The sequence below is a fragment of the Phycicoccus endophyticus genome (assembly GCF_011326735.1).
Classification (GTDB): domain Bacteria; phylum Actinomycetota; class Actinomycetes; order Actinomycetales; family Dermatophilaceae; genus Phycicoccus; species Phycicoccus endophyticus.
Genome location: NZ_JAANCN010000012.1, coordinates 1 through 55095, shown reverse-complemented (window position 1 = coordinate 55095; position 55095 = coordinate 1). Strand labels below are relative to the sequence as shown.

54 protein-coding genes and 1 tRNA gene (1 of these 55 only partly in view) are annotated in these 55095 nt (G+C 74.5%); 22 read left to right on the top strand and 33 right to left on the bottom strand.

What is annotated here, in order from left to right; translation table 11 throughout:
- Together G8D98_RS12695 and G8D98_RS12690 are read right to left on the bottom strand one after the other, a co-directional pair.
- Positions 1–262 carry the 5' end (the start) of an alpha/beta hydrolase family protein gene (locus G8D98_RS12695; protein ID WP_166103937.1) on the bottom strand. The gene continues 353 nt to the left of window position 1, outside the view, so the window shows 262 of its 615 coding nt (coding positions 1–262); it begins with the start codon at positions 260–262; its stop codon lies beyond the left edge, outside the window.
- Positions 259–1098 (bottom strand): SOS response-associated peptidase, encoded by an 840-nt coding sequence (locus G8D98_RS12690; protein WP_166103934.1) that lies wholly within the window; start codon positions 1096–1098, stop codon positions 259–261. The genes G8D98_RS12695 and G8D98_RS12690 overlap by 4 nt, the downstream gene beginning before the upstream one ends.
- A gap of 86 nt (positions 1099–1184) precedes the next feature.
- On the opposite strand from G8D98_RS12690, the gene G8D98_RS12685 reads away from it, so the two are divergent.
- The 3 genes from G8D98_RS12685 to rsgA are packed head-to-tail and all read left to right on the top strand — an operon-like array spanning position 1185 to position 4034.
- Positions 1185–1727 carry a DoxX family protein gene (locus G8D98_RS12685; RefSeq protein WP_166103931.1) on the top strand — a complete coding sequence of 181 codons (543 nt, stop codon included), beginning with the start codon at positions 1185–1187 and terminating at the stop codon, positions 1725–1727.
- The gene (gene aroA / locus G8D98_RS12680) at positions 1714–3006 is read left to right on the top strand and encodes a 3-phosphoshikimate 1-carboxyvinyltransferase (protein WP_166103929.1); all 1293 of its coding nucleotides are present in this window, start codon (positions 1714–1716) and stop codon (positions 3004–3006) included. The genes G8D98_RS12685 and aroA overlap by 14 nt, the downstream gene beginning before the upstream one ends.
- The gene (rsgA, locus tag G8D98_RS12675) at positions 3006–4034 is read left to right on the top strand and encodes a ribosome small subunit-dependent GTPase A (protein ID WP_166103926.1); all 1029 of its coding nucleotides are present in this window, start codon (positions 3006–3008) and stop codon (positions 4032–4034) included. Before aroA ends, rsgA begins: the two co-directional genes overlap by 1 nt.
- Before the next feature lie 19 nt (positions 4035–4053).
- Here the strand turns inward: rsgA and G8D98_RS12670 are convergent, their stop codons facing one another.
- The 5 genes from G8D98_RS12670 to G8D98_RS12650 form a co-directional block, all read right to left on the bottom strand.
- The gene (locus G8D98_RS12670; RefSeq protein ID WP_166103923.1) at positions 4054–5280 is read right to left on the bottom strand and encodes an ABC transporter ATP-binding protein; all 1227 of its coding nucleotides are present in this window, start codon (positions 5278–5280) and stop codon (positions 4054–4056) included.
- Complete coding sequence (locus G8D98_RS12665; protein WP_166103920.1) at positions 5273–6310, bottom strand: ABC transporter ATP-binding protein; 1038 nt, start codon at positions 6308–6310, stop codon at positions 5273–5275. The genes G8D98_RS12670 and G8D98_RS12665 overlap by 8 nt, the downstream gene beginning before the upstream one ends.
- A 6-nt stretch (positions 6311–6316) precedes the next feature.
- Positions 6317–7249, bottom strand: coding sequence for an ABC transporter permease (locus tag G8D98_RS12660; protein WP_166103917.1), 933 nt, complete (start codon positions 7247–7249; stop codon positions 6317–6319).
- Positions 7242–8171 (bottom strand): ABC transporter permease, encoded by a 930-nt coding sequence (locus G8D98_RS12655; protein WP_166103914.1) that lies wholly within the window; start codon positions 8169–8171, stop codon positions 7242–7244. The genes G8D98_RS12660 and G8D98_RS12655 overlap by 8 nt, the downstream gene beginning before the upstream one ends.
- A 215-nt stretch (positions 8172–8386) precedes the next feature.
- Positions 8387–10045 (bottom strand): peptide ABC transporter substrate-binding protein, encoded by a 1659-nt coding sequence (locus G8D98_RS12650; RefSeq protein ID WP_166103910.1) that lies wholly within the window; start codon positions 10043–10045, stop codon positions 8387–8389.
- A 237-nt stretch (positions 10046–10282) separates the two neighbouring features.
- Between G8D98_RS12650 and hisN the strand changes: the two genes are divergently transcribed.
- Entirely contained in the window at positions 10283–11098 is an 816-nt protein-coding gene (gene hisN, locus G8D98_RS12645) for a histidinol-phosphatase (RefSeq protein ID WP_166103907.1), read from the top strand.
- A gap of 24 nt (positions 11099–11122) precedes the next feature.
- On the opposite strand, the gene G8D98_RS12640 is transcribed toward hisN, so the two are convergent.
- The 5 genes from G8D98_RS12640 to G8D98_RS12620 all read right to left on the bottom strand — a co-directional run bounded on the left by G8D98_RS12640 (position 11123) and on the right by G8D98_RS12620 (position 18535).
- Positions 11123–12469: a M16 family metallopeptidase gene (locus G8D98_RS12640; protein ID WP_166103904.1), complete on the bottom strand. Its 1347-nt coding sequence runs from the start codon at positions 12467–12469 to the stop codon at positions 11123–11125.
- Positions 12466–13755, bottom strand: coding sequence for a M16 family metallopeptidase (locus G8D98_RS12635; protein ID WP_166103902.1), 1290 nt, complete (start codon positions 13753–13755; stop codon positions 12466–12468). Before G8D98_RS12635 ends, G8D98_RS12640 begins: the two co-directional genes overlap by 4 nt.
- Before the next feature lie 46 nt (positions 13756–13801).
- Positions 13802–15142 (bottom strand): NAD(P)/FAD-dependent oxidoreductase, encoded by a 1341-nt coding sequence (locus G8D98_RS12630; RefSeq protein WP_229661785.1) that lies wholly within the window; start codon positions 15140–15142, stop codon positions 13802–13804.
- Positions 15143–15317: 175 nt separating this feature from the next.
- A tRNA-Met gene (locus G8D98_RS12625) sits at positions 15318–15391 on the bottom strand.
- 78 nt (positions 15392–15469) lie between these two features.
- On the bottom strand, positions 15470–18535 hold the full coding sequence (locus G8D98_RS12620) for a UPF0182 family membrane protein (protein WP_166103896.1): 3066 nt from the start codon (positions 18533–18535) through the stop codon (positions 15470–15472).
- 119 nt (positions 18536–18654) lie between these two features.
- Between G8D98_RS12620 and G8D98_RS12615 the strand changes: the two genes are divergently transcribed.
- Positions 18655–19197 (top strand): PPA1309 family protein, encoded by a 543-nt coding sequence (locus G8D98_RS12615; RefSeq protein ID WP_166103893.1) that lies wholly within the window; start codon positions 18655–18657, stop codon positions 19195–19197.
- A 27-nt stretch (positions 19198–19224) separates the two neighbouring features.
- Here G8D98_RS12615 and G8D98_RS12610 read toward each other — a convergent pair whose 3' ends face one another.
- Positions 19225–20340: a YlbL family protein gene (locus G8D98_RS12610; RefSeq protein WP_229661787.1), complete on the bottom strand. Its 1116-nt coding sequence runs from the start codon at positions 20338–20340 to the stop codon at positions 19225–19227.
- Positions 20337–20771 carry a molybdenum cofactor biosynthesis protein MoaE gene (locus G8D98_RS12605; RefSeq protein WP_166103890.1) on the bottom strand — a complete coding sequence of 145 codons (435 nt, stop codon included), beginning with the start codon at positions 20769–20771 and terminating at the stop codon, positions 20337–20339. Before G8D98_RS12605 ends, G8D98_RS12610 begins: the two co-directional genes overlap by 4 nt.
- A 99-nt stretch (positions 20772–20870) precedes the next feature.
- On the opposite strand from G8D98_RS12605, the gene G8D98_RS12600 reads away from it, so the two are divergent.
- Entirely contained in the window at positions 20871–22235 is a 1365-nt protein-coding gene (locus G8D98_RS12600; RefSeq protein ID WP_229661788.1) for a zinc-dependent metalloprotease, read from the top strand.
- Positions 22232–22813, top strand: coding sequence for an NUDIX hydrolase (locus G8D98_RS12595; RefSeq protein WP_166103887.1), 582 nt, complete (start codon positions 22232–22234; stop codon positions 22811–22813). The genes G8D98_RS12600 and G8D98_RS12595 overlap by 4 nt, the downstream gene beginning before the upstream one ends.
- On the opposite strand, the gene G8D98_RS12590 is transcribed toward G8D98_RS12595, so the two are convergent.
- Complete coding sequence (locus tag G8D98_RS12590) at positions 22769–23317, bottom strand: M48 metallopeptidase family protein (protein ID WP_166103885.1); 549 nt, start codon at positions 23315–23317, stop codon at positions 22769–22771. The genes G8D98_RS12595 and G8D98_RS12590 overlap by 45 nt on opposite strands.
- 196 nt (positions 23318–23513) lie before the next feature.
- Here G8D98_RS12590 and G8D98_RS12585 point away from each other — a divergent pair, with 196 nt between their 5' ends.
- The 3 genes from G8D98_RS12585 to G8D98_RS12575 all read left to right on the top strand — a co-directional run bounded on the left by G8D98_RS12585 (position 23514) and on the right by G8D98_RS12575 (position 25700).
- Positions 23514–23675, top strand: a complete 162-nt coding sequence (locus tag G8D98_RS12585; protein WP_166103883.1) for a DUF5679 domain-containing protein — start codon at positions 23514–23516, stop codon at positions 23673–23675.
- Between the two features lie 136 nt (positions 23676–23811).
- On the top strand, positions 23812–24357 hold the full coding sequence (locus G8D98_RS12580; protein ID WP_166103880.1) for a hypothetical protein: 546 nt from the start codon (positions 23812–23814) through the stop codon (positions 24355–24357).
- A complete protein-coding gene (locus G8D98_RS12575; protein ID WP_205859779.1) occupies positions 24354–25700 on the top strand; it encodes an ABC1 kinase family protein in 1347 nt (448 codons plus the stop codon). Before G8D98_RS12580 ends, G8D98_RS12575 begins: the two co-directional genes overlap by 4 nt.
- A gap of 12 nt (positions 25701–25712) precedes the next feature.
- On the opposite strand, the gene G8D98_RS12570 is transcribed toward G8D98_RS12575, so the two are convergent.
- From G8D98_RS12570 to G8D98_RS12555, 5 genes are all read right to left on the bottom strand, one after another.
- Complete coding sequence (locus G8D98_RS12570) at positions 25713–25919, bottom strand: hypothetical protein (RefSeq protein WP_229661789.1); 207 nt, start codon at positions 25917–25919, stop codon at positions 25713–25715.
- Positions 25920–26152: 233 nt separating this feature from the next.
- Positions 26153–26284: a hypothetical protein gene (locus tag G8D98_RS15620; RefSeq protein ID WP_262500202.1), complete on the bottom strand. Its 132-nt coding sequence runs from the start codon at positions 26282–26284 to the stop codon at positions 26153–26155.
- A gap of 39 nt (positions 26285–26323) precedes the next feature.
- Positions 26324–26614 (bottom strand): WhiB family transcriptional regulator, encoded by a 291-nt coding sequence (locus G8D98_RS12565; protein WP_166104044.1) that lies wholly within the window; start codon positions 26612–26614, stop codon positions 26324–26326.
- A 221-nt stretch (positions 26615–26835) separates the two neighbouring features.
- Positions 26836–27075, bottom strand: a complete 240-nt coding sequence (locus G8D98_RS12560; protein ID WP_166103875.1) for a hypothetical protein — start codon at positions 27073–27075, stop codon at positions 26836–26838.
- Positions 27076–27233: 158 nt separating this feature from the next.
- Positions 27234–29351: an ATP-dependent DNA helicase UvrD2 gene (locus tag G8D98_RS12555; protein ID WP_166103871.1), complete on the bottom strand. Its 2118-nt coding sequence runs from the start codon at positions 29349–29351 to the stop codon at positions 27234–27236.
- 85 nt (positions 29352–29436) lie between these two features.
- Here G8D98_RS12555 and G8D98_RS12550 point away from each other — a divergent pair, with 85 nt between their 5' ends.
- The gene (locus G8D98_RS12550) at positions 29437–29697 is read left to right on the top strand and encodes a glutaredoxin domain-containing protein (protein ID WP_166103869.1); all 261 of its coding nucleotides are present in this window, start codon (positions 29437–29439) and stop codon (positions 29695–29697) included.
- 7 nt (positions 29698–29704) lie between these two features.
- Here G8D98_RS12550 and nudC read toward each other — a convergent pair whose 3' ends face one another.
- Positions 29705–30640: an NAD(+) diphosphatase gene (gene nudC / locus G8D98_RS12545; protein ID WP_166103866.1), complete on the bottom strand. Its 936-nt coding sequence runs from the start codon at positions 30638–30640 to the stop codon at positions 29705–29707.
- 41 nt (positions 30641–30681) lie between these two features.
- Here nudC and G8D98_RS12540 point away from each other — a divergent pair, with 41 nt between their 5' ends.
- Positions 30682–31752 carry a phosphotransferase gene (locus G8D98_RS12540; protein ID WP_166103863.1) on the top strand — a complete coding sequence of 357 codons (1071 nt, stop codon included), beginning with the start codon at positions 30682–30684 and terminating at the stop codon, positions 31750–31752.
- Here G8D98_RS12540 and G8D98_RS12535 read toward each other — a convergent pair.
- Entirely contained in the window at positions 31724–34984 is a 3261-nt protein-coding gene (locus G8D98_RS12535; protein WP_166103860.1) for an ATP-dependent helicase, read from the bottom strand. The two genes, G8D98_RS12540 and G8D98_RS12535, sit on opposite strands and share 29 nt — an antisense overlap.
- The gene (locus tag G8D98_RS12530) at positions 34981–38076 is read right to left on the bottom strand and encodes an ATP-dependent helicase (RefSeq protein WP_229661790.1); all 3096 of its coding nucleotides are present in this window, start codon (positions 38074–38076) and stop codon (positions 34981–34983) included. Before G8D98_RS12530 ends, G8D98_RS12535 begins: the two co-directional genes overlap by 4 nt.
- Positions 38077–38208: 132 nt before the next feature.
- On the opposite strand from G8D98_RS12530, the gene G8D98_RS12525 reads away from it, so the two are divergent.
- Together G8D98_RS12525 and G8D98_RS12520 are read left to right on the top strand one after the other, a co-directional pair.
- Positions 38209–38568: a VOC family protein gene (locus G8D98_RS12525; RefSeq protein WP_166103857.1), complete on the top strand. Its 360-nt coding sequence runs from the start codon at positions 38209–38211 to the stop codon at positions 38566–38568.
- Between the two features lie 19 nt (positions 38569–38587).
- Positions 38588–39202, top strand: a complete 615-nt coding sequence (locus tag G8D98_RS12520) for a phosphotransferase-like protein (protein WP_166103854.1) — start codon at positions 38588–38590, stop codon at positions 39200–39202.
- Here G8D98_RS12520 and G8D98_RS12515 read toward each other — a convergent pair.
- From G8D98_RS12515 to moeB, 3 genes are all read right to left on the bottom strand, one after another.
- Positions 39141–40589, bottom strand: a complete 1449-nt coding sequence (locus G8D98_RS12515) for an HNH endonuclease signature motif containing protein (protein ID WP_166103851.1) — start codon at positions 40587–40589, stop codon at positions 39141–39143. The genes G8D98_RS12520 and G8D98_RS12515 overlap by 62 nt on opposite strands.
- Positions 40590–40702: 113 nt before the next feature.
- Positions 40703–41146, bottom strand: a complete 444-nt coding sequence (locus G8D98_RS12510; protein ID WP_166103848.1) for a DUF1810 domain-containing protein — start codon at positions 41144–41146, stop codon at positions 40703–40705.
- 12 nt (positions 41147–41158) lie between these two features.
- Positions 41159–42343: a molybdopterin-synthase adenylyltransferase MoeB gene (moeB, locus tag G8D98_RS12505; protein WP_166103845.1), complete on the bottom strand. Its 1185-nt coding sequence runs from the start codon at positions 42341–42343 to the stop codon at positions 41159–41161.
- A gap of 90 nt (positions 42344–42433) precedes the next feature.
- Here moeB and G8D98_RS12500 point away from each other — a divergent pair, with 90 nt between their 5' ends.
- The 3 genes from G8D98_RS12500 to G8D98_RS12490 all read left to right on the top strand — a co-directional run bounded on the left by G8D98_RS12500 (position 42434) and on the right by G8D98_RS12490 (position 43852).
- The gene (locus tag G8D98_RS12500) at positions 42434–43057 is read left to right on the top strand and encodes a TetR/AcrR family transcriptional regulator (protein ID WP_166103844.1); all 624 of its coding nucleotides are present in this window, start codon (positions 42434–42436) and stop codon (positions 43055–43057) included.
- A 121-nt stretch (positions 43058–43178) separates the two neighbouring features.
- Positions 43179–43406 carry a DUF3107 domain-containing protein gene (locus tag G8D98_RS12495; protein WP_166103841.1) on the top strand — a complete coding sequence of 76 codons (228 nt, stop codon included), beginning with the start codon at positions 43179–43181 and terminating at the stop codon, positions 43404–43406.
- A gap of 179 nt (positions 43407–43585) precedes the next feature.
- Positions 43586–43852, top strand: coding sequence for a GlsB/YeaQ/YmgE family stress response membrane protein (locus G8D98_RS12490; protein ID WP_166103839.1), 267 nt, complete (start codon positions 43586–43588; stop codon positions 43850–43852).
- Positions 43853–43911: 59 nt separating this feature from the next.
- Here G8D98_RS12490 and G8D98_RS12485 read toward each other — a convergent pair whose 3' ends face one another.
- Complete coding sequence (locus G8D98_RS12485; protein WP_166103837.1) at positions 43912–44580, bottom strand: ferritin-like fold-containing protein; 669 nt, start codon at positions 44578–44580, stop codon at positions 43912–43914.
- Positions 44581–44759: 179 nt separating this feature from the next.
- Between G8D98_RS12485 and G8D98_RS12480 the strand changes: the two genes are divergently transcribed.
- Positions 44760–46283 carry a DEAD/DEAH box helicase gene (locus tag G8D98_RS12480; protein ID WP_166103833.1) on the top strand — a complete coding sequence of 508 codons (1524 nt, stop codon included), beginning with the start codon at positions 44760–44762 and terminating at the stop codon, positions 46281–46283.
- A 95-nt stretch (positions 46284–46378) separates the two neighbouring features.
- Positions 46379–48043 carry an APC family permease gene (locus tag G8D98_RS12475; RefSeq protein ID WP_166103831.1) on the top strand — a complete coding sequence of 555 codons (1665 nt, stop codon included), beginning with the start codon at positions 46379–46381 and terminating at the stop codon, positions 48041–48043.
- Between the two features lie 6 nt (positions 48044–48049).
- On the opposite strand, the gene G8D98_RS12470 is transcribed toward G8D98_RS12475, so the two are convergent.
- On the bottom strand, positions 48050–48823 hold the full coding sequence (locus G8D98_RS12470; protein WP_166103828.1) for a ParA family protein: 774 nt from the start codon (positions 48821–48823) through the stop codon (positions 48050–48052).
- Between the two features lie 40 nt (positions 48824–48863).
- Positions 48864–49769, bottom strand: coding sequence for a LysR family transcriptional regulator (locus G8D98_RS12465; protein WP_166103825.1), 906 nt, complete (start codon positions 49767–49769; stop codon positions 48864–48866).
- Positions 49770–49845: 76 nt separating this feature from the next.
- Here G8D98_RS12465 and G8D98_RS12460 point away from each other — a divergent pair, with 76 nt between their 5' ends.
- Entirely contained in the window at positions 49846–50109 is a 264-nt protein-coding gene (locus G8D98_RS12460) for a hypothetical protein (RefSeq protein ID WP_166103822.1), read from the top strand.
- A 10-nt stretch (positions 50110–50119) separates the two neighbouring features.
- On the opposite strand, the gene G8D98_RS12455 is transcribed toward G8D98_RS12460, so the two are convergent.
- The gene (locus tag G8D98_RS12455) at positions 50120–50314 is read right to left on the bottom strand and encodes a hypothetical protein (protein ID WP_166103809.1); all 195 of its coding nucleotides are present in this window, start codon (positions 50312–50314) and stop codon (positions 50120–50122) included.
- Positions 50315–50423: 109 nt separating this feature from the next.
- On the opposite strand from G8D98_RS12455, the gene G8D98_RS12450 reads away from it, so the two are divergent.
- On the top strand, positions 50424–51311 hold the full coding sequence (locus tag G8D98_RS12450; protein ID WP_166103819.1) for a methylenetetrahydrofolate reductase: 888 nt from the start codon (positions 50424–50426) through the stop codon (positions 51309–51311).
- Between the two features lie 19 nt (positions 51312–51330).
- Here the strand turns inward: G8D98_RS12450 and G8D98_RS12445 are convergent, their stop codons facing one another.
- The gene (locus G8D98_RS12445) at positions 51331–51969 is read right to left on the bottom strand and encodes an FMN-dependent NADH-azoreductase (RefSeq protein WP_166103816.1); all 639 of its coding nucleotides are present in this window, start codon (positions 51967–51969) and stop codon (positions 51331–51333) included.
- 86 nt (positions 51970–52055) lie between these two features.
- Here G8D98_RS12445 and G8D98_RS12440 point away from each other — a divergent pair, with 86 nt between their 5' ends.
- Positions 52056–52583, top strand: a complete 528-nt coding sequence (locus tag G8D98_RS12440; protein WP_166103814.1) for a MarR family winged helix-turn-helix transcriptional regulator — start codon at positions 52056–52058, stop codon at positions 52581–52583.
- A 3-nt stretch (positions 52584–52586) separates the two neighbouring features.
- Here G8D98_RS12440 and G8D98_RS12435 read toward each other — a convergent pair whose 3' ends face one another.
- Positions 52587–53219, bottom strand: coding sequence for a DUF1638 domain-containing protein (locus tag G8D98_RS12435; protein WP_229661791.1), 633 nt, complete (start codon positions 53217–53219; stop codon positions 52587–52589).
- Positions 53220–53223: 4 nt separating this feature from the next.
- A partial coding sequence (locus G8D98_RS12430) for an ASKHA domain-containing protein (RefSeq protein WP_205859777.1) occupies positions 53224–55095 on the bottom strand: 1872 nt, incomplete at its 5' end.

The following is a 55095-nucleotide window of genomic DNA, read 5'->3' as shown; positions in this document are numbered from 1 at the left end:
TCCCCAGGACCGCCGTCCAGGCCCGGTCCAGGGAGGCCGGTCCGGGGCCCACCCGCTTCCCCGCGACCCGCCACGGCTGGTCGACAAGGACGACCCGCCAGCCGGCCCGGACGGCGCCGTCCCGCACCGCGGTGACGTCGGTCGTCCACCGCAGGCCGCCCGCGCCGTGCCCGAGGACGAGGGTCCCCCGGGCGGCCCCCACCGGCTCGCTCGTCGTGGCCCGGGCGTCCCCGAGGCTCGTCGGGACGAGCACCTCGCTCACCCGGCACCCCCGAGCACCTCGCCCGTCATCGGGTCGACGACCCCCTCGAGCTCCTCGACCGGCGTCGGCTCCAGCAGCTGGGGCCCGTTGGCCCGGCTGCTGCCGACGGAGCGCGAGACGGGGTGGGCGACGAAGCGGCCCGGCGGCCGGGGCGAGAGCAGGTCGGCGACCGTCTCGGCACCTGCCTCCGGGTCCAGCCAGCGCTCCCACTCCCCCGCCTCGAGGACGACCGGCTGCCGCTCGTGGATCCGGTCCAGGCCCGGCTCGGCCGCACCCGTGAGCACCGTGAAGGTCGCCAGCCACGCCATGGGGTCGCCCGGGTCCTCGACCGCCGGGTCGCGCCACAGCTCGTAGAGCCCGGCGAGGGCGACGCTCGAGCCGTCGGCCCGGCTGGTGAAGAAGGGCTGCTTGCGTGGGCGGCCGGAGGAGTCGACGGCGCTCGGCGACGCCTGCCACTCGTACCACCCCCGGGCGGGGACGAGGCAGCGCCGGGCAGCGAGCGCGCGGGCGAAGGCGGGGCGGTCGGCGACGCTCTCGACGCGCGCGTTGATCATCCGCACCCCGCCCTTAGTGTCCTTCGACCAGCTCGGGACGAGTCCCCACGTCAGCAGCCGCAGCTGTCGACGCGGGGGGGCCGTGCGGTCCTCACGAGGGGACCGGGCGAGGACCACCGGCGCCTGCTTCGTCGGCGCCATGTTGTAGTCGGGCCGCCCCGGCGGCGGGTCCTGGGGGCTCGCGAGCACGCTGCGGCCCGGTTCGGCCGTCCGGTCCTGCTCGACCTCGAACTCGAGCACGAGCTCGTCCGGGGTCGCCGTCGCCGCGTAGCGCCCACACATGTGCCTCAGGCTACGCAGCGTCCCCCCGACCAACTACCGTAGGCGGCGAGGTCCTGACCGGCAGCGACCCCGACCCGGAGGTACCGATGTCCCTCGTGCGCCGCATCGCCCGACCGCTCCTCGCGTCGATGTTCGTCGTGGGTGGCACCGACCAGCTCAAGCACCCCTCGGCCAAGGCCGAGGCCGCGGGGCCGGTCGTCGAGAAGGTCGCGCCGCTGCTGCGGCTGCCCGAGGACACCGAGCTGCTCGTGCGGGCCAACGGCCTCGTCATGGTCGGCGCGGGCACGATGCTCGCCCTCGGTCGCTTCCCCCGGGTCGCCGCCGTGGCCCTGGCCGCCACCCTCGTCCCGACCACCGTTGCCGCGCACCAGTACTGGAAGGAGGAGGACCCGGACACCCGGGCCCTCCAGCGGATCCAGCTGCTGAAGAACCTCGGGCTGCTCGGCGGTCTGCTGCTCGCGGCGGTCGACACCGAGGGCAAGCCGGGGCTGGCCTACCGCGCGCACCTGGCGAGCGAGAGCGTCCAGCGCGCCGCCCGGACCACCCGGCGCGAGGCCCGCCACATGGCCCACTCGGCGTCGACGGAGGCGAGGCTCAAGGCGGCCCAGGCCCAGCATGCCTTCTCCTGACTGGAGCGCCCCGTCCGCCGACGGCCCGGTCGACGCCCGGGTCGTCCTGCCCGGCAGCAAGTCGCTGACCAACCGCTACCTCGTCCTCGCGGCGCTCGCGGGCGACGTCTCGCGACTGCGCGCTCCGCTGCACGCCCGCGACACCCACCTGATGGTGGCCGCCCTGCGGGCCCTCGGCGTCGACGTCGAGGACGTCCCCGGCGGCGACTGGCTGGTCACCCCCGGCCCGCTGGCCGGCGCCGGCAGCGTCGACTGCGGGCTGGCCGGCAACGTCATGCGCTTCGTCCCCCCGCTCGCCGGCCTGGCCACCGGAGCCACCCGGTTCGACGGTGACGCCGGCGCCCGCCGGCGGCCGATGGGTCCGGTCCTCGGCGCCCTGCGCACCCTGGGGGTCCGCATCGAGGACGACGGGGCCGGCGCCCTGCCGTTCACCGTCCACGGCGCCGGGCACGTGCGCGGGGGTGACGTGACCATCGACGCCTCGGCCTCCTCCCAGTTCGTCTCGGGGCTGCTGCTCTCCGCGGCCCGGTTCGACGAGGGGGTCACCGTCCACCACGACGGCAAGGCGGTGCCGAGCCTGCCGCACATCGAGATGACCGTCGAGACGCTGCGCGACGCCGGCGTCGTCGTCGACGACGGGGACGTGCACACCTGGCGGGTCGAGCCGAGCGAGGTCAACGCCCTCGACGTCCAGGTCGAGCCGGACCTGTCCAACGCCGCCCAGTTCCTCGCCGCGGCGCTCGTCACCGGCGGCCGGGTCCACGTGCCCGGCTGGCCGCAGTACACGACCCAGGGCGGCGACGCCGTCCGCGAGGTCCTCGACATGATGGGCGCCGAGGTCGTCCTCGACCGATCGGGGCTGACGGTCACCGGCACCGACGACATCCTCGGCGTCGACATCGACCTGCACGACTCGAGCGAGCTCACGCCCGTCGTCGCCTCCCTCGCCGCCCTCGCCGAGGGGCCGAGCGTCATCCGCGGCGTGGCGCACATCCGCGGTCACGAGACCGACCGGCTCACCGCGCTGCGGGCCGAGCTCACGGGCCTCGGGGCCGAGGTCCACGAAACCGAGGACGGTCTGCGAGTAGTCCCGAGACCGTTGCACGGCAACCGGTTCCACACCTACGGCGACCACCGGATGGTCATGGCGGCCGCCGTCCTCGGGCTCGCGGTGCCCGGCGTCGTCGTCGAGGACGTCGGAACCGTGTCCAAGACGATGCCGGAGTTCACCGCCCTGTGGGAGCGCATGCTCGCCGAGCGGGTCCCGACGGACGTCTGATGGCGAGACCGGTGCGGGACTACGACGAGTCCGACGTCCGCATCCGACCCAACCGGCGGGGGTCCCGCCCCCGGACCAAGGAGCGCCCCAAGCACGAGGACGCCGTGCCGGGCCGGGTCCTCGCCGTCGACCGTGGCCGCTACCGGGTACGGGTGCCCGGCGACCACGGCCACCACGAGGTCTCGGCGATGCGGGCCCGCGAGCTCGGCCGCAAGGGCATCGTCGTCGGCGACGAGGTCTACCTCGTCGGGGACACTTCCGGCGCGGAGGGCACCCTCGCCCGCATCGTGCGCCTCGGCGAGCGCGAGACCGTCCTGCGGCGGACCGCCGACGACACCGACCCGGTCGAGCGGGTGCTCGTCGCCAACGCCGACCAGCTCGTCGTCGTCTCCGCCCTGGCCGACCCCGAGCCGCGACCGCGGCTCATCGACCGGTGCCTCGTCGCGGCCTACGACGCCGGCATGGAGCCGCTGCTCGTCCTCACCAAGGCCGACCTCGCCGACCCCGGGCCCTTCCTCGCGCAGTACGCGCCGCTGTCCGTGCCCCACGTCGTCACCCGGCGCGGCGCCGACGGGGGGCTCGCCGGGCTCGAGGAGGTCCGGGCCGCGCTCGCCGGGCGGGTCAGCGTGCTCGTCGGGCACTCCGGGGTCGGCAAGTCCACGCTGGTCAACGCCCTCGTGCCGGAGGCCGAGCGGGCCACCGGGGTGGTCAACACGGTGACCGGCCGCGGGCGGCACACCTCGACCTCGGCGGTCGCGCTCCCGCTGCCCGGGGAGGACGGGTGGGTGGTCGACACCCCGGGGGTGCGCTCGTTCGGCCTGGCCCACGTGGACCCGACCCGCATCGTCCACCACTTCCCCGACCTCGAGCCGGGGACGGCCGAGTGCCCCCGCGGCTGCACCCACGACGAGGAGGAGTGCGCCCTCGACGCGTGGGTGGCCGGCGGAGGCGCCGGACCCGCCGGGCCCTCCCGGCTGGAGTCGCTGCGACGCCTGCTGCGGACCCGCACGGCCGCCAGCGAGGACTGAGGCGCCCTCGCCCCGGCGGTCAGCGGGTGGGGTCCTGGTGGTCGTCGGTGGCCAGCCGCGCCGGGTCCGCACCCTCGGGAGCCGGGTTGGTCGCCTCGGCCCGCCGCGCGGTCGAGCCGGCCTGCGCGGAGCCGAGGCTCTCACCGCCGCCGGCAGGGCCGAGCCCGGCGCCGGCGTCGGAGAGCTCGGAGACGTCCGGGCTCGCGAACCGGTCGTCCGGGTTCTCCCCGCTGACGTCGGTGGTCTCGACCACCCTGCGGACCTCCGCGAAGTGGCACGCCGACAGGTGCGACCCGCGCCCGTCCGGACGCTGGACCAGCTCGGGCTCGTCGGTGGAGCAGACGTCCTGGGCCTTCCAGCAGCGGGTGTGGAAGCGGCACCCCGAGGGCGGGTTGGCCGGCGAGGGGACGTCGCCGACGAGGACGATCTGCTCGCGCTTCCCGCGCAGGGTCGGGTCGGGGACGGGCACCGCCGAGAGCAGCGCCTGGGTGTAGGGGTGGGTCGGGCGGGCGTAGACCTCGTCCTCCTCGCCGATCTCGGCGAGCTTGCCGAGGTACATGACCCCGACCCGGTCCGAGATGTGCCGGACGACGGACAGGTCGTGGGCGATGAAGACGTAGGCGAGCCCGAGCTCGTCCTGGAGCTGCTCCATGAGGTTGACGACCTGGGCCTGCACCGAGACGTCGAGCGCCGAGACCGGCTCGTCGCAGACGAGCACCTTGGGGTTGAGCGCGATCCCCCGGGCGATGCCGATCCGCTGACGCTGGCCGCCGGAGAACTGGTGGGGGTAGCGGTTGATGTGCTCGGGGTTGAGCCCGACGAGGTCGAGCAGCTCCTGGACGCGCTTGCGGCGCCCGGCACGGGGGACGACGTCGGGGTGGATCTCGAACGGCTCGCCGATGATGTCCCCGACGGTCATTCGCGGGTTGAGCGAGGTGTACGGGTCCTGGAAGACGATCTGGATGTCGCGGCGCAGCCGGCGGGTGTCCCGGGCGGAGGCACCGGACCAGTCCTGGCCCTCGAAGACGACCGAGCCCGCCGTCGGCTCCTCGAGCCGCATGAGCAACCGGCCGAGGGTGGACTTGCCGCACCCGGACTCGCCGACGATGCCGAGGGTCTCGCCCTTGTGCAGGTCGAAGCTGACGCCGTCGACCGCCTTGACGTGGCCGACGGTCCGGCGCAGGACGCCCTTCTTGATCGGGTAGTGCTTGACCAGATCGTGGGCGCTGAGGACGACCTCAGGCATCGATGACCTCCTCGGCGAAGTGGCAGGCCGACAGCCGGCCGGGGGCGACCTCCCGCAGCGGGGGCAGCTCGGTGCGGCAGACGTCCTGGGCCATCCGGCACCGGGGGTTGAAGGCGCAGCCCGGCGGGATCCGCATGAGGTTCGGCGGCAGGCCGCCGATCGCGGCGAGGGTCTGGCCCTTCTGGTCCAGCCGCGGGATCGACTCCAGCAGGCCGCGGGTGTAGGGGTGTGCGGGGTTGCGGTAGAGGTCGTGGACGTCGGCCTTCTCCACGAGCCGCCCGGCGTACATCACGACGATCCGGTCGGCCACGTCGGCGACGACCCCGAGGTCGTGGGTGATGAGGATCAACCCCATCTGGCGTTCCTGCTGGAGCTCCTGGAGCAGGCTCATGATCTGCGCCTGCACGGTGACGTCGAGTGCCGTCGTCGGCTCGTCGGCAATGAGCACCGCCGGGTCGAGGGCGATGGCCATGGCGATCATGATGCGCTGGCGCATCCCGCCGGAGAACTGGTGCGGGTAGGCCTTGACCCGGTCGCGAGCGGCCGGGATCTGCACCCGCTCCATGAGCCGCACCGCCTGCTCCAGCGCGTCGGACTTGTTCATCCCGCGATGGATCCGGAACATCTCGGCGATCTGCCACCCGACGGGGAAGACGGGGTTGAGCGAGGAGAGCGCGTCCTGGAAGATCATCGAGACCTCGGGGCCGCGCGTCTTGCGCCGCTGCTCCTCGGGCATCGTCAGCAGGTCATGGCCGCAGTAGCGGATGTACCCGTGCGGGATGACCGCGGGTGGCATGTCGAGGATCCCCATGATCGCCTGTGCGGTCACGGACTTGCCGGACCCGGACTCGCCGAGGATGGCCAGGGACTCGCCCTCGTGGAGGTCGAACGAGACCCCGTTGATCGCCCGGGCGATGCCGTCGGGGGTGTGGAACTCGACGTGGAGGTCCTCGACCTCGAGCAGCCTTCCGTCCTGTGGGGTGTAGGTGACCTCCCCGTTCGCGGACCGGGTGCTGGTCTCCGTCGTCATCTCAGGTCACCTGCTCTTCGGGTCGAGGGCGTCGCGTACGGCGTCACCGAGCATGATGAACGCGAGGACTGCGAGGGAGAGGAACATGCCCGGGAAGAAGAGCATGTGCGGGGTGGTCCGCAGGCCGACGATCGCCGAGCTGATGTCGATGCCCCAGGAGATGGCCGGGTACTGCAGGCCGATCCCGAGGAAGGACAGCGTCGCCTCGGCCGCGATGTAGGCGCCGAGGTTGATCGTCGCGACGACGATCATCGGGGCCAGGGCGTTGGGCAGGACGTGCGAGCGGATGATCCGCCCGGGGCTCGCGCCGAGCGCTCGGGCCGCCTGGACGTAGTCGTTCGGCTTGACCTGGATGACGCTGCTGCGCATCAGCCGGGCCAGGCTCGGCCAGCCGAGGACGACGAGGGCGAGAACGACCTTGAGGACGATGAGCAGGTAGTTGTTGTTGAAGAAGTCCGGCAGCGAGACGAGGAAGATGATCGCGCCGAGCAGCAGCGGGATGGCGAAGAACACGTCCCCGATGCGCGAGAGCAGCGAGTCGACCCATCCCCCGACGTAGCCGGCGATCACGCCGACCGTGCCGCCGAGCAGCACCGTCCCGATCGAGGTGAACAGGCCGACGAGGATGGAGGCGCGCGCCCCGTAGATGCACCGGGCGTAGATGTCGTAGCCCTGGATGTCACGGCCGAACCACGTCCCGTCCCCGGGACGTGAGCGGGCCTCGGCGAGCACGGGGACCGTGGGGTCGGTGCGGGTGAACAGACCCGGGAAGGCCGCCATGACGACGAACACGGCGATCATGACCGCGGACACCCAGAACAGCGGGTTGCGCCGCATCGCCCGCCAGGCGTCCGAGGCGAGCGAGCGCTCCTCGCCGACCTCGCCGGCGTCGTGCGGGTCCACGGTGGGAGGCGCTTCGACGATGGACTGCTCAGTCATGGCTGATCCTCGGGTCCAGGAGGCCGTACAAGAGGTCGACGATGAGGTTGACGACGAGGTAGACGAGCACGAGGACCGTCACCGCCCCGACGACCGACGCTCCGTCCCGGGACTTGATCGACCGGAAGATGTAGTTGCCGACGCCGGGGATGTTGAAGATGCTCTCGGTGACGATCGCACCGCCGAGCAGCGCCCCGAAGTCGAACCCGATGAAGGTGACCACCGGGATGAGCGAGTTGCGCAGCGCGTGCAGCCCGTAGGCCCGACGCTTGGTCAGGCCCTTGGAGATCGCCGTGCGGACGTAGTCGGAGCGGAGGTTCTCGGCGAGGTTGGTCCGGGTCAGCCGGGCCACGTAGGCGACCGAGAGCGAGCCGAGCACGATGGCCGGCAGCAGCAGCTGGTAGAACGTCGCCTCGCCCGACGTCACGGTCACCGGGAAGAGCCCCCACTTGACCGCCAGGAAGTACTGGGCGAGCCCGCCGATGACGAAGATGGGGATGGAGATCACGACGAGCGTGGCGATGAGGACGAGGTTGTCGAGGAACCCGCCCTTGCGGATTCCCGTGAGGACGCCCGCGAGGATCCCCAGGATCGCCTCGATCACGACCGCCATGGTGCCGAGCTTGACGGTGACCGGGTAGCGCTCCTTGAGCTGGTCCGAGACCTTGATGCCGTTGTACGTCTCGCCGAAGTCGCCGTGCGCGAGGTTGCCCACGTACTTGAAGTACTGGACCGGCAGGGGGTCGTTGAGGTTGTACTTCTCCTCGAACGCCGCCGCGTAGGCCGGCGGGCAGGCCCGCTCCCCGCACTTGCCGTCGAGCGGGTCGCCCGGCAGGGCGAAGACCATGGCGAAGATGAGGAACGTCGCACCGATGAGGACCGGGATCATCTGCAGCAGCCGTCTGACGATGTAGGTGCCCACGTCACCTCCTGGGATCTCGGGCCGTCTGGGGGTGGGCGACGGCGGGGGGCGGGATGTACCGGGACGAACCTAGACCATGGGGGGACCTGTGGTGCAGGGGCGCCCCCGGCGAAACGCCGCACACCGGTCCCGACACGGCCGTCGGCCTGCCAGCGGGTGGCTGACAGGCCGACGGCCGCGTCGTTGCGTTGTGGGGACCTGTCGGTCCCCTCAGCTCACTGGACGGAGACCTGCGTGTAGTCGACCGTCCCGAAGGCGGTGATCTTCACACCGGTCACGTTGTTCGACCAGCCCATGGTGGTCTTGCCGTACCACATCGGGATGGAGGCCATGTCCTCGGCGAGGAGCGCCTCGGCCTGCTGGTACAGGCTGTTGGCCTCGGCCTCGTCGGTGGCGGCGGCCGCCTGGTCGATGAGGTCGTCGAACTCCGGGTTGGAGTAGTCGCCGTCGTTCGAGGACGCACCCGTCTTGTACAGCGGGGCGAGGAAGTTCTCGATCGACGGGTAGTCCATCTGCCACCCGGCGCGGAACATGCCCTTCATCTTGCGGTCGCCGATCTGGGACCGGAAGGTCGCGAAGTCGACGACACCCTGGGCGACGCAGTCGACGCCGAGCGCCTGCTTGATGCTGTTGCAGGTCGCCTCCGTCCACTCCTTGTGGCCGCCGTCGGCGTTGTAGGACAGCGTGATCTTGTCGCCCGGGAAGCCGCCGGCGGCCTCGAGGGTCGACTTGGCCTTCTCCGCGTCGTAGGTGCAGGCCTCACCGCACTGGTCGGCCTTGTACCCGTCGACGACCGGGGAGACCCAGCCGGTGGCCGGGGTCCGCGTGCCGTTGAAGATCTGCTGGATGATCGTGTCGCGGTCGATGGCCATCGAGATGGCCTTGCGGACCTCGACGCTGTCGTAGTTCGGGTCCACCGAGGACGGCGCGAAGTCGAGGACGTCGATGCGCCCGGTCTCCTTCTGCGCGTTCCGGTCCGGCAGGTCCGACTTGTACTTGTCGTCGATGAGCGCGCTCGCCGGGATCGAGGTGACGATGTCCAGGTTGTCGGCGAGGACGTCGTTGTAGGCCGGGTCGACGTCCTGGTAGATCTTGAAGGTGATCTTGTCGACCTTGCCCGGCCAGTCGCCCGTGTAGTCGGCGTTCTTGGACAGGACGATCGACTGCTCCTTGTTCCAGGCGTCGAGCTTGTACGGGCCGGAGCCGACGGGCTTGTTCCCGAAGGCCTCCGGGTCGTCGAAGAAGACGTCCGGCAGCGCGGCGAACGCGGAGTAGCCGAGGCGCACCGGGAGGTTCGAGACCTTCTCGGTGGTCTTGATCGTGAAGGTGTAGTCGTCGACGACCTGCAGGCCGGTCATCTCCTCGGCCTTCGGCTTGCCGGCCTTGGCGCACGGGTCGTCGCCGTCGCCGGTGCACTGGAGGTCGCCGAAGCCCTCGATCGGCTCGAAGAAGTAGCCGTTGTACTGCCCGTTGGGCGCGTACGCGGCGTAGTTCCACGCGTCGACGAAGTTCTTGGCCTTGATCTCGGTGCCGTCGTGGAACTTCAGGCCCTGCTTGATCTTGATGGTGAAGTTCTGGTTGTCGTCGGTGTCGATCGACTCGGCCTGGTCGTTCTCGGGCGCCGCCGTGTCGGCGTCGTAGTGGACGAGCTTGGAGAAGACCTGGTCGAGAACGTCACCGCCACAGGTCTCCCCCGTGTTCTGCGGGACGAGCGGGTTCTGCGGGTTGCAGCCGTAGACGGTGATCTCGCCGCCCTCGGCGCCACCCCCCGCCGAGCTCTGGTCGCCGTCGCTGTCGCCGCTGCCACAGCCGGCAGCCAGCAGCGCAACGGCGGACATGGCCGCAACGGCGACCGTGCGAGTCGTTCCTCGCATGGGTGTCCTCCTACGTGACGTGGTCCTGCCACCCGGTACTGGGTGGTCTTCTGCGCCGGGCCCCCGGTCGGGAGCGCCAGCGGTGGGCATCGCCCTGCGGCGTGCCGGCACCACTAAAGACCACCGACCGCCGCGGAGGGAAGTTCCGGGGCACGTCGAGACCCGATTGTGACCGAAGTGCGACCCACCCGCGGTGTGCGCCGAAAGATCTTCGGCACGAGCCGGTACGGTGTGGCCGTGCCGGCCTACGACGACGACCTCCGCCTCGCCCACGTCCTCGCCGACGCGGTCGAGCGGGTCACCATCGAGCGGTTCCGTGCCGAGGACCTCCACGTCGAGACCAAGCCCGACCTCACCCTCGTCAGCGACGCCGACCGGGACGCCGAGGAGCTCGTGCGATCCCAGCTGCGGCGCACCCGGCCGCGCGACGCCGTCATCGGCGAGGAGCTGCCGGCCACCGGCTCCAGCGCCCGGCAGTGGGTCATCGACCCCATCGACGGCACGCACAGCTTCGTGCGGGGGGTGCCGGTGTGGGCCACCCTCATCGCCCTCGTCGACAACGGCCGGCCGGTCCTCGGGCTCGTGGCGGCGCCGGCGCTCGGGCGGCGCTGGTGGGCGGCGACCGGCTCGGGCGCCTGGTCCGGGCGGAGCCTGACGAGCGCACGGCGCCTGCACGTGTCGGCGGTCTCGCGGCTCGCCGACGCCTCCCTGTCGCTCTCGAGCACGACCTCGTGGGCCGACGTCGGCCGCCTCGACAACGTGCTCGCGCTCGCGCGCTCGTGCTGGCGGGAGCGGGCCTACGGCGACTTCTGGTCCTACATGCTCGTCGCCGACGGTGCGGTCGACATCGCGGCCGAGCCCGAGCTGTCCCTGCACGACATGGCCGCCCTCGTCCCCGTCGTCACCGAGGCCGGCGGGCGGTTCACCTCCCTCGACGGGGTCGAGGGACCCTTCGGCGGCAACGCCGTCGCGACCAACGGGCTGCTGCACGACGAGGTGCTGGCCCGGCTCGCCGCGGGCGGCCAGCCGGCGCTCGTCCCCGACCGTCCCTAGGCCCCGCAGGACCCGGCCGGCGGCTCAGAGCTCGACGACCGACAGCGGCCCCGGGACCCGCCCTTCGAGCCGGGGCAGGATGCTCTCGGCGTCCCCGACGAGGACGACGCTCCACTCCCCCGTCACCGTGCGGCGGTAGGCGGCGTCGAGGTCCTCGAGGGTGAGCGCGGCGACCGCCGCGAGATGGCCGGTCGTGAAGTCCGTCGGCAGACCCTCGAGCGCGAGCGCGGCGGTCTCGTCGGCGACGGCGTCCGCGGTCGCGTACCTCCCCGGGGCGGTCCGGGCGACGTAGTCGACCCCCGCGCGCAGCTCGGCGGGGGTGAACCCGTCGCGCGCGGCGTCGAGGATGCCGAGGAGGATCTCGAGGGCGTCGGCAGTCACCTCGGCCCGGACGGAACCGGCGGTGACGAACGACCCACCGGCCACCCGGGGGCGGAAGGACGAGCGGATGCCGTAGGTGTAGCCCTTCTCCTCGCGCAGCACGGCGTCGATGCGCGCGCCCGGCGAGCCGCCGAGGACGAACGCGGCGACCGGGTGCGGCGCCCACCCGGTCGGGGTCGAGCGGTCCGGGCCGGGGCAGGCGACGACGAGCTCGGTCTGCACCGAGCCGGGGCGGTCGACGAGGACGACCCGGGCACGGTCGGCCGCAGGGACCGGGGGAACCGGGGCGGCCGAGGCCTCGTGGTGCGGCGCCGCCCAGCTGCCGAGGCCGGCCTCGAGCTCGCCGAGGGCGTCGAGCCCGGTGAGGTCGCCGGCGAGCACGACCGTCGCGCCCCGGGGGCCGACCCGGCGGGCGTGGTGGGCGACGATGTCCTCGCGGGTCAACGCCCGCACCGACTCCGGGGTACCGGCGCTCGGCCGGGAGGCCCGGTCGCCGTCGGCCCACAGCGTCCGCGCGAGCTCGCGCGCGGCCCGGTGGGGCGCCGAGGCACGCTCCTGCTCGATCTCGGCCAGCCGGCTGCGCAGGATGCGGCGCACCTCCGGCTCGGGGAAGGAGGGCTGGCCGAGGGCCTCCGCGACGAGCCGGGCCGCCGGGCCGAGGTGGTGCTGCGGGACGTCGACGTCGACGAGCAGCCCGCCGTCGGACACCCCGGCGCCCAGGGCCATCCCGTGTCGCTCCATGAGCTCGGCGAGCTCCTCCGGCTCGTGCTGCGTGGTGCCCTCGTCGAGCAGCCGGGCGGTCATCGCCGACAGCCCCTCCAGCCCCGCGGGCTCGTCCGCGAGCCGGGAGGGGACGACGACCCGCATCGAGAGCACGTACTGGCCCGGCAGGTCGTGCAGGAGCAGCCGGACCCCGCCCGGCAGCAGGTGCTCCCGGACCGGCGGGTAGCTCCACGGTCGAGGCGGCGCGACGCTCGGGCGGGCGGTCACGCGACGGCCTCCGCATCGGAACGGGCCGCGAGGTAGGCGACGACCGCGCGGCTGTCGGGGGCGAGCCAGCGGCGGGTCGCGGCGCGGACGTCGTCCGGGCGGACGGCCCGGACCCGGTCGAGGTGGGTGTTGACCAGGCCGGGGTCGTCGTGCAGCAGCGTGTAACGGCTCAGCAGGTCGGCCCGCTCCTCCTGCGAGGCCAGGGCCGACAGCCACGCCCGCTCGGACTGGGCGAGGGAGGCCTCGAGCTCGGCGTCCGTCGGGCCGCTCTCGGCGAGCCGCTCGAGCTCCTGGACCAGGGCGCTCTCCAGGTCGGCCGGATCGGTCCCGGGCGCGGCGTCGAGGACGACGAACCCGAGGGAGACACCGTCGAGGAGACCCCAGGCGCTCGCGTGCACGGCGGTCGCCGTCTGCTCCCGCCGGACCGTGCGCCGTGCCAGCCGCGAGCTGGTGAGCCCCGCCAGGCAGTCCAGGGCGACGGTCGCCGCGAAGAGCTCGGCACTCTCGTCGACCGGCAGACGGAAGCCGACGTGCAGCCGGTCGTTGGGCACCGCCTCGGTGCGCTCGACCCGCACCGGCTCGGTGAGCGGCCCCAGCTGAGGCAGCGGGGGCCGCTGGGAGCGCGCCGTGGCGGACAGCGGGCCGAGGTAGCGACCGACGAGGTCGAAGCCCTGCTCCGGCTCGACGTCGCCGCAGAGCGTGAGCACGGTGTTGTCCGGCGCGTAGTACCGGCGGAAGAAGGCGTGCACGTCCTCGAGCGCCGCCGCGTCGAGATCCTCCATCGAGCCGATCGTCGGGTGGTGGTAGGGGTGGTCGGCCGGGAACACGGCGGCGTAGAGGTCGGCCAGCGCCGTGCCGTAGGGCTGGTTGTCGTACCGCTGACGCTTCTCCTCCTTGACGACGTCCCGCTGGTTGTCCAGGTTGGCCTGGGTCACCGCGTCGAGCAGGTGTCCGTGCCGGTCCGCTTCGAGCCACAGCGCGAGCTCCAGGGCTCCGGTCGGGACGGTCTCGAAGTAGTTCGTGCGGTCGAACCACGTCGTCGCGTTGGCACGCCCGCCCACGGCCATGAGCGCCTCGAAGTGCTCGCCGCTGCGGACCGACCGGGACCCCTGGAACATCAGGTGCTCGAAGAGGTGGGCGAAGCCGGTGCCTCCCGGCTGCTCGTGCCGGGAGCCGACGCCGACCCAGAGGTTGACCGTGACGTTCGGCACCGTGTGGTCCGGTGAGACGACGACACGCAGCCCGTTGGGCAGCGTGCGCCGGTGCACCGGGTAGTCGAGCGGCATGGGCGCCACCCTACGGTCCGGCCCGTGCCTGACCCCGGCCCCGGGGTCACGGGCGGTCGCGCAGGTCCTCCCCGACGCGGCGCATGGCCTGCCGCGCGAACACCTGCTGGTGGGTGGCGACCCGCTCGGCCCGGCCCCGCCCGACGAAGCTGACCGCCCAGTGCAGCAGCGTCGTCACCCGGTGCTTGAAGCCGATGATGTAGACGAGGTGCACACCGAGCCACAGCAGCCAGGCGAGGAAGCCGTGGAAGCGCAGCCGGCCGATCGAGGCCACCGCGCTGAACCGCGAGACCGTGGCCATCGAGCCCTTGTCGCGGTACTCGAACTCGCCCTGGGACGGCCGGCCGTCCAGCCGCCGGGTGATTTCCGCGGCCGCGAACCGGGCGCCCTGGATGGCGACCTGGGCGACCCCCGGCAGGTCCTTGAGGGCGATCATGTCGCCGACGACGAAGACCTCGGGGTGCCCCGGGAGGGTGAGGTCGGGCTCGACGCGGACGCGCCCGGCCTTGTCGGTCTCGGCACCGGACTGCTCGGCGAGCTGCGTGCCCAGCGGGCTGGCCTGCACCCCGGCCGCCCACATCTTGGTCAGCGCCTCGACCCGCACCTCGTGGCCGTCGCCGTCGCGGTAGGTCAGCCCGGTCTCGTCGACGCCGGTGACCATCGCCCCGGTCCGCACGTCGACGCCCATCTCCTCGAGGCGACGGCGGGCCGCCCCGCCGAGCCGCTCACCGAAGCTCGGCAGGATCGTCTCGGCGGCGTCGAGGAGGATGACGTGCGCGGTCGTCGGGTCGATGCGACGGAAGTCGTGGGCCAGCGTGCGCCCGGCCAGCTCGGCGATCTGCCCGGCCATCTCCACCCCGGTCGCGCCCGCCCCGACGACGACGAAGGTCAGCGCGCGCCGGGCGTCCTCCTCGGTGGTGGCGAGCTCGGCCAGCTCGAAGGCGCCGAAGATCCGCCCGCGCAGCTCGAGCGCGTCGTCGATCGACTTCATCCCCGGCGCGTAGCGGGCGAACTCGTCGTGCCCGAACCAGGACTGCCCGGAGCCGGCCGCGACGAGGAGGGTGTCGTACTCCGTCACGGTCTCGGCCCCGAGCAGCTCGGAGGTGACGGTGCGTGTGCCCAGGTCGATGCGGGTCACCTCGCCGAGGACGACGCGGGCGTTGCGCTGGCGGGCGAGGACCTCGCGAGTGCTCGGCGCGACCTCGCCCTCGGAGAGGATGCCGGTCGCGACCTGGTACAGCAGCGGCTGGAAGAGGTGGTGGGCGGTCTCGGCGACGAGGGTGACGGCGACGTCGTCGCGTCCCTTGAGGGCCTGGGTGCCGAAGAGCCCTCCGAAGCCGGAGCCGACGACGACGACGCGGTGCGGGCGGCGGTTCTCGGTGGTCACGTCCTGTCCAACGGGGAGCGGCCCGCCGGTAATCCGCCGTGTCTCGGCGATCCCGCAGCGTCCGGCGGCGGCTCGACGCCCAGCCGGCCAGCACCTGCCGAGCCCGCCCCCGGGACAGCACAAGGCCCGAACCCTGCGGGTTCGGGCCTTGTCGATGTCCTGAGACATCACACCGTAGCGGGGGCAGGATTTGAACCTGCGACCTCCGGGTTATGAGCCCGGCGAGCTACCGAGCTGCTCCACCCCGCGTCGAGTGAGTCACGTCCCGTAGGTCGTGCTCGGTATGTCCACGAGGTTACGCGACGAGGGCCGCCGGACTCAAATCGGCTACCCCGAGTCCGAGCCCGCGGATGCCGAGGCGGAGGGGCTGGGCGACGCGCTCGAGGACGGCGCCGCGACGCCGAGCTGGTCGGCGAGGCCCTGGGCCTTCTCGATCGCGGCGTCCAGCCGGTCCTGAGCCTCCCCGTAGGCGGCGAAGTCGCTCTGGCTGAGCGCCTCCTGCCCGTCGGCGTAGGCCTGCTGGATCTCGCCGATCGCCGCGGCCAGCTGCTGCTCGAGGGAGCTGTCGGGGCTCGGCTGGTCCGGCCCGCCACCGCCGGAGTCGCCGGTGTCCCCGCCGGATCCGCCACCCGACCCGCCGACGCTCTCCCCGAACAGCCCGGTGACCGCCTGCTCCAGGGTGTCGCCCCACGCCACGTTCGTCCCGTAGACGGCGACGGTCACCTTGTTCTGGGGGAAGGAGCCCGAGCCGCTGGAGGCCTGGACGTAGATCGGCTGCACGTAGAAGGTGCGTCCCGCGAGCGGGAAGGTCAGCAGGTTGCCGAAGGTCAGCGTCTTGCCCTGGCCGGAGTTGTTCGTGATGTACTGCGCGAGGTTGAGCGGCTCGGCCGGGTTCTGCGAGCGGGTCGTCGAGTTCTGGATCTGGTTGCGGATCTGCCCGGGCCCGGACGGCGCCTGGTTCGAGGAGTACTCGACGAGCCGCAGCTTGCCGAAGTCCTCCGCGGGCTTGCCGGCGGTGCTGCCCGCCTCGGCGTCGACGGCCAGCAGCCCCCGCAGGATCTCGCGGCCTCCCTCGGTGTTGCTCGCCGGCACGAACGGCGAGGTGATCGAGAACGACGCGCTGTCCTCGCCGGGCAGCTTGATGGACTGGAAGACCACGGGCTGGTCCTGGGCCGACTGCGAGGGGTCGCGCGGGACGCGCCAGCGGTCCGAACCGCTGAAGAAGTCACCGGGGTTGGTCACGTGGTACTCGGTGAGCAGGTCGCGCTGCACCTTGAGCAGGTCCTGCGGGTAGCGGATGTGCGACATCAGGTCGCCGGAGATCTCCGACAGCGGGCGCACCGACCCCGGAAAGGCCTTGCTCCACGCCTGGAGCAGCGGATCGCTCGTGTCCCAGCCGTACAGCGTCACCGAGCCGTCGTAGGCGTCGACCGTGGCCTTGACCGCGTTGCGGACGTAGTTCACCTCCCCGGTGCGCACCTGGACCACGTTGGAGCGCTCGGCCACCGAGTCCGACGTGGCGTCGGCGAGGTCGAGCAGCCGGCTGTTCGGGTAGTCCGCCGAGGTCGTGAAGCCGTCGACGATCCACTGCACGCGCCCGTCGACCACGGCCGGGTAGACGTTCCCGTCGAGCTGCAGCCACGGCGCCACCCGCTCGACGCGCTCCTGCGGGGTGCGGTGGTCGAGGATGCGCGAGCTGCCGTTGACCGCGTCGGAGAGCAGGAAGTTCGCCTCGCGGTACTTCACCGCGTAGGCGACCCGTCGCAGCATCGAGCCGATCCCGACACCGCCGCCGCCGGTGTAGGTGTTCTGGACGGCGACCTCGCCCTCGGTGCCCGCCGGGTAGTCGAACTCGCGGTCGTCGGCGCCCTCGGGCTGGCCGACGACCGAGTACTGCGGCGACAGCTCGCCGAAGTAGATCCGGGGCTCGTAGTCGCCGAGGTTGTTGCGCCCGCCGCCCTCGAAGAAGACGGGGTCGCCCTCGGCGGTGCGCTGGTTGCCGTAGGCGGCGTAGAAGCCGTAGCCGTGCGTGTAGACGGTGTGGTCGTTGATCCAGTTGCGCTGGCTGTCCGGCAGCCCGTCCAGGCTCATCTCGCGGACCGCGACGACGGCGTCGCTCACCGTGCCGTCGATCGTGTACCGGTCCACGTCGAGGGTGTCGGGGAAGGCGTAGAAGTCCCGCTCGCCCTCGAGCTGGCGGAACGTGGGTGCGACGACGTTGGGGTCGATGATCCGCACCCCGGGGATCTCCTCGGCGTCCGTGCGCAGCGACGCGTCCGAGGGCTCCTCCTCGGGGACCTCGTTCTGGATGCGCTCGACCCGGTCGAGGCCGAAGGCGGCACTCGTGGCCGTGATGTTGCGCTCGATGTAGGTGGCCTCGAGGGACTTCTCCGAGGGACGGACCCGCAGGGACTGGATGAGGGCCGGGTAGATCGTCCCCGCGACTACCGCGGTGACGACGAGCAGCGCGACGCCGATGACGGGCAGCCGCCAGCTGCGGCTCCAGATGGCCGCGAGGAAGAAGCCGGCGGTCATCACGGCCGCGACCGCGAGGATGGCCTTCGTCGGCAGCACGGCGTTGGCGTCGGTGTAGGTGATCCCGGTGAGCAGCGAGCCCTTCTCGGTGGAGCGCGAGTAGCGGTCCAGCCAGTACGAGGCCGCCCGGGTCAGGGCGGTGAGCGCGCCGAGCACCCCGAGGTGGACGTACGCCGCACGGGTCGAGGGGCCACGACCGGGCAGCTGCAGACCGCCGTAGACGTAGTGCGTGAACGCCCCCGCGAGGAAGGCCAGGACGAGCACGACGGTGACGAAGCCGACGAGGAAGCGCAGCCACGGGAGGGTGAAGACGAAGAAGCCGACGTCGAGGTGGAACTGCGGGTCCTCGACGCCGAAGGGCACGGCGTTGGCCCACAGCAGGTAGGTCTTCCAGGCACCCATCGACCCGGAGCCGGCGAGCAGGCCGAGCACCGCAGGGATGGCGACGAGCGCGATGCGGCGCAGCGGCTCGATGGCCTGGCGGTACTGCTCGAGCACCTGCTGGGCCTGGGTGACGGGGACGTAGACCGGACGGGTGCGGAAGGCCACGACGAGCGAGGCGGCGACCGCCCCGGCGGTGACCAGCGCGGCCACCGCGAAGATGACCACCTTGGTCGTCAGCTCGGTGACGAAGACGTCGCGGTACCCGACCGAGTCGTACCACCAGACGTCGGTGAGCAGGTCGGCGCCGATGCCCGCGAGGACGGCGAGGACGATGAGCACGAGCACCGTGGGCAGCAGCGGGCCGCGCCTGCGCGCCAGCACCGGGCGGGGCGGGGCACCCGCCCCGCCGTCCCCCGCGGGGCGTCCGCCCTCGTCGGGGTCGGTCGGTCCGTCGAACCAGTCCGAGCGACTCACAGCTCTCCTCGTCCCGTGTCCCGGGGTCGTCGTGCGACAGCGGGGGCCAACCTACCTCGCGATGCTGAGCGTGCTCGCGGGCGCGGGGCCGAGTCCGGGCCGGGGCCGGGTCGGGCACCATGGACGTCGTGACCGACAGCGCCCGCCCCGTGACCGACCCGCTGACCCTGGCAGCACTCGACACCGAGCGGCACGTGGCGCGCTCCGGCTGGGACCAGCCCCTGCGGCTGTTCGCCCTGGTCCCCACCGCCGACCTCGTCGGGCGTGAGCCGCAGCTCGCGGCCGGGCTCGCGGGCCACGACACCGTCGACGGCGCCCTCTCGGCGGTCGAGCAGAACGAGCTGCCCGAGGCCGACGGCGTCGAGGACCTGCTCGCGCGGATCGCCTGGCCGCAGGAGGTCGTCGGCGCGGCACTGGCCCTCGAGCGGGTGGTCCTGCCGCCGGGTGCCGAGCGCGACCTGCCGAGCGACCCCGACCAGGCGGTGGCCGCAGTGGCCGAGCATCCCGACCGGGCCGACGTCCGCCTCCTCGTGGCGGTCACCCGCGCCGGCCAGGCCCGCTGTCTCCTGCGCCAGCGCGCCCACGACCGCGACGACCGGGTGGCACTCGGCGAGGACATCGCCCCCGGCGTGGTCCACGCCCTGCGCGCGACCTTCGACTAGCGCGACGGGCGGCCCGCGCGCCGCGCCCTACCCGCAGCGGGGCAGGTCGTCGGTGGTGTCCGCCGCGATGCCCTCGACCGCGACCCGGGCGTCGTCGAAGTCGGTGACCCGCAGCAGCGTCATGCCGTCGGGCACGTGGCCGACGGCGTCCGCGCAGTCGTCGGCCGGCGCGAGGAACCACCGGGCGCCGGCGGCCCGCGCGCCGACCATCTTCTGCCGGATCCCGCTGATCGGGCCCACCGTGCCGTCGTCGTCGATCGTGCCGGTGCCGGCGATCCGCTGACCACCGGTGAGCGCCCCCGGGGTGAGGGCGTCGTAGATCGCGAGGGAGAACATCAGCCCCGCCGAGGGCCCGCCGACCTGACCGGTGTTGAGCGTGACGTCGACCGGCAGGTCGTAGTCGGTGCGCAGGAGCACGCCGATGACCGTCGTGCCGTCCTCGGCGGAGCCCGTGCGCACCGTGAGGGTGCGTTCGTCCCCGTCGCGCCGGACGACGAGGGTGACCTCGTCACCGGGCTCACGGGCCTGGACGGCGGCCCTGACCGACGCGGTGTCGCTGGCCTCGACGCCGTCGACGCTCACGAGGACGTCCCCCTCCTGCACCGTTCCCGAGGCCGGCCCGCCGGCGGGGACGCTCGCCACGGCGACGTGGGTCGTCACGGTGCGCCCCAGCGCGCGCAGCGCGGTCGCCGCGGCGACGACCTGGGACTCGGTCATCATCTCCGCGTTCTCCGCCTCGACCTCGTCGGCGGTGGCGTCGTCGGGGAAGTAGTCGCTCTCGGGCGCGGTGTCGACGTCGTCGCGCAGCCACGCCTCGAGCAGGTCGTAGACGGTGACCGTCCGGCCGGGGCCGCCGTCGAAGGCCACCGTCGTGAAGTCGAGCGCTCCCGAGGTGGGGTAGGTCCGCGCCCCGGACACCGAGAGCACCGGCGTGCCGTCGACGTCACCGAGGACGTTGGTGGCCGGACCGGGCGAGAGGACGACGTACGGGAGGCCGACGAAGGTCAGCCCGGCGGCGACGACGACGAGGACGAACGTCGCGATGAGCGCGACGGCGGCCGAACGGCTCGCGTGGCGCGCGGGCGGCGGCACCTGCGCCACCGGCGAGTCGGCGAGCCGCAGCCCGTCGGCGGGGTCGCTCACGGCATCCCCACCCACTCGCTCGAGCCGTCGGCGAGGGCCTGGTGCTTCCAGATGGGGGTGCGCTCCTTGAGGGTGTCGATGAGCGTGCGACAGGCGGCGAACGCCGGGCCGCGGTGGGCGGCCGAGGCCGCGACGACGACCGCGAGGTCGCCGACGGCGAGGTCACCGCGGCGGTGCACCGCCGCCACCCTGACCGCCTCGCTCGAGGCGAGGACCTCGGCGCACACGTCCGCCATGGTCGCCTCGGCGCTCGGGTGGGCGGAGTAGCCGAGGCCGGTGACGCTCTCGCCGTGGTCGTGGTCGCGGACCACGCCGACGAACAGCGCGACGCCGCCACACCCCGGGTGGCGGACGGCGGCGAGCACCTCGTCGACCGACAGCGGTGCGTCGCGGACGGCGACGAGCGCGACCGCGGCGTCATCGGTGGGCATGGGGCTCCTCGCGGGGCGGCGTCCGGAACGATTCTCCGGCCACGGTGGTTGGGTAGGTCAGGAACGACATCCTCTCATCCGAGCTGCAGGAGACCGGCCGTGACCGACGACGCCGACGACGACGAGACCCCCGACCTGCCCCCCGAGCTGGAGCAGGCCCTGCGCGGGCTCACCGGCGGCGAGCTGGACCCGCAGCTCGCCGCGATGGTCCGTGGGATGGGGCTGGACCGGGTCGACCCCCAGATGCTGCAGATGGTCATGGGCCAGGTCCGGGCGATGTTCTCCGGCCCGCCGAGCGAGGACCCCGTCGACGTCTCGCTGGCCACCGACACCGCCCGCAAGACCGTCGCCGCCGCCGGTGACGCGCTGGCGAGCGACACCGAGCGCCGCGAGGCCGCCGAGGCGGTGCACGTCGCCGGCCTGTGGCTCGACACCGTCACCGACCTGACCGCCCCCGCGGCGCACGGCACCGCGTGGAGCCGGGCCGAGTGGGTGGAGGCGACGATGCCGGTGTGGACCGACCTCGTCGAGCCGGTGGCCGAGGGGGTCTCCGGGGCGGTCGGCGAGGCGATGACCCGCCAGCTGGGGACGCTGCCCGAGGAGGCCATGCCCCCAGGTCTCGCGGGCATGCTCGACCAGGCCGGCCCGATGCTGCGCCGGATGCACGGCTCGATGTTCGCCCTCCAGCTCGGCCAGGGGGTCGGCACCCTCGCGGGCGAGGTGCTCACCGGCTGCGAGGTCAACCTCCCGCTCGTGGCGACCCCGGACGTCGTCCTCATGCCCGCCGCCGTCCGCGAGCTGGCGCAGGGCCTCGAGGTCGACGAGCCGCAGACCCGTCTCTACCTCGCGGTGCGCGAGCTGGCACGGGTCCGACTCTTCGCCGACGTCCCGTGGCTCGCGGCGGGTCTGCGCGCCGCCGTGCGCGACTACGCGGGTGACATCACCATCGACACCGAGGGCATCGAGCAGGCGGTCGCCTCGATCGACCCGTCCGACCCGCAGGCGGTGCAGGAGGCGCTCCAGGGGCGGATGTTCGCCCCGCAGCACTCACCGGCCCAGGTCGCCGCCCTCGGCCGGCTCGAGACGCTGCTCGCCCTCGTCGAGGGGTGGGTCGACGTCGTCGCCGAGCGGGCGGTCGCCGGCCACCTGCCGGCAGCCGACGCCCTCGGGGAGGCGGTGCGCCGCCGGCGGGCCACGGGCGGCCCCGCCGAGAAGGCCTTCGGTGCTCTCGTCGGTCTCGAGCTGCGCCCTCGCCGGCTGCGCGACGCGGCCAACCTCTTCCGCGCCCTCGAGGACTCCGGGGGCCCGCAGGCCCGTGACGCCGCGTGGCGCCACCCCGACCTCGCCCCCTCCCCCGACGACCTCGACGACCCGCTGGGCTACGTCGAGCGCACCCGCCGCCCCGCGTCCGACGACCTCGACGCCGAGCTCGACGCGCTGCTGCGCGGCGAGGGCGAGGGGTGAGCCCCGGGGCCGACTCCGGCCCGACGTTCGCCCACCTGCACGCCGACGCCCGGCGGGTCCTGCGCGACTGGCTGGCCCCCGACGCCGCCCAGGAGGCGCTGCGCCTGGCCTACCTCGACCACCTCGCGGCGCACCCGGACGGGGTCGCCCGCGGCGGCCCCCCGGCCCACCTGACGGCCTCCTGCCTCGTCCTCGACGCGACGGGCACCAGGGCGCTGCTCACCCACCACCGCCGGGCCGGACGGTGGTTCCAGCTCGGGGGTCACCTCGAGCCGGGGGACGGCACGCTGTGGGCGGCCGCCGCCCGGGAGGCCCGCGAGGAGTCGGGCATCCCGGGGCTCACGCCCCTGCCCGACCCGGTGCAGCTGGACCGCCACACCCTCGAGGGGGACTTCGGCCGGTGCCGCGAGCACCTCGACGTGCGGTATGCGGCGGTGGCACCCGCGGGCGCCACGCCCCGGGTCAGCGAGGAGTCCCTCGAGGTGCGCTGGTGGCCGGTGGCCGACCTACCCGAGGACACCCGGACCGAGCTGTCACCCCTCGTCGCCGCCGCCCGCGTCGCCCTCGGGCTCCTCTGACGCGGGCATGCCGGAGGCGTGGGCCAGGCCGTCGAGGAAGCCCCGGGCGCGCTCGAGGCGCGGGTAGGAGGCCAGCAGGCGCCAGAACGCCGGGCCGTGACCGGCGACGAGCAGGTGGGCGAGCTCGTGGAGCACGACGTAGTCGAGGACGTGCGCCGGCACGTCCTGGAGGCGGTCCGAGACCCGGATGGTGCCGTCGGCCGGCGTGCAGGACGCCCAGCGCTTGTCCATCGTCGAGACCCAGCGCACGCTCGTCGGCCGGGCATGCCCACCGAGGTAGCGCTCGGAGAGCCGGGAGGCCCGCGCCGCGAGCGCCTCGTCGCCGACCGGGCGGCGCCGCTCGCCGCGGGCCAGCCGGGTGAGCATGCGCTCCACCCAGGTGGCCTCCTCCGCGGCCGAGAAGGAGGCCGGGATGAGCACGACGGTGCGTCCGCCGTCGCGGTAGGCGCTCACGGTGCGGCGCCGCCGCCTGCTGCGGCGGACCTCCACCTCGGGCCCGGCCATGAGGACGACCATACGACTCCCGGGGCTGGTGGGGCCGGTGATACGCGCGGTGACACCCGCCTGCGCCGGCCCGGCCCGGTGAGCCCGTCTCACCGCGAGCAGGGGCCTCGCCGTCGCTAGGGTGAGCGGGTCCAGGCCGTCCGCGGACGGCGCCACCCGCCGGGGCCTCCCCCGCCGGTGACCAAGGAGGACGTCGATGTCCGACGAGACCTACAAGGGCGAGTTCTACTGCGTGAAGTGCAAGGAGAAGCGCGAGGCCGAGGGGAAGGTCGTCGTCTCCGACAACGGCCGACGGATGGCCAAGGGACAGTGCCCGGTGTGCGGCACCAACCTCAACCGGATCCTCGGCAAGGCCTGACCGCGACGCCACGGGCGCCCCGGACCCGGCGGTCCGGGGCGCCCGTGCGTCTCCGGGGGCCTGTGGACGAGCCCAGCGGGCCGCCGGCCTCGCGCGGCAGGATGCCCGCAAGGGCCTCGCGCAGGGAGGGTGGTCGATGGACGCGGTCGGGCAGGTCGTCGTCGACGGCTGGGGTCGGGTGGCCGAGGAGACCACCGCCCAGCTGCGGCGCTGCCGGGTGCCCGTGCGGGCCGGAGCCCACGCGGCGGACGCGGCCGAGCTCGACGTCGCGGCGGGCGGGCCCGCACCGGCACTCGTCCTGCTCGCCGTCGAGGACCTCGAGCCCGAGTGGCTGCGCGCGCCCTCCCTCGGGGCGCCGTGGCAGGTCCGTGGGGTCCCCCTCCTGCCGGTGACCGGCCGCGGGGGGGTCCTCGTCGTCGGCCCGCTGGTCGTCCCGGGACGCACGGCGTGCCTCACCTGCGTGCGGGCCAGCGTCCCGGCACCCGGACCCGGGCCGGTGCCCACGGCCGCCGTTGTGCTCGGTGCCGCCGTCGCCACGGTGACGGCGCTCGCGGTGCTCGCCGGTGACCTCGCCCTCGGCGGCATCTCGACCGAGCTCGGCGCCGGCGGCGGGGACGTCGTGCACCGGGTGTGGACCTCCTGGCCCGGTTGTCGGTGCACGTCGGCGACAATGGCCGGGTGAGCGAGCGAGAGCGCGAGATCCCGGGGTCCTCGATCGCGCGTGCCGCCCGGCTCGCCGGGCTGCCGCTCGGGCACGCCGGGCGGGTCGCCCTGGGCGTCGGCAAGCGGGTCGGTGGGCGCCCCGCGGAGGCCGTGGCCGCCGAGATGCAGGCCCGCACGGCCGAGCAGCTCTTCTCCGTCCTCGGCCAGCTCAAGGGCGGCGCGATGAAGTTCGGCCAGGCGCTGTCGGTCATGGAGGCCGCGATGCCCGAGGAGGTCGTCGCCCCCTACCGGGCGACACTGACCCGGCTGCAGGAGTCCGGCCCGCCGATGGGTGCCGCCCGAGTGCACGCCATCCTCGCCGAGGAGCTCGGGCCGCGCTGGGCCAGCACCAAGCTCGTCGAGTTCGACGACGTCCCCGCGGCGTCGGCGTCGATCGGCCAGGTCCACCGGGCGGTGTGGCGCGACGGGCGTGAGGTCGCGGTGAAGATCCAGTACCCGGGCGCGGGCAAGGCGCTGCTGTCCGACCTCAACCAGATCTCCCGGGTCGCCCGGGTCGCGGGCTCGTGGGTGCCGGGCGTCGACATCAAGCCGATCATGGACGAGCTGCGCGCCCGGATGCGCGAGGAGCTGGACTACTCCCTCGAGGCCCGCCACCAGCGTCACTTCGCGCGGGCCTTCCGCGACGACGAGGACGTCCTTGTCCCCGACGTCCTCGTCGAGTCGCCGCAGGTGCTCGTCACCGAGTGGGTCGAGGGGACCCCGCTGGCCCGGGTCATCGCCGACGGGAGCCCGCAGGAGCGGGACGAGGCGGCCTCGCTCTACCTCGAGTTCCATCTGCGCGCCCCGAACCGGGCCCGGCTCCTGCACGCCGACCCGCACCCGGGCAACTTCCGGGTGACCCCGGACGGCCGCCTCGGGGTGCTCGACTTCGGCGCCGTCAACCGGCTGCCCGACGGCCTGCCCCCGGCGATGGGCCGGCTGCTCACGGCCGCCCTCGCCGGGGACGCCGACACCCTCGAGCAGGGCCTGCGCACCGAGGGCTTCATCCGCTCCGGCATCGACATCGACCCGGAGGGGCTGCTCGAGTACCTCGCGCCGCTCGTCGAGCCGGTCCTCCACGAGGAGTTCACCTTCAGCCGCGGCTGGCTGCGCGCAGCGGCAGCCCAGATCCAGGACCCCCGGCGGCCACAGTTCCTCGTCGGCCTCAAGCTCAACCTGCCGCCGGAGTACCTCCTGATCCACCGGGTGTGGTTGGGCGGGATCGGGGTGCTCAGCCAGGTCGGCGGCACGGTGCCCCTGCGCGAGATGGTCTGCGCCTACCTGCCCGGCATCGACGAGCCGCGGCTGCCGCCCGCACGCTGAGCCCGCCCGGGCTCACCACCACGCGGAGTCGAGCTTGCCCTCGATGCTGCGCAGGTGGCGACGGCTGCACGCGCCGCACGTCCAGACCTCCCGGCCCCCCTCGCTGCCGCGCGTCCACGTCAGCCGCGCGAGGGCGGCCTCCTCGGCTCCGGAGGCCCTCGCACCGCACGTCGCGCAGACCGGGCCGGGCGGCCCCTCGGCTCCGGCCTCGGATGCCACCCTCAGCCCCACTCCGCCGCCGGCGGCCTCGGCGCGACGCGCTGCGGGAGGAGATCGGGTGCGGCCATGTCCTCAGGGTAGCCAGCAGGCAGCCGGCCAGGGCGCGCCACACGTCACGCTCTCGCACCACGGGCACGACCGGCCGCGCATCTGCGGTCACGGTCCTCGGCCCGCTGCCGTGGACGGCCGCTGCCCCCGGCACGGCGCCGGGGGCAGCGGGGTCGGTGCCGGCCTCACCGGACGACGGCGTGGACGAGCGACTGCATCTCCTGCCGGTTCGCCGCCTCGCGCTCCCGGCGCTGCATCTCGTGGACACGGCGTCGGTGCACGACGCGACGGACCTGCTGCATCCGTCGGTGGTACATGGCGTTCTCCTGTCGTGGGTCGTGGTCTACGTGGGGGGGTCAGGCGGCCGCGACGTCCGCCTTGCGCGGGCGCCCCCGGGGCCGCTTGCGGGCGACGGTGGCTCCCTGGACGAACAGCTCGCCGCCCCAGACGCCCCAGGGCTCTCGCCGCTCGAGGGCACCGGCGAGGCAGGTCGCACGCACCGGGCAGGCCCGGCACAGGCCCTTGGCGAGCTCGACGCCCTCGGGGGTGTCCGCGAACCACAGCTCGGCGTCGTGCTCGCGGCACGGCACGCCCCCGCCGTCGGCGACGGCCCTCTCGTGCAGGTCGAGCAGGTCGGTCAGCTGCATCGGGGCCTCACCTCCGCAGTGGGCGCGCCGGGTGTGGCGCTGGTCGGTGCGCGCGCACGGGCCGGCGCGCTCGGGATGGGGTGGGTGGTCGCGCTCGTCGCGCTCGTGGGTGCTCATCTGGTCCTCGCGTCTTCGGTGGGTGGTGGGGTGCCGGGGTGGCTGCATGACAAAGGCCGCGGATCCCGGGTGGGATCCGCGGCCTCGAGGGTCAGCCTGTGGCTCTACACAGGTGGCCCGTCGAGGCAGGGGTCCACGGATCCGGTGGTCGGGACGGCGATGCCGAAGCCGGCGCGGTCGGCGGCCACGCGATCACGCGCGCCGAGACCGGTGGCGGAGACACTGCGCCCCTGGAAGCGACCCAGGTCGACCGCGTGGGCGGTGTTGGAGCCGAACCAGACGGCGTCCTGGGCACGGGCAGCGGCGGTCGCCGTCATACCGGTGGTCGACATCGTCTTCTCCATCTCTCCAACCCTCCTTCGCGGTCTCGGTCTGCTCGTGTCCCCGGGCGGGCACGCGAGGTGCTGCCCGCCACTGTAGGACCGCCGCGCGAGCGGCGGCAACGGGTTTATTGCGCGAGCGGGCGGGCGCGGGCGGCCGGGTGGACGAGTAACGCTGCCGCTCAGGCCTTCTGCCCCTCGGTGAACTCCTCGAGAATGGCCAGGACCGACGCGCCGAAGCGCTCCAGCTTGGCCGGGCCGACCCCGGCGATCCGAGAGAGCTCGCTCGTGTCGCCGGGGGTGCGCTCGGCGATGGCGGTCAGGGTGGCGTCGGTGAACACGACGTACGCGGGGACGTCGAGCTCCCGGGCGGTCTCGAGGCGCCACTGTCGCAGCTGCTCGAAGAGCTGCTCGTCCATCGTCGGCGGGCAGCCCGCGCACCGGCCGATGGTGCGCTCCTTGGCCGTGGCGAGCCCTCCGCCGCACACCCGGCACACGGAGGGCGCGGCGGAGCGCTCGCGCGTCGAGCCCCTGCGGCGCCGGGGCTGGCTGCGCGCCGCGGCGCCGAGCACCGGCTCGGTCCCGTCGAGGAAGCGCGAGGGTCGCCGGGTCGCCTTGGCGCCCGGCGTGCGGGCTCGCGCGTAGCTGAGGACGAGCCGCTCGCGGGCACGGGTCACACCGACGTAGAGCAGCCGACGCTCCTCCTCGACCTCCTCGGGCGTGTCGGCCATGGTGATCGGCAGCAGCCCGTCGGAGCACCCGACGAGGAAGACGGTGTCCCACTCCAGCCCCTTGGCGGCGTGCAGCGAGGCGAGGGTGACCCCCTGCACGGTCGGAGCGTGCTGGGCGGCCGCGCGCTCGTCGAGCTCGCGGACGAACGCGGGGAGGCGGGCCGTGGTGTCGGCGGCGGACAGGTCGTCGGCGAGCCCGGCGAGGGCGGCCAGCGACTCCCAGCGCTCGCGGGCGGCACCCCCGGCGGCGGGGGGCTCGCGGGTCCACCCCGCCCCGACGAGGACGTCGCGGACGAGGTCGGGCAGGGCGACCTCACCGTCGTCGCTGCGGGCCGCGCCGCGCAGCAGCACGAGGGCGTCGCGGACCTCCTTGCGGGAGAAGAAGCGCTCCCCGCCCCGGACGAGGTAGGGGATGCCGCGCTCGGCGAGGGCGGACTCGAACAGCTCGCTCTGGCCGTTGGTGCGGAAGAGCACCGCGACCTGGGCCGCGGGGTGCCCGTCGTCGAGGTGACGACGGATGCGCTCGGCCACCTGGTCGGCCTCGGCGGGGTCGTCGTCGGCGACGAGGAGCTCGGGGCCGACGCCGTCCGCGCGCTGGGCCCGCAGCTCGACCGAGCCCGAGCGCCGCCCCCCTCCCGGGCTGCGCAGGACGAGGTTGGCCAGCCCGACGACCTGGGGGCTGGAGCGGTAGTTGCGGACGAGCTCCACGACACGGGCCGCGGGGTGGCGGGCCCGGAAGCCGAGCAGGTGCTCCGGAGAGGCCCCGGTGAAGGAGTAGATCGTCTGGGCGGGGTCACCGACGACGCAGACGTCCTCGCGCTCGCCGAGCCAGAGCTCGAGCAGGGTCTGCTGGAGCCGGTTGACGTCCTGGTACTCGTCGACGACGAAGTGCCGGTACTGCGCCCGGACCGCCCGCGCCACCTGCTCGTGCTCGCCGAGGATGCCGGCCATGAGGAGCAGGACGTCCTCGAAGTCGATGACGCCGCGGTCCCCCTTGACCTCCTCGTACGTCGCGAGCAGGCGGGCCATCGCCGTCGCGTCGAGGCCGGCCGGTGGCTCGCGGCGCGCCCGGGCGACGGCCGCCGGGTAGCCGTCGGCGGTGAGCATCGAGACCTTGGCCCACTCGATCTCGGCAGCGAGGTCGCGCACCGCGGCCGAGTCCAGCCGCAGCCGCAGCCGGCCTCCGGCCTCGGCGACGGCACCGGCCTTGTGCGGCATGACCTCCGGCGCCGGACCCCCGATGGCCTGGGGCCAGAAGTAGTGCAGCTGGCGCAGGGCGGCGGCGTGGAAGGTGCGGGCCTGCACCCCGCCGACACCCAGGTCCCGCAGCCGGGTGCGCATCTCTCCCGCAGCCCGGGCGGTGAACGTGACGGCGAGCACCCGCTGGGGCTGGTAGGCCCCCGAGAGCACCCCGTAGGCGACCCGGTGGGTGATCGCCCGGGTCTTGCCGGTGCCGGCGCCGGCGAGCACGCACATCGGGCCGAGCGGGTGGGCGGCCACCTCGCGCTGCTCGGGGTCGAGCGCTCCGAGGACGTCGTCGGCGCCGGGGTGGACGGGGAGGGTCGACATCGCCCCCGATCCTAGGTCGAGACCCCGACGACGGCTCGCCCGCCCGGGTGGGAAGGCCGGGCGCCCACGCGCTGTTGGTCCCGGTATGAGCGACCCCACCCCACCCCCGGCCGGTTCGGTGACGATGTTCTCCACCTCGTGGTGCGGGTTCTGCGCCCGGCTCAGGTCGGGCCTGGAGCGCGCCGGCATCCCGTTCACCGAGGTCGACATCGACCGCCGGCCCGACGGCGCGGACTTCGTCGTGCTCGCCAACCGCGGCGACCGCACGGTTCCCACCGTCCTCTTCCCCGACGGCACGCACGCCACCAACCCCTCGCTCGCCGAGGTGCGCGAGCGGCTGGGCTGAGCGGCGCTCAGCGCATCGTCGAGACGTCCGGGGCCTGCAGCCGCCCGCCGTACCAGTGCTCGAGCAGCCGGCGGGCGATGGAGACCCGGCCCGGTATGACGAGCGAGCCGTCGGCGACCGCCGCCGCCAGCTCGTCCCGGGTGAACCACCGTGCCGCCGCGATCTCGTCCTCCTGCAGGCGCAGCGCCGTCGAGCGTGCCCGGGCACGGAAGCCCACCATGAGCGAGGACGGGAACGGCCAGGGCTGGTCGCCGAGGTAGGTCACCTCCTCGACCTCCACCCCGACCTCCTCCCCCACCTCGCGCACCACGGCCGCCGCGAGCGTCTCCCCCGGCTCGACGAACCCGGCGAGCACCGACATCCCACCGCTGCGGAACCCGCGACCGCGGGCCAGGAGCAGGCGGTCGTCGTCGTCGACGACGGCCATGATGACCGCGACGTCGGTGCGTGGGTAGTGGTCGCTGCCGTCGGCCGGGCAGCGGCGGACCCAGCCGGCGAGCACGGGCACCGTCCGCCCCCCGCACCGCGGGCAGAACCGGTGCGTGCGGTGCCAGTTGGCCAGGGCGAGGGTCGTGACGAACAGGGCCGCGCCGACGTCGTCGAGGCTGGCACCGACCTGGCGCAGGGTGCGCTCCTCGGGTGCGGGCTCGGCGCCCTCGGGCAGGTCCTCGACGACGCCGAGGTAGTGGGTCCCGTCGGCCTCACCGAGGTAGACCACGAGATGGTCGGCGTCGGTCGCCGTCGGCGCCCGCAGGCGCACCCGTGTCGTCCCCTCGGGCCCCTCGGTCACCGGCGCGGTGTCGCCCCGCAGGTGGAGAACCCGGGTCGCGGGGTCGGCGAGCCGGTCGGTGAGGAGGGCGGGGTCGCCGCGCAGCTCACCGTGTCGGTCGAGGGGGCGCCGGGTCAGGGCGACCGGGGCAAGAGAATGGTCGGCTCGGGCCACGGCTCCCAGCCTAGGCCGCCCCGAGCGCCTACCGTGGGGGCGTGGACCGCAGCCCCTCCTTCCTCGCCGCCCTGGCCAGCGCGGCCGTCCCTGGCCTGGACCCGGTGAGCGTGGAGGCGCCGCCCAGCCTGCCGGGGCAGTCCTTCGACATCGCGTTCGTCGAGGACGACGAGCACCGCCGCTGGGTGGTCCGGGCGCCGCGCACCGAGATGGCCGGCGCCGAGATGGACCGCAGCGTCGCCCTCCTGGCCCTCCTCGCGAGGCGGCTGCCCTTCGCGGTCCCGGCACCCAAGGGGTTCGTCGCGGTCGAGGGCTGCGGGCGGGCCGCCGTCTACCCCTACCTGCCGGGGCACCCGCTCGAGCTCGCGTCGCTGCCCGCCGGCCCGGGGCTCGCCGCCGAGCTCGGCCGGGCCCTCGGCGCCGTCCACAACCTCGACCCGGCCCTCTTCGAGGAGGCCGGCCTGCCGACCTACGACGCCGACGCCTACCGCACCCGCCGGCTCGCCGAGCTCGACCGGGCGGCGGAGACCGGCCGGGTGCCGACCGCGCTGCTCACCCGGTGGGAGGGCGCCCTGGAGGACGTCGCGCTGTGGCGGTTCGCCGCGACCCCGACCCACGGCGACCTCACCGGTGAGGAGGTCCTCGCCGTGTTCGGCGACGAGCGCGACTCCGCGAGCGGCCGGGTCAAGGCGATGACCGGGTGGGAGGACGCCAAGGTGGCCGACCCGGCCGACGACTTCGCCGCCCTCGTCGCGGAGGCCTCCCCCGACGCGGTGGAGACCGTCCTCGAGGCCTATGCGCACGTGCGGGTGGAGCGCCCGGACCCCAACCTGCTCGTCCGTGCCCGGCTCGGCAGCGAGCTCGCGCTGCTGGCCCGGCTCATGGACGCCCTGGGCCGCAAGGACGTCCCCGCGGTGGAGGTGCTCTCGACCCAGCTGCGGCGACTCGACGACGCGGTGCACGCGGCCGAGGCCGAGGACGACTACCGGCGCACGTCGCTCGCTCCCGTCGCGGTGCGGACCCGCCCGACCCCGCCCCCGGCGCTCGTCGTCGACGACGACGACGAGGAGGAGCTGCCGGACGTCAGCGAGCCGCGCCGAGGACTCGGCTGAGCTCGGCCTCGTCCGGCAGAGGCGGCCAGCTGGTCTCGCCGGTCGCGGCGTGGAAGAACGCCCCGCGCACCCGAGCCGGGTCCACGCCGCGCAGCCGTGCCCAGGCCAGCCGGTAGGCCCCGAGCTGGACCGCTCGAGCCGCCGCCCGGGCCCCGCTCGGCGGGGCGCCGGTCTTCCAGTCGACCACGGTCCAGACCGGCTCGCCGTCCTCCCCCGGCTGCTCGAACACCGCGTCGATGCGGCCCCGGACGGCGACGCCGTCGAGGACGGTCTCGACGCTCGTCTCGACCTCGACCGGCGTGCGGTCGGCCCACTCCGAGCCGAGGAAGGCGCAGCGCAGCGCCTCGAGGTCCTCGCCGGCGTCCTCGTCGGCCGAGCCGGGCAGGGCGTCGACGTCGACGATCGCGGCGCTCGCGTAGTGCTGCTCGACCCAGGCGTGGAAGGCCGTCCCGCGGCGGGCGGCCAGCGCCGGGGGCTGGGGCATCGGGCGCCGCAGGGCGTTCGTGAAGCCCTCCGCGTCCTCGGCGAGGGCGACGAGCGCCGAGGTCGACAGGTGCGCCGGGAGGAGGACGTCGGCCGGGCCGGTGCCCGCCTGCCGCTCCGTCAGGAGCATCGCCACCTCGGCGTCCCACGGCGCGTCACCGCAGGCGTCGTCGGGGCCGGCCTGCGCGGCCTCGTGCACCGCACGGGCCGGGCCGAGGAGCCGTTCGCGGCGGGCGAGGTGGTCCGGGGTCGGCCAGGCCACCGCGGTGGCCTGGGCGGTGCGGGGGTTGCTCGGTGGCGGGTCCGTGGCGGGCAGGTCGACCCAGGGGCCCGGGGCCGCACCCGGCCCGGCGGAGGAGGTCACCTCCTCGAGGAACCGGGAGGTCACCCGGGGGGTGGCGGCGCTGCCCCACACGTGCGCCGTGAGCAGGAGGTCGAGCCGGGCCCGGGTGGTCGCGACGTAGGCCAGCCGGCGCTCCTCGGCCAAGCCGTGCTCGGCGGCCGCGCTCGTGAACGCCTCGAGGGCGCCGGCGGCGCTCTCCCAGTCGAGCGGGTCGGCCCACCCGAACCGGGGCAGCCCGGCGCGGTCGCCGCGCAGGTCGTACGGCAGCCCGGCCAGCCCGCTCAGCCAGGCACGGTCGGTGGGCGTGGAGTGGGTCCACGTCGGGCCGGCCGGCCGGCTCGTCGAGCCCGAGTGGGCGGGGAAGGCCGACTCCACGAGACCGGGAACCGCGACGACGTCCCACTCCAGGCCCTTGGCGGCGTGCACGGTCATCACCTGCACGGCGTCCGGGCGGGCCTCGACCCAGCCGAGGTCGAGACCCCGCTCCTCGTCGACCGCGGCCTCGAGCCACGCGAGGAACCCCCCGAGGCCGGGGCGGTCCGCGCTCGCGGCGAAGGTGGCGGCGACGTCGGCGAACGCGTCGAGGTGGGCCCGGGCGGCACCGGGGGTGTACCCGGGCCGGGCGAGGACCTCGATGTCCAGGCCGAGCGCGACCTCGGCCTCGTGGACGAGCTCGGGCAGGCCGATGCCCCCGACCGCCCGCAACCGGCGCACGGTGGCACCGAGCCCGGCGAGCCGGGTGAGGGCGGGCGGGGAGACCCGCTGTCCCTCGCTGCCGGCCCAGGTCGGCGGCGGCAGCTCGTCGAGCGCCTCGACGATGCTCGCCTCCTCGCTCGCGTCGCGTGCGAGGTCGGCGCCACGCCGTCGCTCGCCCTGACGGTGGCGGGCCCAGGCGCCGAGCCCGTCGAGGTCGGCAGCGCCGAGCCGGCACGCGGGGCCGGTGAGCAGCCGCATGAGGCGGTCGCCGCGGGTGGGGTCGGCCACGACGTGCAGGAGGGCGAGGAGGTCGGCCACCTCCGGGGTGTGCAGCAGGCCGCCGAGGCCGACGACCTCGTAGGGCGTCCCGGCAGCCTCGAGCGCGTCGACGACCGGCTCGAACTGGGAGCGCTTGCGGCACAGCACCGCGGCCGTGCGGCGCCCGGGGCGGCCCATCCGGGTGCGGACCCACTCGACGACGTGACGCGCCTCGTCCTCGAGGGTCTCCAGCCGCGCGGTCGCGACGTGCCCCGGCCCGGCACCCGGCCGCTCGCGCAGGGGTGTGACGGGGACGCGGGCCCGGGCGGCGAGCGGGGCGGCGAGGGTGTTGGCGGCCGTGAGGACCGCACGGTCGTTGCGCCAGCTCGTCGACAGGGGCAGCACCGGTGCCGGGTGGGGGTCGCCGAAGTCGGAGCGGAACCGGTCGAGCGTCGTCGAGGAGGCGCCGCGCCAGCCGTAGATCGACTGGTGCGGGTCGCCGACCGCGGTCACCGGCACCGGCTCCCCCGGCGCGGCGAAGAGCGCGCGCAGCAGCTGCAGCTGCGCCTCGGAGGTGTCCTGGAACTCGTCGAGGAAGACCGCCCGGAACCGGTGCCGCTCGGCCGCCCCCACCTGCGGCACCTCGGCGGCGAGCCGGGCGGCGAGCGCGACCTGGTCGGCGAAGTCCATCGCGTCTCGGGAGCGCTTGAGCGCGTGGTAGGCCTCGACGAGCGGGACGACCGCGGCCCGCTGGCGGAGGGCGTCGACGCTCGCGCGCATCGGGTTGGCCCGCTTGCGGGATCCCTCGGGAGCGGTGAGGGCCTCGAGTGCGGCGACGACCGCCGCGAGGTGCTCGGCGAGCTCGTCCGGGGTGACCAGGTGCTCGGCCATCTCCGCGGCGAGGTCGACGACGGCGGTCGTCACCGTCGACTCCGCCTTGTCGACCCCGTCCATCGGCCCGTCCCAGGCGACCACCGCCTCGTGCGCGAACTGCCAGGCCGCCGCCTCGGTGAGCAGCCGGCTCTCCGGCTCGACCCCGAGGCGCAGCCCGTGCTCGCGCACGATGCGCCCGGCGTAGGCGTGGTAGGTGGAGACCGTGGGGGTGTCGCCGAGCACCACGGCACCGTCCGGCCCCGCGGGCGGGGACCACAACCCCGCCTCGCGCAGCGTGGCGAGCCGTGCCGCCAGTCGCTCGGACAGCTCGCCGGCGGCCTTGCGGGTGAAGGTCAGCCCGAGGACCTCCTCGGGGCTCACGAGGTCGTTGGCCACGAGCCACACGACCCGTGCGGCCATCGTCTCGGTCTTGCCCGACCCGGCACCGGCGACGACGAGGAGCGGCCGCAGCGGGGCCTCGATGACGGCCGCCTGCTCCGGGGTCGGCGCGTGGGGCTGGCCGAGCGCCCGGGCCAGCTCGGCGGCCGACCACCGGGGCGGCGGGACGGACGTGCTCACACGCGCCTCCCCTCGGGTCGCGCCGGGCAGGAGTCCTTCACCGGGCACGTGCCGCAGACGTCCCGGGAGGGGGTGGCGAGGACGGAGGCGGCCGCCATCCCCTCCGCGGTCCGGGCGAGCAGCTCGCCCGCCCACGCCGGGTCCTCGGGGTCCTCCGCCAGCGGCACCTGGACCTGCAGCGTCGTGCTCGAGGTGGCGGCCCGCCCGAGCTGGAGGAGGGCGGCGCCACCGGAGGAGGAGCCGTAGGCCGCGAAGGCGCCCGCCTCCACCGCGAGCTGGTAGGCGCCGAGCTGGCCGTGCCGCGCCAGCTCGGCCTTGGTGGGCTTGCGCGTGCCGGTCTTGAGGTCGACCACGCGCACCGCGCCGTCGGGCCCGACCTCGATCCGGTCGACGGTGCCGCTGACCACCGCACGGCCGAGGGCGACGCGCATCGCCTCCTCCGAGGCCACCCGACGCCAACCGGCGGCGGCGGCCTCGCGATGGTAGGTGGCGAGGCGCTCGGTCATCGCGGTCGCGCGGGCCAGGTCGCGGCGGGAGAGCCACCCCGGGGGCAGCCCCAGGCGGCCCCACCGGCGCTCGAGCTCGGCGGCGTACTCGGCCGCGCCGACGTCGCCGAGGTCGTGCGCGACCTCGTGGACCAGGGTGCCGATGTCCTGGGCGCCCATCGAGGGGCCGTCGCCGCCGCTCGCGCGCAGGAGCCACTGGAGACCGCACTGGCCGAAGCGGTCGACGGTGGAGGGCGAGACCCGCACGGGTACGTCGGGAGCGCGCCGGGGCCGCTCGTCGCTGACGGCGCGCAGCGCCCACCAGGCGGCCGGGTCGGCGCCCGGGACCCCCGCGCGGGCGAGCCGCCCGAGCGTGGTGACCGCGCCGCCCCGAGCGGCGGGGTCGGGCCCGAGGAGAGTCCGGCGCAGCTCGCCGACGAGGCCGGGGAGGGTCATCGGCCGCGGGACGTCGGTGAACGGCCGGGCGTCGGGCCGGGGGTCGACGACGTCGAGGTAGGGCGAGGGCTGCTCGTCCTCGCTGCGGACCGCGGTGACGACGAGCCGACGACGAGCCCGGGTCGCCGCGACGTGGAAGAGCCGGGTCTCGTCGTGGGTGACCTGCGCACGCGCGGCGCGCGCGCCCCCCGCGCGGTCGGTGACGACGTCGACGAGGTCGGTGGAGTGCAGGAGCGACCCGCGCAGCCGCACGTCGGGCCAGACCCCGTCCTGGACCCCGGCGACGACGACGAGGTCCCACTCCAGCCCGGCAGCGGCGGCCGGGGTGAGCAGGGCCACCACCTCCTCGGTGCTCCCCCGCGCGGCGAGGGTGTCGCCGGCGACCTCCTGGCCGAGCAGGTGGTCGAGGAAGTCGACGGGCCGGGACCCGGGAAGCCGGTCGACGTAGCGTGCGGCGGCGTCGAAGAGGGCGAGGACGGCGTCCAGGTCGCGGTCGGCGCGCTGGCCCGCGGGCCCCCCGGCGAGGGCGCTCTCGCGCCAGGGCCCGGCGAGCCCGCTGGCGCTCCACATCGCCCACAGGACCTCCTCGACCCCCCGGCCGTCCCGCAGCGCCTCGACCCCCGCCGCGAGCACGCGGTGCACGCGCCACGCCGGCCGGGCCTCGGGGCCGACGCGCTCGAGCGCCGCCGGCGTGCGGACGGCCTCGGCGAGCAGTACGTCGCTCGTGCGGCTCCCCCCGCTGTCGAGCTCGAGCCGCCGCAGCGACCGCCGTAGACGGCGCAGCCCCACCGCGTCGGCACCGCCGAGCGGTGAGCCGAGGACGTCGACGACGACGTCGGGGTCGAGCGCGGGGACGTCGTCGAGCACCTCGACCGCGCAGCGCAGGAGTGCCAGGAACGGCCGGACCGCGGGCTCGTCGCGGACGGGCAGCTCGGCGGCGGAGGTGTCGACGGGGACACCGGCGGACCGCAGCGCACGGCGCAGGCCGGCGGTGCGGGTGCCGCCGCGCACGACGACCGCCATCCGTGACCACGGCAGGTGCCCGAGCAGATGCGCCTCGCGCAGCAGCCCGGCGACGAAGGCCGACTCCTGTGCCCCCGTCCGCAGCAGGTGCGCCTCGACGACGCCCTCGCCCGTGGCCGGCGTGGGCCGGCGGTGACGGATGTCGCCGACGACCCCGATGTGCGCAGCGACCCTCTCGGCGACCGCGGCCACCGGTGCGGTGCACCGGTGCCCGGTGCCCAGCCGGTGGTCGTCCGCAGCGGGCCAGGCGGTGACGAACAGCCGCGGGTCGGCGCCCCGGAAGGTCTGGGTCGCCGCGTCGGGGTCGCCGGTGAGGACGAGGGGCGGCCCCGGCGGACCGGTGACGACGCGCAGCAGGCGCAGCGCAGCGGGGGTGAGCTCCTGGGCGTCGTCGACGACGACGAGCCGCAGCCGCGATCGCAGCCGGTCGAGCGCGCTCGCGTCCTCCTCGAGGAGGTCGGCGGCGGCGGTGAGGATCGTCGCCGGGTCCCACGCCCCGGGGGTGGCGAGCGCCGTGACGTCCTCGTACTCGCGCAGCACGGCCGCCCCGGCGGCCCACTCGGGCCGGCCCTGGGTGCTGGCGAGCTCCTCGAGGTCCTCCGGGCGCAGGCCGAGCTCGAGGGCGCGCATGAGCAGGTCGCGCAGCTCGGCCCGGAAGCCGCGGGTCGGCAGCGCCAGCCGCACCGACGCGGGCCAGGGCGGTGCCGGTGTCAGCCCGCTCTCGTGCCCGGCGAGCAGCTCACGGAGGATGACGTCCTGCTCCGGGCCGCTGAGCAGGCGGGGCGCCGGCTCTCCGGCCAGGGCCGCGGCCTCGCGCAGCAGGCCGAAACCGAAGGACTGGTGGGTGCGGGCGAGGGGGGTCGTGCTCGTCCCGCCGACACGGGCGGTGACGACGTCGCGCAGCCGCGCCGCGGCCCGACGGGTGGGTGCCAGCAGCAGGCAGGCGTCGGCCGGGTGGCCCTCCTGCACGGCGCGCACGACCCGCTCGACCGCCACCGTGCTCGTCCCCGTGCCCGGGGCGCCGACGACCCGCACGACGGGCGCGCTGGCCGTGACGGCGGCTCGCTGCGCCGGGTCGAGGGCCGGCGGGCCCTCGTCCGCGCGGGAGGGGCGACGCAGCACGAGCACGCCGCGATTCCACCACGCCCGGCCGACACCGGCGCGACCGGAGGGGACCACCCGCCGGTCACGCAAACCCCGTTGCCGGGGCACCGCGCCCCCCTTAGCGTCGACGTGGCACCGACGGTGGGAGGCGCAGGGATGACCGTGCTGCTCGAGGCGCTGTGCACCGATGCGGCCGACCCGCAGGCGCTTGCCCGGTTCTGGGCCGGGGTCATCGGTGGGCAGGTGGCCCACGACCGCCCGGGGGCGGTGACCCTCGTCCCCGAGGACCCGCGCTGCGTCCCTCTGCGCTTCCGCCACTCGGACGCACCCAGGACCGGCCCGAACCGCTACCACCTGCACGTCACGACCACCTCTGCCGAGGACATGGCGGCGACCGTCGCGCACGTGCTCGAGCTCGGGGGCGAGCACCTCGACGTCGGACAGACGCCGCAGGAAGGGCACGTCGTCCTCGCCGACCCGGACGGCACCGAGCTGAGCGTCCACCCGGCGCGCTGAGATGGGCACCGGAGGGGCCGTGCCGCCTCACCCGCTGCTGCTGACCGGAGGCCCGGCGGCGGGCAAGACGACGACCGCACGCGCCCTCGCGGACGGCCTGCCCCGGGCCGCCTGCATCGAGGTCGACGACCTCCGGCAGCTGGTTCGTTCCGGCGCGGCGGCACCGTGGGAGGGCTCCGAGGGGCGTGCACGGCAGGCGCTCGGAGCCGAGAACGCGGCGCTGCTCGCCCAGCGGTTCGACCAGGCCGGCTTCGCCGTCGTCGTCACCGACGTGGTCACCCGACGGACGCTCGAGCTGTACCGGCGGATCCTCCCCGGCATCGCCGTGGTCCGCCTCGTGGTCACCGAGACCGAGGCACGCCGCCGCGCGGCCGGGCGCCCGCTGCTGCTCACCCCCCGAGAGTTCGCTTGGCTGCACCGGGACCAGCGGGAGCCGCTGGCGGTCGACCACGAGCTCGACGTGACCACGCTCGGCGTCGAGGAACAAGTCCGCGCCGTCCGGCGGATCTGGGGGGGGCGCGCCCGGCTGACGCCCGGCAGCCGGGCGCGCAGGGTGCCGCGTCGGGTACCCGTCAGCGGGTGCGGTGGTGGGGTTCGGTGGTGCGGGTGGCGCCGTGCGGGCCGTGCCAGGTGATGGTGCCGTCGGGGTGGAGGACGGGGCGCCAGCGGGCGCGGTGCTTGAGGCGGTGGTGGCGCCGGCAGAGGGCCTCGAGCCCGGTGGGGGTGGTGGCCCCGTGGGGCCAGGGGGTGACGTGGTCGAGGTCGCAGTCCTCGGCGGGTCTTGAACAGCCCCACATGCGGCAGGTGCCGTCGCGGGTCGTGACGAAGTCGGCGATCGCTCTCGGTGGCCGGTAGGCGGTGGAGGTGTGGGAGGCGAGGGTGCCGGTGTCCGCGTCGATGACGGCCCGGGCGACCTCGAGGGGGAGGGTTGCCAGCAGGTTGGCCATGGTCGCGGCATCGACCCACCCCAGGCGGGGCAGCTGGGTGCCCGAGACCGCGGCGCCCGACCATGCCGGGGACATCGCCTCGGCCACCTCCCCACCCGGCGCGGCGGGCTCCACCACCCAGCAGAGCTCCTCACGGGAGGCGGGGTCGAGGTCGGCCAGGCGGGTGACCTGGCCGGTGTAGGCGTCGATGACGGTCTCCTCGTCGTCCCGGTCGATGCGGAAGCGCTCCACCGGGACCGGCTGCGGCTGGGGGGCGGGGCGGTCGGTGACGACCGGCACGCCCAACGTGACCTGGGCCGACACGGTGACGTTGCGCAGCACGAGGTCGGCGAGGGCGTCCGCGCGCGACTCCGGGACCGACAACGTGTCGTCAACCGTCCGGTACTCGCCCGCGAGCTCGTTCACGGCCGCGTACATCGCCGCGCTGGTCGCGGTGGGCAGGCAGGCGAACCAGTCGGTGAGCCCGTCCTCACCGGGGGAGATCTCCACGCAGCGCGTCGTGCGGGTCTTCGCGGCGTGCGCGGCGACCTGCTCGCCCGCCACCCGAGCCGCGACCTTGCGGGTCTCGCCCGTCACCCGGGCCGGGTCCATGCCCGGCAGACGCGCGCACAGCTGCGCATCCACCCGCAGACACGCCTGAAGGTCCAGCCCCACACACCCGTCGAGGACCTTGTGCCCCGTCGAGGACGCCACCGACCCGTCGAGGATGAGGTCGCGCAGTACCGGGAAGCGCTCGGACGTCTCGGCCCCCAGGCGCACCGTCCGCGCCGCCAACCCCTCGCTCACCCCGGTCGCCAGGCTCGTCTCCGACGCAGCCATCGGGTCGACGAACCCGATCGGGTGCACCCGCTCCCACGCACCCGACTCCCACATCGTCGTCTCCGTGCGCGCTCCCCACGCCGCCGCCACCGCCTGCGCACCCTCGGCCGCGTTGACCACCCCCTGCAACGCGCCCGCGACCTGGAACGCCTCCGACACCGACAGCGTGTGGCCCCGATCGGCTAGCTCACGACCCAGCTCCGCGACCTGCGAACGCAGAACCGCGATGCGGTCGGTGAGAGCCCCTGCGTCCATACCCCATCCTATCGAACGCGCGTTCGAAACGCAAGGTCAATCCACAGGGACTTCGCTGCTGCACAGTATTTTTCCGCCGATACACAAGGAGCTCGGCGACACCGCCGCCAGGGTCACCCCGACAGGCGCACCAGGGTCGCCGGGTCCTCCTCGCCGCCGAAGTACTGCTCGAGCACCCGGCGGAACGGCCCTGCGTCACCCCCCTCCACCCCCTCGGCCGCCCGCGCGAACAACGTCATCGACGAGCGCAGCTTCACCGCGTCGATGCCGCCGAGGACGGCCACCGGGTCGTCGCCGTCCAGGGCGAGCAACGCCTCGCAGCACTCGACCAGCCGTGGACCGAGGACGGGGTGGGCCAGGTAGGCGCGGGCCTCCACGAGCCCGCCGACCCCGTAGTACCGGGCCGTCGGGCTGCGTCCGAGGCCGGCGAGCTGTGGGAGCACGAACCACATCCAGTGCGAGCGCTTGTGCCCCGCACGCAGCTCGGAGAGCGCCTGGGCGTAGGTGCCGCCGGCGTCCTGGGCCGCCACGAACCGCGAGACGTCCTGGTCCACCACGGTCTCCCTCCGTCAGTAGGTCGGCACCGACGGGTCGACCTCTCGGGCCCAGGCGAGCACCCCACCGAGGACGTCCACCGCGTCCACCCCCCGGGAGCGGAGCACGTCGACCGCCTCGGCGGAGCGGCCCCCGGACTTGCAGTACACGTACACCCGGTCGGCGGCCACCGGCAGCGGGGCGCCGGCACGCACCGCGGCGATGGGGCCCGGCACCGAGCCGGGGATGGCAGCGACGTCGCGCTCGCCCGGCTCGCGGACGTCGAGGAGGTCGAACGTCTCCCGGCCCTCGCGGCGGGCCCGCAGCAACCGGGCCAGCTCGGCCACGCCCACCGCCGGGCGCGCCTCCCCGGTACCCGCGGGCACAGGCCGCTCCTCCTCCCGGGCGGTCGCCCAGCCGAGGGGGCGCGCGAGGTCGGCCGAGGCGCCACAGACCGCACACGACGGGTCCGGCCGGACCGGCACGGTGTCCCACGTCTGGGCCAGGGCGTCGTGGACCAGGAGCCGGCCGACGAGCGGCTCGCCGACCCCGGTGACGAGCTTGACGGCCTCGGTCGCCATGACCGAGCCCACCGAGGCGCACACCGCGCCGAGGACGCCTCCGACCGCGCACGAGGGGACGGCCTCCGGAGCCGGCTGCCGCGGGAACACGCACGCGTAGCACGGCCCCTCCCCCGCCCACCACACCGACACCTGGCCGTCGAAGCGGAACACCGAACCCCAGACGTGCGGGATGCCGAGGCGGGCGCAGGCGTCGCCGATCAGGTAGCGAGTGGGGAAGTTGTCCGCGCCGTCGAGGACGAGGTCGTAGTCGGCCAGCAGCTCCATCGCCGTCAGCGCGTCGAGCCGTTCGGCGTGGCGCACGAGCGTGGCGTCCGGGGCGATGGCCGTCACCGCGTCGGCCGCGGAGTCCACCTTGGGGCGCCCCACGTCCGCGACGCCGTGGACCACCTGACGCTGGAGGTTGGTCGTCTCGACGACGTCGTCGTCGACGACGCCGATAGTCCCGACGCCGGCGGCCCCGAGGTAGAGCAGGGCCGGCGAGCCCAGGCCGCCGGCACCGACGACGAGCACGCGGGCGTTGCGCAGCCGCCGCTGCCCCTCGAGCCCGAGGTCGGGCAGCAGGAGGTGGCGGGCGAACCTCGTCCGCTCGGCGGGGGTGAGCTCGGGCCCGGGCGGCACCAGGGGTGGTCGCGCCATGTCGGGGAACCTAACACCGGGCGACGGCTCGCTCGCCGCGCGCGGCCGCACCGTCCGTAGGATGACGGGACCCCACCCGCCGGAGGAGCGATGAGCAGCAGCACGACGACCCCACGCAGCACGCGGCTGCCGCGCAGCGAGCGTCGCGCCCAGTTGCTCGAGGCCGCCCAGGCGGTCTTCGTCCAGTCCGGCTACCACGCCGCCGCGATGGACGAGATCGCCGAGCGGGCCGGGGTCTCCAAGCCGGTGCTCTACCAGCACTTCCCCGGCAAGCTCGACCTGTACCTCGCGCTGCTCGACACGCACTGCGAGACCCTCGAGCAGCTCGTGCGCCATGCCCTCGAGCGCACCGAGGGCGACAACGAGGTCCGCGTCCGCGCGACCGTCGCCGCCTACTTCGACTTCGTGACCCGCGAGGACGCCGCCTTCCGGATGGTCTTCGAGTCCGACCTCACGAGCGTGCCGCAGGTGCGCGGCCGGCTCGACGCCGTCGAGATGGCGTGCGCCGAGGCGATCTCCGAGGTCATCGCCCTCGACACCGGCGTCGACGAGGAGCGCGCCCTGCTGCTCGGCTCGGCCCTCGCCGGCATGGCCCAGGTCGCCGCCCGGCACTGGCTGGCCCAGGACGGCGAGCTGCCCGAGGCGGACGCCGCCGCGACGATCAGCATGCTCGCCTGGCGGGGGCTCGGCTCGTTCCCCAAGGTCGCCGGCTGAGCCCTGGGCGAACAGCCCCCGGCGGGCGGAACAGGGCGGCCACCGCCCCCGTTAGCCTGGACCGAGAACCCATCCAGCCGCGGGCAGCTGCCCGCGCGCGAGAACGAAAGGTGCGTGCCCCGTGGAGGTCACCATCGGTGTCCAGAACGTCTCCCGCGAGCTGACCGTCGAGACCGACGCCCCCGCCGCCGAGGTCTCCTCGGCGGTCGACGCCGCGCTCGCCTCGCCCGACGGGGTCCTGCGGCTCACCGACACCAAGGGCCGCACGGTGCTCGTCCCCGGGCGGGCCCTCGGCTGGGTCCAGGTCGGTGAGTCCGAGAAGGGCAAGGTCGGCTTCGGGGCCATCTGACCCTCACCGGCGCTGACCTGCACCGACACGCGGCCGGCGCGCGCGTGTCGAAGGTTTGACCAGGCTTGCCACACGGTCTAGCGTCAGCAGCAGTGCCGGGCCATCCGGCGCCCGCGTCCCGCTGCGCGGGGCGTGGACGGACCACGCTCGGGGTGCCCCCACCTCGGGAAGGAGAACCCGTGTCCATCATCGGTTCGATCATCGCCGGCATCATCGTCGGCATCCTCGCCCGACTCGTCCTCCCCGGCCGCCAGGCCATCGGGTGGATCATGACGATCGTCCTCGGCATCGTCGGCGCCATCCTCGGCTGGCTCATCGCCGGCTGGCTGGGAGTGCAGACCACCGACGGGGTGGACTGGCTGCGCTGGATCATCTCGGTCATCGTCGCCGCGGTCCTCATCGTCGGCTACGAGCGCATCACGGCAGGCCGCTCCACCGCCGCCTGAGACCCGCTCTCACCCACCGGCCCCCCGCCGAGCGGCGGGGGGCCGGTGTGCGTGCGTGCTCAGGCGTCCAGGCCCATCCGGGTCATCCGCCGCTGGTGGTTCTCGGTGAGCCGGCTGAACATCCGCCCCACCTCCCCGAGGTCGAGCCCCCCGCCGACGAGCAGCGCGGACATCGCGTCCCGCTCGACGGCGACGACCTGGGCCTGGGAGAGCGCCTCCCCGAGCAGCCGCCGCCCCCACAGCGCGAGCCTCCCCGCGGCCGCCGCGTCGCTGCGGATGGTGTCCCGGACGATCTCGACGACGAAGTCGGCCTGGCCGGCGTCCTCGAGCGCCGCCGACATCACCGCGCGGGTCTCCTCGTCGACGAGCGCCGACATCTCCTTGTAGAAGTCCTTGGCGATCCCGTCGCCGACGTACGCCTTGACCAGGCCCTCGAGCCAGCCCCGCGGCCGGGTGCGCTCGTGGAAGGCCGAGAACGGCGCGACGAACGGGGCCATCGCCGCGTCGGGGTCGATCCCGCGCTCGCGCATGTGCTCGAGGAGCTGCTCGTAGTGCTGGAAGTCGACCGTCGCGAGGTGGCCCATCCGGGTCTTGAGCGCGAGGGTCGGGGCGAGGTCGCAGTCGCCGGCCATCCGGATGAACGCGGTCAGCTCACCGTAGGCGAGCACCCCGAGCAGGTCGACGACCGCGGCGTCGTAGCCGGGGGCCCCGGCCGGGTCCTGGTCCATGGCGAGCGAGCCTAACGGTAGGATGTGCCTGTCCACGGTGCCCGGTCGGCACGCAACGTGAAGTGACGTATGACGGGTGGCCGCCCGGTGTCCGCGCCGCGTCCGCCCCTGATGACCTCCGATCGGCCCGCAGCCCGCGCTGGCGCCCTCCGGTGCGCCCGCCGACCGGAAGAGAGCCCATGACCGACGTCACCGACGCCGCCCCCGAGGCGCCCGAGAGCGCCCCGGCCCCGGCGGAGCAGACCTTCGCCGACTACCCCGTCCACCCCGACATCGTCGCCGCGCTCGCCGACGCCGGTATCGTCACCCCCTTCCCCATCCAGTCGATGACGATGCCCGTCGCGCTCGCCGGCCACGACATCATCGGCCAGGCCAAGACCGGCACCGGCAAGACCCTCGGTTTCGGGGTTCCGGTGCTCAACCGGGTCACCGCCCCCGGCGACCCGGGTTTCGAGGGGCTCCCCGCCCCCGGCAAGCCGCAGGCGCTCGCCGTCGCGCCGACCCGTGAGCTGGCCGTCCAGGTCTCCGGCGACCTCGAGCGCGCCGGCCGCCGCCGGGGCATCCGCGTCCTCACCGTCTACGGCGGCCGTGCCTACGAGCCCCAGATCGAGGCGCTCCGCCGGGGTGTCGAGGTCGTCGTCGGTACGCCGGGCCGGCTGATCGACCTCGCCCAGCAGGGCCACCTCGACCTCGGCCACGCCCGCGCCGTCGTGCTCGACGAGGCCGACGAGATGCTCGACCTCGGCTTCCTGCCCGACGTCGAGAAGATCCTCGCGATGACCCCCGCCGGGCGCCAGACGATGCTCTTCTCGGCGACCATGCCCGGCGCGGTGGTCACCCTCGCGCGCCGGTACATGGACCGCCCCACGCACATCCGGGCGATGTCCGACGACGACGGCGAGGACCGCGCCACCGTCAAGGCGATCGAGCAGTTCGTCTACCGCGCGCACGCCATGGACAAGACCGAGATGCTCGCCCGGATGCTCCAGGCCGAGGGCCGGGGGCTGACCATCATCTTCACCCGCACCAAGCGCACGGCCGCCAAGGTCGCCGACGACCTCGCCGACCGGGGCTTCGCCGCGGCGCCCCTGCACGGCGACCTCGGCCAGGGCGCGCGCGAGCAGGCCCTGCGGGCCTTCCGCAACGGCAAGGTCGACGTCCTCGTCGCCACCGACGTCGCGGCGCGCGGCATCGACGTCGAGAACGTCACGCACGTCGTCAACTACCAGTGCCCCGAGGACGAGAAGACCTACCTGCACCGCACCGGGCGGACCGGGCGGGCCGGCCACACCGGCGTCGCGGTCACCTTCGTCGACTGGGACGACCTGCACCGCTGGGCCCTGATCAACAAGGCGCTCGACCTCGGCATCCCCGAGCCGCAGGAGACCTACTCCTCCTCCCCTCACCTGTTCACCGAGCTCGGCATCCCCGAGGGCGCCAAGGGCCGGCTGCCGCGCTCGCAGCGCACGCGCGCGGGCCTGGCCGCCGAGGAGCTCGAGGACCTCGGTGAGACCGGACGGTCCCCCGGGCGCGGCGGGCGGGGCGGGCGCCCCTCCCGCGGCGGGCAGGGTGAGCGCGGCGGGCGCCCCGAGCGCGCCGAGCGCTCCGAGCGCTCCGGCGAGGGTTCGGGCCAGCCGCGCCGGCGCCGCAACCGCCGGCGCACCCGGGGCGGCCGACCCGCCGGCGAGGGCACTGCCGGCTGACGTCCGTGCAGGTCAGGGCCATGACGGATGTCATGCGTCCCACCTCCTGGGGAGTGACTGACTAGTACCTCCTCGAACGACCCGGGAGGTCCCCCATGGCAGCACCCGCGACGAGCCGCGAGGCCGGCCAGGACGCGCACGAGCTCAAGCGGCACGTCGGCAGCGTCGGGCTGCTCTTCGCGAGCGTCGGCTCGATCATCGGCTCGGGCTGGCTCTTCGGGGCGATGAACGCGGCCCAGACCGCCGGCCCGGCCGCCATCATCTCCTGGGCGCTCGGCGGGGTGATGATCCTGCTCATCGGGCTGTGCTACGCCGAGCTCGGCACGATGTTCCCGCTCTCCGGCGGGGTGGTCCGCTTCCCGCACATCGCGTTCGGGTCCACGGCGAGCTTCGTCACCGGGTGGATCACCTGGGTGGCGTGCATGAGCGTGGCCCCGATCGAGGTCGAGGGTGCCCTGCAGTACGCGACGAAGTACGCGCCGTTCACCGAGAAGCACACCGTGGCCGACGGCGCCTCGGTCCACACCCTCACCGGCCTGGGGCTCGTCGTCGCCGTCGTCCTCATGGCGGTCTTCGTCGTCATCAACTACGTCGGCGTGCGCTGGTTCGCGCGGATCAACACCGTCCTGGTCTGGTGGAAGATCGCGATCATCACCATCGTCATCATCGCCTTCCTGCTCACCTCCTTCCACGCCGGCAACTTCACCTCGGCGGGCTTCAAGCCGCAGGGCTGGCACGGGGTCTTCACGGCGATCGCGACCTCCGGGATCGTCTTCAGCTATCTCGGGTTCCGCCAGGGCATCGAGCTCGCCGGCGAGACCGACAACCCGCGTCGCAACGTCCCGATCGCCGTCATCGGCTCGGTCGTCGCGACCGGCGTCATCTACGTGCTGCTCCAGGTGGCCTTCATCGGCGCCATGCGCCCCCAGGACTTCGCCGACGGGTGGGCCAAGGTCAGCTTCACCGACGACTTCGGCCCGCTCGCCGCGATCGCCACCTTCCTCGGCCTGACCTGGCTCGCGGTGCTGCTCTACATCGACGCCGTGGTCTCCCCCGCCGACACCGGGCTGATCTACATCACGGTCACCGCGCGGATCTCCTACGCCATGTCCCGCAACGGCAACGCCCCCCAGGCCCTGAGCCGCACGACGAACCGCGGGGTGCCCCTGGTGAGCATGCTCGTGGCGTTCGTCGTGGGTCTCTTCCTCTTCCTGCCCTTCCCGAGCTGGCAGCAGCTGGTCGGGTTCATCACCTCGGCGACCGTCCTGTCCTTCGGCTCGGGCCCGCTGGTCCTCGCGGCCATGCGTCGCCAGCTGCCCGACCACGAGCGGCCCTTCCGGGTGCCGGGCGGGCACGTCATCCCGTTCCTCGCGTTCTGGTCGAGCAACCTCATCGTCTACTGGACCGGATGGGCCACGAACTCCAAGCTGTTCGTCGCGGTGCTCATCGGGGTGGTCATCCTCGGCATCACCTACGTGGTGCACCAGCGCCGTGAGGAGCCCTACGACTGGGCCTGGCGGGCCGGGTCGTGGTACCTGCCGTGGCTGGGCGGCCTCGCGCTCATCTCCTGGCTCGGCGACTACGACGGCGGCGTCGGCGTGCTCCACTTCGACACCGCCATCCCGGTGACGCTCGTCTTCAGCGCCGCGGTCTACTGGCTCGCCGAGCACGTCCGCCTCGGCACCGAGGCCGTCGAGCACAACGCCGAGCAGACCCGCGCCGAGGCCGAGGCCGAGGACGAGGCGGTCGTCCCGGGCTGAGGCGGCTCAGAGCTGCTCGAGCATCCCGGCCGCGACCTCCCGGTAGGCCCGGGCCCCCTTGCTCGAGCGCGAGGTGGCGAGGATGGAGCGCCCCACCGCCGGGGCCTCGGCGAAGCGGACTGTCCGCGGGATCGGCGGCGAGAGGACGGGGACGCCGTACCGCTCGCCGACGTCCTCGAGAACCTCACGGGCGTGCGTGCTGCGGCCGTCGTAGAGCGTCGGGAGGATGCCGAGCACCCGCAGCCGCCTGTTGAGGATCCGGCGCACGTCGGTGACCGTGTCGAGCAGCTGCCCGACACCGCGGTGGCCGAGCATCTCGCACGGCATCGGCACGACCACCCCCTGGGCCGCGGTCAGGGCGTTGAGGGTGAGCACCCCGAGGCTCGGGGAGCAGTCGAGCAGGATGACGTCGTAGTCGCGCCGCACCGGCTCCAGGGCGGTCTGCAGGACGTACTCGCGAGCCGGGCGGCCGAGCAGGACGGCCTCGGCCCCGGCGAGCTCGATCGAGCTGGGCACGAGGTCGACGCCGTCGTCGCACCGGTGGAGGACCTCGGTGAGGTCGCGACCCCCGACGAGCACGTCGTGGACCGAGGCCTCGACCGTGTCGGGGTCCACGCCCAGGCTGAAGGTCAGGCACGCCTGGGGGTCGAGGTCGACCAGCAGCACCCGGCGACCGGCCTCGGCGAACGCGGCGCCGAGCGAGGCGACCGACGTCGTCTTGGCGACGCCGCCCTTCTGGTTGGCCAGGGCGAGGATCCGGGCCTTGCGCTGCGTCGGCATGCCGCGTCCCTTCCGGTGGGTGGGGGTTGCGACGATTCTCTCACTCCAGGGCGTCGGTCCCCGAGCGCAGGACGAACCGGCGGAAGGCCTCCGCCGACGGCAGGAGCGGCCGACCCTGCACCCAGGCCAGACCGACCTCGCGGTGGGCGCCGTCGTCGGTGAGCGGGAGCAGGCGGGTCCGGGCGAAGGTCGTCGGCACCCGCAGGCCCTGCGCGGGCACGACGGAGACGCCGAGCCCGGCGGCGACGAACCCCCGGATGGTCGGCAGGTCCTCGGCCTCGGTGCCGACCTCGGGCTCGAACCCGGCGGCCCGGCACAGGGCGAGGGTCTGCTCGCGCATGCCCGAGGGCGGGGCCCGCAGGACGAACGGCTCGCCCGCGACCTCGGCGACGGAGACGCTCTCCCGCCCCGCCAGCGGGTGGTTCGTGCCGACGGCGAGGACCAGCGGCTCGAGCAGGATCCGCTGCCAGGCCACGCCCTGGCCGACGACCCGTGCCGCCGTGAGCTCCAGGTCGGCCCTGCGGGTCGCGAGCTGCGCGGAGATCCGCCCGTCCTCGCCGGCCGCGGTCCGCTCCAGGGCGACCCGGACCCGGGGGTGCTCCCGGCGGAACGCCCCGACGAGCGCCGGCACGAGCCAGCTGCCGAGGCTCAGCGGGTAGGCGAGGGTGACCACGCCGCTCTCCGGGTCGACGATCTCGCCGACCGCGGCGAGCCCGTCGTCGAGGTGGTTGACGAGCGGGTCGACGTGCCGCTTGAACGCCGTCCCGGCGTGCGTCATGCGCAGGACGCGGCCGTGCCGGTGCAGCAGCGCGGTGCCGACCTCGCCCTCGAGCCGGGCCAGCGCGCGGGAGACCCCCGGCTGGCTCACCCCGAAGATCGCGCCGACCTCGGTGACCGTGTAGCCGTCGGCGACGAGCTGGAACCAGCGCAGCGCATCCGTGTCCATTCCATAACTCTAGGACATGTTGTCTATATCCGGATTTCATTGGACGCATGGTTAAGGCCGCGCGGACACTGGAGGCATGGCGACCACCACCCTGATCAGCACCGTCCGGGACGAGCTGCGCGAGCGCCGCGAGCGCCGCGCCGTCACCCGCCGCCTGCGCGAGGACCTCGCGCACTACCAGACCCCGGCGGAGATCGAGGACCTCCTCGTCGCCGTCGACACCCAGGAGGCCAGCGGCGAGAGCAGCGCCGAGGCCCTCGTCATCCGCGCCGTGCTCCTGGAGAACCTGCGCGCCTACTACGCCCGCCACGCCACCCCGCAGCGCGCCGCCGGCCTCTGAGGCCCGGCACTCAGCGGCGTGGGGCGGTGACCGTGCCCGGGACCACCCGCCGGCCGACCGGGCCGGGGTTCCAGGCCACCTCCCACCGCACGCCGTCGGGGTCGGCGAAGTAGCCGGTGTAGCCGCCCCACTCACGGTCGGTCGCCGCGCCGACCGTCGCCCCCGCGGCAGCGGCCGGGGTGACGAACGAGATGCGCTGGTCCATGTCGGCCAGCGTGCCACCCCCTCCGGACAGGGGGCGGACGCCTCTGGTGCAACCCCCGCCCGCCCCCTACGCTGGGCCGGTCGGTGCGCATGACGAGACGGGTTGCGCGATGAGCAACGAACTTCCCACGGTGGCGCTCGTGCGGCTCCTCGAGGGGGCGCGCTACGAGGTGATGCCGACCGCCTCCGTCGTCGACGCCGTCGGCGAGCACGTGCCGCCCTCGGTCACCGTCACCGTCACCGCCGCCCCGGGCAAGGGCCTGGAGGCCACGCTCTCGACCGCCACCACGCTCGCGCGAGCCGGCTGGCCGGTCGTGCCGCACCTCGCGGCCCGGATGCTCACCGGCCGCGGCGAGCTCCAGGAGGTGGTCGCCCGGCTGGCCGAGGCCGGGGTCACGGCGGCGTTCGTCCCCGGCGGTGACGCCGACCCGCCGGCCGGGGACTACGACTGCGCCCTCGACCTGCTGCGGGACCTGGCGACGATGGAGCACCCGTTCACCCAGGTCGGCATCACCGGCTACCCCGAGTCGCACCCCACCATCGACGACGACGTCACGGTGCAGGCGATGTGGGACAAGCGCGCCTACGCGACCCACATCGTGTCCAACATGACCTTCGACGCCGAGCACCTGGGCACGTGGTGCGAACGGGTGCGGCGACGCCGCGTCGAGCTGCCCCTGCTCGTCGGCGTACCCGGCCCGGTCGAGCGCACGAAGCTGCTCGGGATGGCCACGAAGATCGGGGTCGGCGAGTCGCTGCGCTTCCTGCGCAAGCAGAAGTCGGTGTTCGCCCGGATCGCGGCCCCCGGGTTCTCGAGCGACCGGTTCGTCAGCCGGGTGGCGGCACTGTCGGCCAACCCGGCCCTGGGCATCGCCGGCCTGCACGTCTTCACGTTCAACCAGGTCGGCGTCGTCGAGACCTGGCGCCAGGGCATGCTCGCCCGGGCCCGTGAGGAGCGGGTGCACCCCACGGGCCGCGGCGGGCACCAGGACGGCTGAGCGCCCCCGCGCCCCGGGCTCAGGCCGCCCGGCGGGCGAGCTCGGCGCCGGCGAGCACGGCTGCCTCCTCGGCGGTGCGGCGCAGGTCGGTGCCGAGGTCGACGAGCCCCTCCATGGCCGGGTTGACGCCCGCCAGGGTCAGCTCGCGCTCGATGAGGGTCAGCTCGCCACCCCAGACGTCGACGAGGATGCGGCGCAGGTAGTCGGTGCTGTGGTCCCAGCCCTCCTTCGGGGTTCCGGGCGCGTACGAGCCACCGCGGGTGACGAGGGCGACCACGGGCGTGCCGTCGAGCAGGCGGGCGCCGGGCTCGGCGCCGGCGATGGCCAGGTCGACCCACGCCTTGACGTGCTGGGAGACCCCCCAGTTGTACAGCGGGAGCGCGAGGACCGCGGCCTCGGCGCTGCGCAGCTCCTCGGCGACGGTCCCGGCGAGCTCCACGGCCTCCTGCTGCTGCGGCGTTCGGTCGGCCTCCGGGGTGAACGAGCCGCCGACCGCGAGCGGCCAGGCGTCCGCGGGCAGCGGCTCGGCACCCAGGTGCCGGCGGACGACGTCGGTGCCGGGGCGGTGGCTCGTCAGCTCCTCGAGGACGAGGTCGGCGAGCGCGCTGCTCGCGGACCGCTCGCCCTGGATGGAGGCGTCGATGCGGAGGACGGACATGGGGGCTCCTTCGGAGACGTGGGGTTGAACGTTCACGACCGTAGGCGATCTTGCTTGAATGTTCAAGTTGGCGTTACCCTGGGCCGATGTCACCACGAGAGGCCACCGCCGGCGAGGTCCGCTGGCTCGAGCAGGACCAGCTGCGCGACTGGCGCTCGCTGATGTCCCTCGTCGTGGCCCTCCCCACGGCGCTGGACGCCCAGCTCAAGCGGGACGCCGGGATGAACTCCTTCGAGTACCACGTGCTCGCGGCGCTCTCCGAGGCCCCCGGCCACACCCTCGCCCTCAGCGAGCTCGCCCACCTCTCGCGCGGCTCACTCTCCCGGCTCTCCCACGCCGTCACCCGCCTCGAGCGCGACGGCTGGCTCACCCGTTCCCCGTGCCCTGGTGGGCAGGGCCGCCGGGTGGAGGCGCGGCTCACCGACGCCGGGATGGCCAAGCTGCGCGAGACAGCGCCCGGCCACGTCGCCGAGGCTCGGCGGCTCGTCGTCGACGTCCTCGACGCCGAGGAGCTGCGCGCCCTCGGGTCGGCGGCCCGCCAGGTCGCCCGGGCCGCGGGCATCGACCTCGAGTCCGGACAGACGCCTCCCGGCTGTCCGGGCACGCCCTGCTGACCCTCAGCGGGCAGCGCCGACCAGGGCCCCGAGGGCCCGCTCGAGCCCTCCGGTGCCCGTCACCCTGACCTGCAGCGGGAGGCCGGTGCGCTCGGCGGCACGCTGCGCCAGCACGCGCAGCTCGGCCAGTTCCACCGGGTCCTGCGCCTGGGCCAGCCAGAGCACCCGCGTGTAGTGGCCGAAGTAGTCCGCACGCAGCTGCGGGTACCGGTCGAGCCCGAGCTCGTGGACCACGGTGCGCTCGAAGGAACGCACGAGGAAGTCCGTGAGCAGGTAGGTGCCCGGCTCCTGCGCCGCGAGCGTCTCCACCGCGGCGGCCCCGGCGTACAGGTCGTAGCAGTGCAGGCCCGGCAGCCGCGCCACCCCGAGCCGCGCGCACACGGCGTCGAGGGCACCGTAGGTACCGCAGTCGGCGTACCCGACGACGACCTCCCGGTAACCCCGGTCGCGCAGCGTGCTCACGAGACGCGCGACCTCGTCGGCGATCCGCTCCGGGCGGTTGTGCAGCAGCGGCGGCAGGGGGTGGACGTCCACCGGCCATCCCCGCCGGGCCGCGACCTGCGCGGCCGGCTGCGCCAGCGCCCCGCACGCGACGAGCCCGACCCGCTCACGCGCGCCCCGCCCACCGAGGGCCACGGCGTCACGGGGGGAAGGCGAGCTGGTCGACGAAGCGGTCGTTGAAGTCCGCGCGGTCGGAGAGCTCGACATAGGTCACCTCCTCGAGCAGCGCCCGGGCCCCGGTGCGCTCCCGCTGCGAGAGCAGGACCATCTTCGCGCCCTCCCCCGCGACGTTGCCCGCCGAGACGATCCGCAGCACGGGCAACGCGGGCACCAGCCCGATGCGCACGGCCGACGCCGGTGACAGGTAGGAGCCGAAGGACCCGGCGAGCAGCACCTGCTGGACCTGCGAGGCCACCAGGCCGAGCTCCTCGAGCAACAGGCTCCACCCCGTCGAGATGGCCGCCTTGGCGAACTGCAGCTCGCGCACGTCGCGCTGGGAGAGGTGGACACACGCCGCCGCCGGCGCGTCGGCGGACGGACGATGGAGGACGAAGACCCGCTCGCCGTCCCCGACCCGCGCCATCCGGTCCGCGAGCGCCGGGGCGACCGAGGCCGCGACCTCGTCGGGCACGAAGCGCCCGGAGGCGTCGAGCAGCCCGACCCGCACGAGCTCGGAGACCGCGTCGACGAGGCCCGAGCCGCACAGCCCACGGGGCTCGACGTCGCCGATGACCCCGAGGGAGACCGCCGTGGCCGGGTCCGGGCCGGTCGCGTCGAGCCGGACGACCTCGACCGCCCCGTCGGCGGCCCGCATCCCGCAGCGGATCGCACCACCCTCGAACGCCGGCCCCGCCGGTGCCGCCGTGGTGACGATCCGCTCGCCGTCGCTCAGCGCGATCTCGCAGTTGGTGCCGACGTCGACGAAGAGCCGCACCCGGCTGTCGCGGTCCATGCCGCTCGCGAGCATGCCGGCGACGATGTCCCCGCCGACGTAGGCCCCGAGGGCCGGCAGGACGACGACGCGGGCCCCCGGGTGCAGGGCGAGGCCGAGGTCGGCTGCCCGCAGGACCGGCCAGTCCGCGCTCGCCTGGACGAAGGGGGCCACACCGAGGGGCTCGGGGTCGACCCCGAGCGCGAGCGCGGTCATCGTCGCGTTGCCCGCGAGCGCCACCTCGTAGACCTCGGCCGGCTCGACGCCGCCCTCGGCGCACACCTCCTCGACGAGCGCCACGAGCGTCTCCTGGGCGAGCTCGGTGAGCCGCGCCAGGGCCCGCCGGTCGAGCATCGTCGCGCTGATCCGGGTGATCACGTCGGCGCCGAGCGGCTGCTGCCGGTTGAGCATCGACGCGACGGCGACGGGAGTGCCGGTGCCGAGGTCGAGCAGCGTGGCGACGACGGTCGTCGTGCCGAGGTCGACGGCGACGGCGTGCCGACGGCCCGTGGTGTCCCCCGGCTCGACATCGACGAGGGCCTCGTCCACGACCACGGCGGTCACCTTGAAGTCGCTGTGCCGCAGCACGACCGGAAGCCGGCGCAGCGCGTACAGGTCGGGTTCGAGGACGAGGTCGTCGACGGCGTCGCGCAGCCGCGCGAGGTCGGTGCGCTGGTCGGCGAGGCTCGGCTCGGTCAGCTCGACGTAGCGCTTCTGCACCGCCGGGTGCAGGATGACCTGCCGGCCGACGCCGACCGTCGAGGCCTTCGGCCGGGTGACGAGCGGTGGCACCTCGACCTCGACGTCCTCGGTCGCCCGGACGAGGCAGGCCAGCCGCCAGCCGGATCCGAGCTCCTCTGCGGTGAAGGTCCGTTCGTCGTGGGCGGTGACCGGGGCGGGCCCGGTGAGCCGCACACGGCACTTGCGGCAGGTCCCGTGGCCCCCGCACGTGGAGTCGACCGCGATGCCGTTCCACGACGCCGCGTCGAACACCGAGACCCCCGGGGGCACGCGCACGGACCGGCCGGAGGGGGCGAAGGTCAGGGTGACCCGCCCCGCGCCCTCCGCCTCGGGCGTGCC

Bases quoted from the DNA above. Each gene is read 5' to 3' on its own strand.
- G8D98_RS12565 (WP_166104044.1), bottom strand. From the start codon at position 26,614: ATGCAGCTGACCGACCTGCTCGACCTGCACGAGAGGGCCGTCGCCGAC.
- G8D98_RS12440 (WP_166103814.1), top strand. From the start codon at position 52,056: ATGTCACCACGAGAGGCCACCGCCGGCGAGGTCCGCTGGCTCGAGCAG.
- G8D98_RS12460 (WP_166103822.1), top strand. From the start codon at position 49,846: ATGGCGACCACCACCCTGATCAGCACCGTCCGGGACGAGCTGCGCGAG.
- G8D98_RS15620 (WP_262500202.1), bottom strand. From the start codon at position 26,284: ATGTACCACCGACGGATGCAGCAGGTCCGTCGCGTCGTGCACCGACGC.
- G8D98_RS12685 (WP_166103931.1), top strand. From the start codon at position 1,185: ATGTCCCTCGTGCGCCGCATCGCCCGACCGCTCCTCGCGTCGATGTTC.
- G8D98_RS12450 (WP_166103819.1), top strand. From the start codon at position 50,424: ATGAGCAACGAACTTCCCACGGTGGCGCTCGTGCGGCTCCTCGAGGGG.
- G8D98_RS12635 (WP_166103902.1), bottom strand. From the start codon at position 13,755: ATGCCGCTCGACTACCCGGTGCACCGGCGCACGCTGCCCAACGGGCTG.
- aroA (WP_166103929.1), top strand. From the start codon at position 1,714: ATGCCTTCTCCTGACTGGAGCGCCCCGTCCGCCGACGGCCCGGTCGAC.
- G8D98_RS12650 (WP_166103910.1), bottom strand. From the start codon at position 10,045: ATGCGAGGAACGACTCGCACGGTCGCCGTTGCGGCCATGTCCGCCGTT.
- G8D98_RS12470 (WP_166103828.1), bottom strand. From the start codon at position 48,823: ATGCCGACGCAGCGCAAGGCCCGGATCCTCGCCCTGGCCAACCAGAAG.
- G8D98_RS12445 (WP_166103816.1), bottom strand. From the start codon at position 51,969: ATGTCCGTCCTCCGCATCGACGCCTCCATCCAGGGCGAGCGGTCCGCG.
- rsgA (WP_166103926.1), top strand. From the start codon at position 3,006: ATGGCGAGACCGGTGCGGGACTACGACGAGTCCGACGTCCGCATCCGA.
- G8D98_RS12670 (WP_166103923.1), bottom strand. From the start codon at position 5,280: ATGCCTGAGGTCGTCCTCAGCGCCCACGATCTGGTCAAGCACTACCCG.
- G8D98_RS12485 (WP_166103837.1), bottom strand. From the start codon at position 44,580: ATGGACCAGGACCCGGCCGGGGCCCCCGGCTACGACGCCGCGGTCGTC.
- G8D98_RS12550 (WP_166103869.1), top strand. From the start codon at position 29,437: ATGAGCGACCCCACCCCACCCCCGGCCGGTTCGGTGACGATGTTCTCC.
- G8D98_RS12615 (WP_166103893.1), top strand. From the start codon at position 18,655: ATGGACGTCGTGACCGACAGCGCCCGCCCCGTGACCGACCCGCTGACC.
- G8D98_RS12500 (WP_166103844.1), top strand. From the start codon at position 42,434: ATGAGCAGCAGCACGACGACCCCACGCAGCACGCGGCTGCCGCGCAGC.
- G8D98_RS12525 (WP_166103857.1), top strand. From the start codon at position 38,209: ATGACCGTGCTGCTCGAGGCGCTGTGCACCGATGCGGCCGACCCGCAG.
- G8D98_RS12455 (WP_166103809.1), bottom strand. From the start codon at position 50,314: ATGGACCAGCGCATCTCGTTCGTCACCCCGGCCGCTGCCGCGGGGGCG.
- G8D98_RS12555 (WP_166103871.1), bottom strand. From the start codon at position 29,351: ATGTCGACCCTCCCCGTCCACCCCGGCGCCGACGACGTCCTCGGAGCG.
- G8D98_RS12585 (WP_166103883.1), top strand. From the start codon at position 23,514: ATGTCCGACGAGACCTACAAGGGCGAGTTCTACTGCGTGAAGTGCAAG.
- G8D98_RS12605 (WP_166103890.1), bottom strand. From the start codon at position 20,771: ATGCCCACCGATGACGCCGCGGTCGCGCTCGTCGCCGTCCGCGACGCA.
- moeB (WP_166103845.1), bottom strand. From the start codon at position 42,343: ATGGCGCGACCACCCCTGGTGCCGCCCGGGCCCGAGCTCACCCCCGCC.
- G8D98_RS12465 (WP_166103825.1), bottom strand. From the start codon at position 49,769: ATGGACACGGATGCGCTGCGCTGGTTCCAGCTCGTCGCCGACGGCTAC.
- G8D98_RS12560 (WP_166103875.1), bottom strand. From the start codon at position 27,075: ATGGAGAAGACGATGTCGACCACCGGTATGACGGCGACCGCCGCTGCC.
- G8D98_RS12665 (WP_166103920.1), bottom strand. From the start codon at position 6,310: ATGACGACGGAGACCAGCACCCGGTCCGCGAACGGGGAGGTCACCTAC.
- G8D98_RS12580 (WP_166103880.1), top strand. From the start codon at position 23,812: ATGGACGCGGTCGGGCAGGTCGTCGTCGACGGCTGGGGTCGGGTGGCC.
- G8D98_RS12515 (WP_166103851.1), bottom strand. From the start codon at position 40,589: ATGGACGCAGGGGCTCTCACCGACCGCATCGCGGTTCTGCGTTCGCAG.
- G8D98_RS12480 (WP_166103833.1), top strand. From the start codon at position 44,760: ATGACCGACGTCACCGACGCCGCCCCCGAGGCGCCCGAGAGCGCCCCG.
- G8D98_RS12660 (WP_166103917.1), bottom strand. From the start codon at position 7,249: ATGACTGAGCAGTCCATCGTCGAAGCGCCTCCCACCGTGGACCCGCAC.
- G8D98_RS12590 (WP_166103885.1), bottom strand. From the start codon at position 23,317: ATGGCCGGGCCCGAGGTGGAGGTCCGCCGCAGCAGGCGGCGGCGCCGC.
- G8D98_RS12690 (WP_166103934.1), bottom strand. From the start codon at position 1,098: ATGTGTGGGCGCTACGCGGCGACGGCGACCCCGGACGAGCTCGTGCTC.
- G8D98_RS12475 (WP_166103831.1), top strand. From the start codon at position 46,379: ATGGCAGCACCCGCGACGAGCCGCGAGGCCGGCCAGGACGCGCACGAG.